At 61.8% G+C, this 56,996-nt stretch carries 54 protein-coding genes, 1 tRNA gene and 1 pseudogene (1 of these 56 running past the window's edge); 25 read left to right on the top strand and 31 right to left on the bottom strand.

Annotated features, from left to right (window positions below):
- Positions 1-297: the final stretch of a phosphoenolpyruvate--protein phosphotransferase gene (ptsP, locus tag P3T43_RS27355; RefSeq protein WP_429284133.1), read on the top strand. Its footprint begins 2,259 nt before the window's first position; the window shows 297 of its 2,556 coding nt (coding positions 2,260-2,556); the start codon falls outside the window, past its left edge; it ends in the stop codon at positions 295-297.
- Between the two features lie 85 nt (positions 298-382).
- Positions 383-2,161, top strand: a complete 1,779-nt coding sequence (gene nagE / locus P3T43_RS27350; protein WP_429284132.1) for an N-acetylglucosamine-specific PTS transporter subunit IIBC — start codon at positions 383-385, stop codon at positions 2,159-2,161.
- A 158-nt stretch (positions 2,162-2,319) separates the two neighbouring features.
- On the opposite strand, the gene cydX is transcribed toward nagE, so the two are convergent.
- The 5 genes from cydX to rpoH form a co-directional block, all read right to left on the bottom strand.
- A complete protein-coding gene (gene cydX / locus P3T43_RS27345; RefSeq protein ID WP_429284131.1) occupies positions 2,320-2,439 on the bottom strand; it encodes a cytochrome bd-I oxidase subunit CydX in 120 nt (39 codons plus the stop codon).
- Between the two features lie 56 nt (positions 2,440-2,495).
- Positions 2,496-3,632 carry a cytochrome d ubiquinol oxidase subunit II gene (gene cydB, locus P3T43_RS27340; protein WP_429284130.1) on the bottom strand — a complete coding sequence of 379 codons (1,137 nt, stop codon included), beginning with the start codon at positions 3,630-3,632 and terminating at the stop codon, positions 2,496-2,498.
- Between the two features lie 61 nt (positions 3,633-3,693).
- Entirely contained in the window at positions 3,694-5,292 is a 1,599-nt protein-coding gene (locus tag P3T43_RS27335) for a cytochrome ubiquinol oxidase subunit I (RefSeq protein ID WP_429284129.1), read from the bottom strand.
- Positions 5,282-5,542, bottom strand: coding sequence for a cytochrome oxidase putative small subunit CydP (gene cydP, locus P3T43_RS27330; RefSeq protein WP_429284128.1), 261 nt, complete (start codon positions 5,540-5,542; stop codon positions 5,282-5,284). Before cydP ends, P3T43_RS27335 begins: the two co-directional genes overlap by 11 nt.
- A gap of 297 nt (positions 5,543-5,839) precedes the next feature.
- The gene (rpoH, locus tag P3T43_RS27325) at positions 5,840-6,775 is read right to left on the bottom strand and encodes an RNA polymerase sigma factor RpoH (RefSeq protein ID WP_429284127.1); all 936 of its coding nucleotides are present in this window, start codon (positions 6,773-6,775) and stop codon (positions 5,840-5,842) included.
- A 560-nt stretch (positions 6,776-7,335) separates the two neighbouring features.
- On the opposite strand from rpoH, the gene P3T43_RS27320 reads away from it, so the two are divergent.
- Positions 7,336-7,719, top strand: coding sequence for a nuclear transport factor 2 family protein (locus P3T43_RS27320; RefSeq protein WP_429284126.1), 384 nt, complete (start codon positions 7,336-7,338; stop codon positions 7,717-7,719).
- Positions 7,720-7,836: 117 nt separating this feature from the next.
- Here the strand turns inward: P3T43_RS27320 and ybiB are convergent, their stop codons facing one another.
- Positions 7,837-8,811, bottom strand: coding sequence for a DNA-binding protein YbiB (ybiB, locus tag P3T43_RS27315; protein WP_429284125.1), 975 nt, complete (start codon positions 8,809-8,811; stop codon positions 7,837-7,839).
- Positions 8,812-9,110: 299 nt separating this feature from the next.
- Between ybiB and P3T43_RS27310 the strand changes: the two genes are divergently transcribed.
- Both P3T43_RS27310 and maiA read left to right on the top strand, forming a co-directional pair.
- Complete coding sequence (locus P3T43_RS27310) at positions 9,111-9,809, top strand: fumarylacetoacetate hydrolase family protein (protein WP_429284124.1); 699 nt, start codon at positions 9,111-9,113, stop codon at positions 9,807-9,809.
- 28 nt (positions 9,810-9,837) lie between these two features.
- Positions 9,838-10,482, top strand: coding sequence for a maleylacetoacetate isomerase (gene maiA / locus P3T43_RS27305; RefSeq protein ID WP_429284123.1), 645 nt, complete (start codon positions 9,838-9,840; stop codon positions 10,480-10,482).
- A 109-nt stretch (positions 10,483-10,591) separates the two neighbouring features.
- On the opposite strand, the gene ftsY is transcribed toward maiA, so the two are convergent.
- A complete protein-coding gene (ftsY, locus tag P3T43_RS27300) occupies positions 10,592-11,827 on the bottom strand; it encodes a signal recognition particle-docking protein FtsY (protein ID WP_429284122.1) in 1,236 nt (411 codons plus the stop codon).
- A 360-nt stretch (positions 11,828-12,187) separates the two neighbouring features.
- On the opposite strand from ftsY, the gene rsmD reads away from it, so the two are divergent.
- The 3 genes from rsmD (at position 12,188) to P3T43_RS27285 (ending at position 13,748) form a co-directional block, all read left to right on the top strand.
- Positions 12,188-12,802: a 16S rRNA (guanine(966)-N(2))-methyltransferase RsmD gene (gene rsmD / locus P3T43_RS27295; RefSeq protein WP_429284121.1), complete on the top strand. Its 615-nt coding sequence runs from the start codon at positions 12,188-12,190 to the stop codon at positions 12,800-12,802.
- A gap of 113 nt (positions 12,803-12,915) precedes the next feature.
- Complete coding sequence (coaD, locus tag P3T43_RS27290; RefSeq protein ID WP_429284120.1) at positions 12,916-13,428, top strand: pantetheine-phosphate adenylyltransferase; 513 nt, start codon at positions 12,916-12,918, stop codon at positions 13,426-13,428.
- Between the two features lie 65 nt (positions 13,429-13,493).
- Positions 13,494-13,748 carry a YfhL family 4Fe-4S dicluster ferredoxin gene (locus P3T43_RS27285; RefSeq protein WP_429284119.1) on the top strand — a complete coding sequence of 85 codons (255 nt, stop codon included), beginning with the start codon at positions 13,494-13,496 and terminating at the stop codon, positions 13,746-13,748.
- A 226-nt stretch (positions 13,749-13,974) separates the two neighbouring features.
- Here the strand turns inward: P3T43_RS27285 and hisC are convergent, their stop codons facing one another.
- The 8 genes from hisC to P3T43_RS27245 all read right to left on the bottom strand — a co-directional run bounded on the left by hisC (position 13,975) and on the right by P3T43_RS27245 (position 21,171).
- Positions 13,975-15,045 (bottom strand): histidinol-phosphate transaminase, encoded by a 1,071-nt coding sequence (gene hisC, locus P3T43_RS27280; RefSeq protein ID WP_429284118.1) that lies wholly within the window; start codon positions 15,043-15,045, stop codon positions 13,975-13,977.
- Between the two features lie 42 nt (positions 15,046-15,087).
- Positions 15,088-15,690: an aminoacyl-tRNA hydrolase gene (pth, locus tag P3T43_RS27275; RefSeq protein WP_429284117.1), complete on the bottom strand. Its 603-nt coding sequence runs from the start codon at positions 15,688-15,690 to the stop codon at positions 15,088-15,090.
- Positions 15,691-15,822: 132 nt separating this feature from the next.
- Positions 15,823-16,449 (bottom strand): 50S ribosomal protein L25/general stress protein Ctc, encoded by a 627-nt coding sequence (locus P3T43_RS27270; protein WP_429284116.1) that lies wholly within the window; start codon positions 16,447-16,449, stop codon positions 15,823-15,825.
- Positions 16,450-16,617: 168 nt separating this feature from the next.
- A complete protein-coding gene (locus tag P3T43_RS27265) occupies positions 16,618-17,574 on the bottom strand; it encodes a ribose-phosphate pyrophosphokinase (protein ID WP_429284180.1) in 957 nt (318 codons plus the stop codon).
- A gap of 45 nt (positions 17,575-17,619) precedes the next feature.
- Positions 17,620-17,696, bottom strand: a tRNA-Gln gene (locus tag P3T43_RS27260).
- 53 nt (positions 17,697-17,749) lie between these two features.
- Positions 17,750-18,631: a 4-(cytidine 5'-diphospho)-2-C-methyl-D-erythritol kinase gene (ispE, locus tag P3T43_RS27255; RefSeq protein ID WP_429284115.1), complete on the bottom strand. Its 882-nt coding sequence runs from the start codon at positions 18,629-18,631 to the stop codon at positions 17,750-17,752.
- A gap of 42 nt (positions 18,632-18,673) precedes the next feature.
- Entirely contained in the window at positions 18,674-19,330 is a 657-nt protein-coding gene (lolB, locus tag P3T43_RS27250) for a lipoprotein insertase outer membrane protein LolB (RefSeq protein WP_429284114.1), read from the bottom strand.
- On the bottom strand, positions 19,330-21,171 hold the full coding sequence (locus P3T43_RS27245) for a tetratricopeptide repeat protein (protein ID WP_429284113.1): 1,842 nt from the start codon (positions 21,169-21,171) through the stop codon (positions 19,330-19,332). The genes lolB and P3T43_RS27245 overlap by 1 nt, the downstream gene beginning before the upstream one ends.
- Before the next feature lie 87 nt (positions 21,172-21,258).
- Between P3T43_RS27245 and mutM the strand changes: the two genes are divergently transcribed.
- Positions 21,259-22,089, top strand: a complete 831-nt coding sequence (gene mutM / locus P3T43_RS27240) for a bifunctional DNA-formamidopyrimidine glycosylase/DNA-(apurinic or apyrimidinic site) lyase (protein WP_429284112.1) — start codon at positions 21,259-21,261, stop codon at positions 22,087-22,089.
- 7 nt (positions 22,090-22,096) lie between these two features.
- On the top strand, positions 22,097-23,227 hold the full coding sequence (gene mutY / locus P3T43_RS27235) for an A/G-specific adenine glycosylase (RefSeq protein ID WP_429284111.1): 1,131 nt from the start codon (positions 22,097-22,099) through the stop codon (positions 23,225-23,227).
- A gap of 50 nt (positions 23,228-23,277) precedes the next feature.
- Here the strand turns inward: mutY and P3T43_RS27230 are convergent, their stop codons facing one another.
- From P3T43_RS27230 to kdsD, 11 genes are all read right to left on the bottom strand, one after another.
- Complete coding sequence (locus P3T43_RS27230; RefSeq protein WP_429284110.1) at positions 23,278-23,910, bottom strand: LON peptidase substrate-binding domain-containing protein; 633 nt, start codon at positions 23,908-23,910, stop codon at positions 23,278-23,280.
- A gap of 39 nt (positions 23,911-23,949) precedes the next feature.
- The gene (gene rapZ / locus P3T43_RS27225; RefSeq protein ID WP_429284109.1) at positions 23,950-24,843 is read right to left on the bottom strand and encodes an RNase adapter RapZ; all 894 of its coding nucleotides are present in this window, start codon (positions 24,841-24,843) and stop codon (positions 23,950-23,952) included.
- A gap of 108 nt (positions 24,844-24,951) precedes the next feature.
- Positions 24,952-25,920, bottom strand: a complete 969-nt coding sequence (gene hprK, locus P3T43_RS27220) for an HPr(Ser) kinase/phosphatase (protein WP_429271135.1) — start codon at positions 25,918-25,920, stop codon at positions 24,952-24,954.
- 135 nt (positions 25,921-26,055) lie between these two features.
- The gene (locus tag P3T43_RS27215; RefSeq protein WP_429284179.1) at positions 26,056-26,571 is read right to left on the bottom strand and encodes a PTS sugar transporter subunit IIA; all 516 of its coding nucleotides are present in this window, start codon (positions 26,569-26,571) and stop codon (positions 26,056-26,058) included.
- Between the two features lie 295 nt (positions 26,572-26,866).
- On the bottom strand, positions 26,867-27,226 hold the full coding sequence (gene hpf / locus P3T43_RS27210; RefSeq protein WP_429284108.1) for a ribosome hibernation-promoting factor, HPF/YfiA family: 360 nt from the start codon (positions 27,224-27,226) through the stop codon (positions 26,867-26,869).
- A 171-nt stretch (positions 27,227-27,397) separates the two neighbouring features.
- Positions 27,398-28,909 carry an RNA polymerase factor sigma-54 gene (locus tag P3T43_RS27205; protein WP_429284107.1) on the bottom strand — a complete coding sequence of 504 codons (1,512 nt, stop codon included), beginning with the start codon at positions 28,907-28,909 and terminating at the stop codon, positions 27,398-27,400.
- Positions 28,910-29,090: 181 nt separating this feature from the next.
- Positions 29,091-29,885 carry an LPS export ABC transporter ATP-binding protein gene (gene lptB, locus P3T43_RS27200; protein WP_429284106.1) on the bottom strand — a complete coding sequence of 265 codons (795 nt, stop codon included), beginning with the start codon at positions 29,883-29,885 and terminating at the stop codon, positions 29,091-29,093.
- Entirely contained in the window at positions 29,882-30,556 is a 675-nt protein-coding gene (gene lptA / locus P3T43_RS27195; protein ID WP_429284105.1) for a lipopolysaccharide transport periplasmic protein LptA, read from the bottom strand. Before lptA ends, lptB begins: the two co-directional genes overlap by 4 nt.
- Positions 30,557-30,575: 19 nt before the next feature.
- Positions 30,576-31,184 carry an LPS export ABC transporter periplasmic protein LptC gene (gene lptC / locus P3T43_RS27190; RefSeq protein WP_429284104.1) on the bottom strand — a complete coding sequence of 203 codons (609 nt, stop codon included), beginning with the start codon at positions 31,182-31,184 and terminating at the stop codon, positions 30,576-30,578.
- Positions 31,181-31,744, bottom strand: coding sequence for a KdsC family phosphatase (locus P3T43_RS27185; RefSeq protein WP_429284103.1), 564 nt, complete (start codon positions 31,742-31,744; stop codon positions 31,181-31,183). The genes lptC and P3T43_RS27185 overlap by 4 nt, the downstream gene beginning before the upstream one ends.
- A complete protein-coding gene (gene kdsD / locus P3T43_RS27180; protein ID WP_429284178.1) occupies positions 31,744-32,727 on the bottom strand; it encodes an arabinose 5-phosphate isomerase KdsD in 984 nt (327 codons plus the stop codon). Before kdsD ends, P3T43_RS27185 begins: the two co-directional genes overlap by 1 nt.
- Positions 32,728-32,862: 135 nt before the next feature.
- On the opposite strand from kdsD, the gene P3T43_RS27175 reads away from it, so the two are divergent.
- From P3T43_RS27175 to purU, 5 genes are all read left to right on the top strand, one after another.
- Positions 32,863-34,866, top strand: coding sequence for a cation:proton antiporter (locus P3T43_RS27175; protein ID WP_429284102.1), 2,004 nt, complete (start codon positions 32,863-32,865; stop codon positions 34,864-34,866).
- A gap of 116 nt (positions 34,867-34,982) precedes the next feature.
- Complete coding sequence (locus P3T43_RS27170) at positions 34,983-35,549, top strand: adenine phosphoribosyltransferase (protein WP_429284101.1); 567 nt, start codon at positions 34,983-34,985, stop codon at positions 35,547-35,549.
- A 17-nt stretch (positions 35,550-35,566) separates the two neighbouring features.
- Complete coding sequence (locus P3T43_RS27165) at positions 35,567-36,181, top strand: LysE family translocator (protein ID WP_429284100.1); 615 nt, start codon at positions 35,567-35,569, stop codon at positions 36,179-36,181.
- A gap of 25 nt (positions 36,182-36,206) precedes the next feature.
- Positions 36,207-37,055, top strand: a complete 849-nt coding sequence (locus P3T43_RS27160; protein ID WP_429284099.1) for an NUDIX hydrolase — start codon at positions 36,207-36,209, stop codon at positions 37,053-37,055.
- A 44-nt stretch (positions 37,056-37,099) separates the two neighbouring features.
- Complete coding sequence (purU, locus tag P3T43_RS27155) at positions 37,100-37,969, top strand: formyltetrahydrofolate deformylase (protein ID WP_429284098.1); 870 nt, start codon at positions 37,100-37,102, stop codon at positions 37,967-37,969.
- Positions 37,970-38,095: 126 nt separating this feature from the next.
- Here the strand turns inward: purU and P3T43_RS27150 are convergent, their stop codons facing one another.
- On the bottom strand, positions 38,096-39,181 hold the full coding sequence (locus tag P3T43_RS27150) for an AI-2E family transporter (RefSeq protein ID WP_429284097.1): 1,086 nt from the start codon (positions 39,179-39,181) through the stop codon (positions 38,096-38,098).
- Positions 39,182-39,216: 35 nt separating this feature from the next.
- Positions 39,217-42,090: an excinuclease ABC subunit UvrA gene (gene uvrA, locus P3T43_RS27145; protein ID WP_429284096.1), complete on the bottom strand. Its 2,874-nt coding sequence runs from the start codon at positions 42,088-42,090 to the stop codon at positions 39,217-39,219.
- 317 nt (positions 42,091-42,407) lie between these two features.
- Between uvrA and P3T43_RS27140 the strand changes: the two genes are divergently transcribed.
- The 10 genes and pseudogenes from P3T43_RS27140 (at position 42,408) to P3T43_RS27095 (ending at position 54,071) form a co-directional block, all read left to right on the top strand.
- Complete coding sequence (locus P3T43_RS27140) at positions 42,408-43,598, top strand: MFS transporter (RefSeq protein WP_429284095.1); 1,191 nt, start codon at positions 42,408-42,410, stop codon at positions 43,596-43,598.
- Positions 43,599-43,710: 112 nt separating this feature from the next.
- A complete protein-coding gene (locus P3T43_RS27135; protein ID WP_429284094.1) occupies positions 43,711-44,238 on the top strand; it encodes a single-stranded DNA-binding protein in 528 nt (175 codons plus the stop codon).
- Positions 44,239-44,372: 134 nt separating this feature from the next.
- Positions 44,373-45,629 carry a tyrosine-type recombinase/integrase gene (locus P3T43_RS27130; RefSeq protein ID WP_429284093.1) on the top strand — a complete coding sequence of 419 codons (1,257 nt, stop codon included), beginning with the start codon at positions 44,373-44,375 and terminating at the stop codon, positions 45,627-45,629.
- On the top strand, positions 45,613-47,154 hold the full coding sequence (locus P3T43_RS27125) for a tyrosine-type recombinase/integrase (RefSeq protein ID WP_429284092.1): 1,542 nt from the start codon (positions 45,613-45,615) through the stop codon (positions 47,152-47,154). Before P3T43_RS27130 ends, P3T43_RS27125 begins: the two co-directional genes overlap by 17 nt.
- Positions 47,151-49,166, top strand: coding sequence for an integrase (locus P3T43_RS27120; RefSeq protein WP_429284091.1), 2,016 nt, complete (start codon positions 47,151-47,153; stop codon positions 49,164-49,166). The genes P3T43_RS27125 and P3T43_RS27120 overlap by 4 nt, the downstream gene beginning before the upstream one ends.
- Positions 49,163-49,597 carry a hypothetical protein gene (locus P3T43_RS27115; protein ID WP_429284090.1) on the top strand — a complete coding sequence of 145 codons (435 nt, stop codon included), beginning with the start codon at positions 49,163-49,165 and terminating at the stop codon, positions 49,595-49,597. The genes P3T43_RS27120 and P3T43_RS27115 overlap by 4 nt, the downstream gene beginning before the upstream one ends.
- A complete protein-coding gene (locus P3T43_RS27110; protein WP_429284089.1) occupies positions 49,597-50,037 on the top strand; it encodes a VPA1267 family protein in 441 nt (146 codons plus the stop codon). Before P3T43_RS27115 ends, P3T43_RS27110 begins: the two co-directional genes overlap by 1 nt.
- A gap of 224 nt (positions 50,038-50,261) precedes the next feature.
- The gene (locus tag P3T43_RS27105) at positions 50,262-52,277 is read left to right on the top strand and encodes an ATP-dependent DNA helicase (RefSeq protein WP_429284088.1); all 2,016 of its coding nucleotides are present in this window, start codon (positions 50,262-50,264) and stop codon (positions 52,275-52,277) included.
- A 463-nt stretch (positions 52,278-52,740) separates the two neighbouring features.
- Positions 52,741-53,452 (top strand): annotated as a pseudogene (locus P3T43_RS27100) (transposase); the annotation flags it as partial.
- Positions 53,453-53,465: 13 nt separating this feature from the next.
- Entirely contained in the window at positions 53,466-54,071 is a 606-nt protein-coding gene (locus tag P3T43_RS27095) for a sensor histidine kinase (protein WP_429284087.1), read from the top strand.
- A 43-nt stretch (positions 54,072-54,114) separates the two neighbouring features.
- Here P3T43_RS27095 and P3T43_RS27090 read toward each other — a convergent pair whose 3' ends face one another.
- The 3 genes from P3T43_RS27090 to P3T43_RS27080 all read right to left on the bottom strand — a co-directional run.
- Complete coding sequence (locus P3T43_RS27090; RefSeq protein WP_429284086.1) at positions 54,115-55,140, bottom strand: LLM class flavin-dependent oxidoreductase; 1,026 nt, start codon at positions 55,138-55,140, stop codon at positions 54,115-54,117.
- Positions 55,141-55,186: 46 nt separating this feature from the next.
- A complete protein-coding gene (locus P3T43_RS27085) occupies positions 55,187-56,482 on the bottom strand; it encodes an HlyD family efflux transporter periplasmic adaptor subunit (protein ID WP_429284085.1) in 1,296 nt (431 codons plus the stop codon).
- A gap of 34 nt (positions 56,483-56,516) precedes the next feature.
- On the bottom strand, positions 56,517-56,996 hold a 480-nt coding region (locus P3T43_RS27080; RefSeq protein WP_429284084.1), incomplete at its 5' end, for a TolC family protein.

Genomic DNA, 56,996 nt, shown 5'->3' with positions numbered 1-56,996 from the left:
GACGGGCTGCATCCGGCGGTGCTGCGTCTGATCTCGGCAACCGTGCAGGGCGCGAACAAGCATGGCAAATGGGTGGGCGTGTGCGGCGCACTGGCGGGCGATCCGCTGGCCGTGCCGCTGCTCGTCGGCCTCGGCGTGAGCGAGCTTTCGGTGGATCCGGTATCGGTGCCGGGCATCAAGGCGCGCGTGCGCAACCTCAATTATCAGCTGTGCCAGCAACGCGCCCAGGATGTTCTGGCGCTCGAATCGGCGCAGGCGGTAAGAGCAGTGAGCCGCGAAACCTGGCCGCTGGACTGAACCCCACACAGTCCACGGCGGAATTTCGCACAGTAACCACACGTAAAGCAACGACTCAACAAGAGACAAAGGAGTGGAGGTATCAATGGATGGAAATCCGTTTCTGAAGGTGCAACGCCTCGGCCGCGCGCTGATGCTGCCGATTGCCGTGCTACCGGTCGCAGGTTTGCTGCTGCGCCTCGGCCAGCCCGATGTGTTCAACATCAAGATGATCGCCGACGCTGGCGGCGCGATTTTCGACAACCTGCCGCTGCTGTTCGCCATCGGTATTGCGGTCGGCTTCGCGAAGGACAATAACGGCGTAGCGGCGCTGGCGGGCGCGATCGGTTATCTGGTCGAAATCGCCGTGATGAAAGACATCAACGACAAGCTCAACATGGGCGTGTTGTCGGGGATCGTGGCAGGTATCGTGGCCGGGATGCTGTACAACAAGTACAAGGACATCAAGCTGCCCGAGTACCTCGCATTCTTCGGAGGGAAACGCTTCGTGCCGATTGTCACGGGGGTGACCTGTCTGGTGATCGGCATCGTGCTGGGTTACGTGTGGGCGCCGGTGCAGTCGGCGATCGACATGGCCGGCCACTGGCTGACCACCGCCGGCGCGATCGGCGCATTCGTGTTCGGTGTGCTGAACCGCCTGCTGCTGGTGACGGGTCTGCATCACATCCTGAACTCGCTGACGTGGTTCGTGTTCGGCAGCTTCACGCCGCCGGGCGGCGGTGCTGCGGTAACGGGCGACCTGCACCGCTTTTTCGCGGGCGACCCGACGGCCGGAACCTTCATGACGGGCTTCTTCCCGGTCATGATGTTCGGTCTGCCGGCTGCCTGTCTTGCGATGTTCCATGAAGCACCGAAGGAACGCCGCGCGATGGTCGGCGGCCTGCTGTTCTCGATGGCACTCACTTCGTTCCTGACGGGCGTGACCGAGCCGATCGAATTCAGCTTCATGTTCCTCGCACCGGTGCTGTATGCGATCCACGCGGTGTTGACCGGGATCTCTCTCGCCGTCTGCTCGGCGCTCGGGATTCACCTCGGCTTCACCTTCTCGGCTGGCGCAATCGACTACGTGCTGAACTACGGCCTGTCGACCAAGGGCTGGCTGGCGCTGGTGATCGGTGTCATTTACGCGGTCGTGTACTACGGTCTGTTCCGTTTCTTCATCCGCAAGTTCAACATGGCAACGCCGGGCCGTGAACCGGCCACCACGGACGAGCAGGGTGAGTCGTCCGACAAGCGCAGCTTCGTTGCACCGGCAGCGGCTGCGACTGCGCCGCGCGCACAGCGCTATATCGCGGCACTCGGTGGCGCGGCGAACCTGTCGATCGTCGATGCCTGCACGACGCGTCTGCGTCTGTCGGTAGTGGATCCGTCCAAGGTTTCGGAAACGGAACTCAAGACCATCGGTGCGCGTGGCGTGCTCAAGCGTGGTGCTACGAGCGTGCAGGTGATCATCGGACCGGAAGCGGACATCATCGCCGATGAAATCCGTACGGTGATCGCACAAGGCGGTGGCGTCGAGGCGAAGCCGACGGTTGCAACTGCAGCGCCTGCCGCGGCGACGGTACCGGTCGGTGCGGCGCAAAGCGGCCCGCTCGATCCTGATCCGACGCGCTGGCTCGCTGTGTTCGGTGGCGCGACCAACGTCGTTTCGCTGGATGCCGTGGCGTCGACCCGTCTGCGTATCGTCGTGGCGGATCCGACCGCGGTGGATCGTCAGCGTCTCTCCACGCTCGACGTAGCGTGGGTCTCGCCGGAGACGTTCCACATTGTCGTCGGCGAAGCTGCCCAGCGTTATGCACAACAGCTGGCAGCGCGTCTGCCGGCTGCGGGTGCGACGGGTGCCACTGCGCCTCAAACGGCGTGATACCGGTGAAGCGGGAACGGCATTGAGCGTTTCCGCGTAGTGATAGAGCATTAAAAGGAGCGGCGCCTTTGTTTCGGGCGCCGCTTTTTCGTTTACTACTGCTCGCTGTAGCCTCTATGTGTGCCATTCGGACGTGGACAATCTGACTACAGGCTTCGTCAGTCTGTCTTGCGCTTCGCCACTGTCTGCGCAGGACGATGCGATTCAAGCCACATCACATTGATGATGCCAAACGAGAGTGCCAGGCCAATACCGAGAATCCAGCTGAAATACCACATGATGTGCTCCTGTGAGACCGCTTTGAATTAGTGCACGGCGCGATGTTCGGGATGCCTTAATACATCGAATGCCGGTTCTCTTCGAGCGCGGCCGCGGTGACCTTGCCGCGCATCACGCGATACACCCAGCTCGTGTAGATCAGGATGATCGGCAGGAAGATGATGACGGCGATGAGCATGATCTGCAGCGTCATCTGGCTCGAGGTCGAATCCCATACCGTCAAACTGCTGCGGCCGTCGAGCGAGGACGGCATGATGAACGGGAACATCGAGAAGCCCGCCGTCAGGATCACGCCGACGACCATCAGGCCGGTCGTCACGAACGCGATCTTTTCAAAGCGCGAACTGGCGAGCACTAATGCCAGCACGCCACCCACCACGCCGACCAGCGGCGCCGCGATCATCCACGGGTAAGTGGAGTAGTTGGTGAGCCACAAGCCCGGTGCGCCTATGACACTCTTCAGCAACGGATTGGCGACCGTGTCGAACGGCGCTGCATCGACGATCTGATAGCCGCCGATCACGGTTGCAACCAGCGCTCCCGCGATCAGAAACAACACCACCGCAGCGAGCGATGCAATGCGCAGCGCAATCGAAGCACGCCGCGCAATCACGTCATCGGACTTCATCTTCACGAAGGCGGCGCCGTGCGCGGCTAGCATCGAGACGCTGACCAGACCGCACAGCACCGCGAACGGATTGAGTAGTGCGAAGAAACTACCGTGGTAGGTCACACGCAGGTCAGTGTCGAACGAGAACGGCACGCCTTGCAGCAGGTTGCCGAACGCAACGCCGATCACCAGCGCCGGCACGAAGCCGCCGATGAACAGCGCCCAGTCCCACGCCGTGCGCCAGCGCGGATCGTCGCGCTTGCTGCGGTAATCGAAACCCACCGGCCTGAAGAACAGTGAGAACAGCACCAGCAGCATCGCGAAGTAAAAGCCCGAGAACGACGCCGCGTAGACCAGTGGCCACGCGGCGAACATCGCCCCCCCTGCGGTGATGAACCAGACCTGGTTGCCTTCCCATGTCGCGCCGACCGTATTCACGACGATGCGCCGTTCCGAATCGGTCTTCGCGATGAACGGCAGCAGGATGGCCGTGCCCATGTCGAAACCGTCGGTGAGGGCGAAGCCGATCAGCAGCACGCCGATCAGGACCCACCAGATCACTTTCAGGGTTGCGTAATCCATGATGATGTTTCCCCTTATGTAGCTGGGCCAGTTTGACCCGCCTGTGCAGGCTGATGGCAGATCATGCGGGCGTCGTGCTGAGCGGCTTGGACGGCTGACCCGTGGGCGGCAATTCGTGGTGATAGCGTCCCGTATGCAGCGACGACGGACCGAGGCGGGCGTACTTGAACATCAGCGTGATCTCGATGATGAAGAGGGCCGTGTAGAACACCACGAAGCCGCCGATACTCAGGTACAGGTCGGTAGCCGTCAGGCTCGATGCAGACAACGCGGTGGGCAGGATGCCGGCAATCGTCCACGGCTGGCGTCCCACTTCAGCCACCACCCAGCCGAATTCCGCCGCCAGCCACGGCAACGGAATCGCCCACACCGCCCAGCGCAGGAACCAGCGGCGCTTGTCGAGCAGCAGCGAGCGTTGCGCGCAGAACCAGAACGCGGTCACGAAGGTCGCAAGGAACAGGATGCCAAGTCCCACCATGATCCGGAACGAGAAGAACACCGGCAACACGGGCGGGATGGTCTTTTTCGCTGCCTGAGCGATCTGGTCCGGCGTCGCGTCGGTGACGTTGGCTGTGAACTGCTTGAGCATCAGGGCATAGCCGAGATTGTCGCGGTGTAGCGCAAAGGTCGTTCTGGCTTCGTCGGTGGCATTGCCCTGCTTGAGTTCCTGCAGCGCGCTGTACGCGATCATGCCGTCCTTGATACGGATTTCGTTTTGCGCGATCAGGTCTTTCAGGCCCAGCACCGGTTCATCCAACGAACGCGTGGCGATAATGCCGAGCGCATAGGGAATCCGGATGGCATAGTCGGTCCGTTGTTCCTGCTGGTTCGGAATCCCGAAGATCGTAAACGGTGCGGGCGCGGGGGCGGTCTCCCATTCCGATTCGATGGCGGCGAGTTTGACCTGCTGGACCTCACCGGTGCGATAGCCGGATTCGTCGCCGAGCACGATCACGCAGACCGTCGACGCCAGCCCGAAACCTGCTGCGATCGCAAACGAGCGCAGCGCGAATTCAGTGTCGCGGCGCTTGAGCAGATACCACGACGAGATGCCGAGCACGAACATCGACGCCGTGACGTAGCCAGCGGACACCGTATGCACGAACTTCACCTGCGCGACCGGATTGAACAGCACGGCGAAAATGCTCGACAGTTCCATGCGCATGGTTTCGTAGTTGAACTCGGCGCCCACCGGATTGTTCATCCAGCCATTGGCAACCAGAATCCACAACGCCGACAGGTTGGAGCCGAGTGCAACGAGGAAGGTGACGAGCAGATGCTGCACTCGCGACAAACGCTTCCACGCGAAGAAAAACAGACCGACGAAAGTCGATTCGAGGAAGAACGCCATCAGACCTTCGACGGCGAGCGGTACGCCGAAGATATCGCCGACGTAATGTGAGTAATACGACCAGTTGGTGCCGAACTGGAACTCGAGTGTCAGGCCGGTTGTGACGCCCATGGCGAAGTTGATGCCGAACAGCTTGCCCCAGAACTGCGTCATGTCCTTGTAGATCTGCTTGCCGGTCATCACGTAGACGGATTCCATGATGACGAGCAGCCACGACAGTCCAAGCGTAAGGGGTACGAAGAGAAAGTGATACAGCGCCGTCACGGCAAACTGGAGGCGCGAAAGATCGACGACATCGCTAACGGGCATGTTGATCACCTTGAGACGGATGCGAGGCAGGCACCGAAAGCAGTGCCTGCGCGACAAGTGTAGGCGGCATGGACATGTTTTCCGCCAAAGGATGGTTGAAGAAGGCGTACTTGAGCATCATCAGTAGTACGAATTTGACGAGGAGTACGACGATGATGTCTCGCGCGAAGGTCGGGCCGCGCACCCAGCCGGCGAGCCGCGCACGCAGGGTCGGACGAGGTCGACTCCTGTCATTCAGCGTTATGGTCATGATCGGTCGATGGACGACTTCACACCGGTTGACCCGGTCGGATTCAAGCCGCGCAGTCAGCCTGGGCGGCCTGGCGAGTACATAACGATATTAAGATAGGGGCTGGCAGCGGGGAAGTTCGCGACTGTGGCATTGGGTCGCGGCGGGCAGCCGTCGACCTCAGTAATACAAGCAAGCTTGCGTTACGTCAAGGAAACGGCGGGGCCGATTTCCTGGGGGTGAAAAGAAAAAGCCCCGCCGTCTCACGAGGGCAGGGCTAGTGGCTGGCAGGGCGCCGGATGGTGCCCTACAGCAGCGTTACGCGTACTCGTTCAGTGCGCTGCGCATCTTCTTCATGGCGCTGGCTTCGATCTGGCGAATCCGCTCCGCCGACACGCCGAATTCGTCGGCGAGATCGTGCAGCGTCGAACCACCCGAACCATCGTCTTCGACCTGCAGCCAGCGGGCCTCAATGATGCGGCGGCTGCGTGCATCCAGCGATTCCAGCGCGCTGGCGATACCGTCGCTCTGCAGCCTGTCGCGCTGGCGCGCGGAGAGCACAGCCGTCGGCTCGCTGTGCGAGTCGGCCAGATACGCGATTGGCGCGAACGCTTCCTCGCCGTCCTCGACCTGACCTTCCAGCGCGATATCGCCGCCGGCCAGACGCGTTTCCATCTCCGACACTTCCTCGCGCTTCACATTCAGTTCCTTCGCGAGACCTTCGATCTCGTCCGGCGTGAATGCGCCCAGGCCCTGCTTGTGGCTGCGCAGGTTGAAGAACAGCTTGCGCTGCGCTTTGGTGGTGGCGACCTTCACCATGCGCCAGTTGCGCAGGATGTATTCGTGAATCTCAGCCTTGATCCAGTGCATGGCGTACGACACGAGCCGTACGTTCTGCTCCGGATCGAAGCGCTTGACGGCCTTCATCAGGCCGATATTGCCTTCCTGGATCAGGTCGGCATGCGGCAGGCCGTAGCCCAGATAGTTACGCGCGATCGAAACCACCAGCCGCAGGTGCGACAGGACAAGGCGACGCGCAGATTCCAGGTTGGCCTGGCCGCGAAATTCAGTGGCGAACTGGCGTTCTTCCGCCGGCGTCAGCATCGGAATCCGGTTCACGGCCTGGATGTAGGCGTCGATATTGCCCAGTTGACCAGGCAGCAGCGAAGAATGCGAGAGCGCGAGTGCACCTGCCGAAGCGGCCTTAGCCGACGACGGGCTCAGAGTACTCGGAAGGGTCATTGCGTGGCTCACGTAGAAAACTCCTTGGTATTACCAAATAGCTCAGTCGAACTTCGACTTCAGCGTGGATGTTAGCACTCTGAATAACCGAGTGCTAATACTTAGAGCGTGTGGGGGTATCCTGGTTCCCGCATGGCTATTGAAATTTGGATTTCAATAGCATCATACCCTTTATGCAGTCTCCCGGTGATGAGCGTAGGATCTGCCGTAGATGGCGTCTGTCGGTGCAGAATCACCCGTTTTAGGCCTTTTGAGGTGGCAATCTGACGGCTTTTGGCATTCTTATGAAGATTTATTGCTCTAACAGCGTCTTGTAGATAGAGCGTTTACTCGGTATTTGGCGGGGCGCTTCCCGTGGAAAAGCTCGGTTCGGGCTGGGGGCGGGGGCCGGATTCGATCGGTGGCATGCCGGCAGCCATCAAACGTAACGGGTGCGTGACCAGATTGAGCAGCTGGCGAACGGCGGTATCAAAGAGCCGGATCCTGGTATAAATTTTAGCCAGCTACATTTGCAACGTAACTTCTCACGACCGTGGCCGCTGTCGGCCCCGTCGAGGCAAAGGGGCTGAGCAATGGCCGAAAAGGTGATCGAAGCGATTCGCGGACTCGAGCGCGACCGCTTTCGCGCGATGGTCGATGGCAACGGGCCGTTGCTCGACACGCTGCTCTCCGACAACGTGAGCTATATCCATACGAATGGCAAACGCGAATCGAAGCAGCAGTTCATTGACGGCATTACCGCCGGACGCCGTCGCTACCGGCAGATCGAGATCCAGTCGCAAGATGTGCTGCCCGCGGGGCGTGAGAGCTTCATCGTGACCGGCCGCGCGTTGATCGAGATGGAGGCGAACAACGGCGCGTTGCTGTTTCCAATCGCGTATACAGCGATTCACGCTCAGGTGGATGGGCAATGGCGGCTGGTGGCGTGGCAGGCGACACGTTGCGCGATCGAGTGAGGGCGCTAGCGGTCTGGTCGCGCGCGCGTGGCGTGCGTGTCAGGCGCCGAGGCGCCAGGCTGCGCGTGGGACCTTGCGCAGCCCTTGCGGCGCCGCGTTAAGGCCTTGTGAAGGCTGTCACAGCGAGATTCTTGCGATATCCACGATCACTTCGATTTGCCGTTCGATCGCGCCGGGCACCGGCGCCTCGCCGCGCAGCACGGCATCGATCCATGCGGCAGTGGTCGCCGCGTCGCGCGCTTCCGGCAGCGCCACCTCGGGCGCGTCAGCTGACGAGCGTTCAGCGGCCACGCGCGTATCGCAGATGCCGTCATGCAGCCAGTCGATCTGGACCTGACGGCGCGTATCGGCGACCGCCTCGCCCTCCGTGCCGCGCGCGAGGAGCGCACCGCCAGCGGCGGCATCCGGATGCGTGCTGAACAACTGCGTGAGGCTCTCGCGATAGGGCGGGTGCGTATAGTTCACGAGCCGCAGCCCTGCTGGCGCGAACGGCTGCAGGATCTTCACCAGCGTATGCGTGGAATTGCGCACGCCCATGCGGCGCCGCAAGGCGAGCAGGCGCGCGAGCTTCGGCGCGAGGGTGGCGATCGGCGCGAAGGCCAGACGTCGCGCGGCCAGGCTGTCTTCAATCTCCGCGTGCGTTTGCGCGTGTGCGATCTGCAGATGCGCGAAGATTTCAGCACTGGTCACGCGGCCGGGATCTTCGGTGACGCCGTGCACGAGTACCGGCACGCCTTCGCGGGCCAGCAGCAGCGCGAGCAGCGGCACCAGATTCGGCTGCTTGCGGGCCCCGTTGTAGCTCGGAATGGAAACTGGCCGGAAGGCGCTGTGCGCGATCTGCACCGGCTCGAACGACGCGTGGGCGGCTGCCAGCATGGCGGCCAGTTCATCGGCGGATTCGCCCTTTACCCGATAGGCCAGCAGCACCGCGCCGAGTTCCAGTTCGCCGACCCGTCCGTCGAGCATCGCGCTGTAGAGCGCCTGGGTGTCCTCGGACGTGAGCGCGCGGGCGCCGTTCGGTCCGCGGCCGATCTCCTTGATAAAACGGGCGCAGGGAAACGGGGAGGAGGCGATTTCGGCTGATTCGGTCATCGGGTTCAGTGGGGCTGGGTGGTCAGGCGCTTTAAGCGGTGGCCACGGTGTTCATCAGAGATCGAGGTGTTGCTGCCGCGCGGCCCGAGAAGACCCGCGCGGCGACACGGGTACTGAGTATCGCATCTATACCGATTTTGCAGGCTGCCAGGCAGCGGGCGACAACGTATGACCGCGTGCTCGTCAGCGGCTAAGGCGTGGTGCGCCTGTGCCACCCTCGCGGCGCCGGTGCTCGCCCTCGCGTTACACTCATCGCTTTATTGCCGCACACGCGGCGCCTATCAGGATTGGAGAACGGGATGAGTTACGTGTTTGCTCCCGCACCGGTGGTCGCGGTGCCCGTCGTCGGGTCGAGCGATCAGTTCGCGGTGCGTCGCATCTACTGTGTGGGCCGCAATTACGAGGCGCACGCGCGCGAGATGGGGCACGACCCTGACCGCGAGCCGCCGTTCTTCTTCAGCAAGCCCGCCGACGCGGTGATCTATGTCGCGCCCGGCGCGACCGGCGAATTTCCGTATCCGCCGCAGTCGAAAAACGTGCACTTCGAGATGGAGCTGGTCGCGGCCATCGGCAAGGCGGGTAAAGACATCTCGGTCGAGCAGGCGCTCGACCATGTCTACGGATACGCGCTCGGGCTCGACATGACGCGGCGCGACTTGCAGGCCGAAGCCAAGAAGCTGGGCCGTCCGTGGGACACCGCGAAGGGTTTCGATCACTCGGCACCGCTCGGTCCGATTCATCCGGCCGCGAAAGTGGGACGGGTGGACAAGGGCGCGATCTGGCTGACGGTCAACGGCGCGGAAAAGCAGCGTTCGGACGTGTCGCAGTTGATCTGGTCGGTGGCGGAGACGGTGGCTTATCTGTCGACGCTGTTCGAACTGCAGCCCGGCGATCTGATCTTCACCGGCACGCCCGAAGGCGTCGGTGCGGTGGTCAAGGGCGACACGATGAAGGGCGGCGTGGACGGGCTGGGCGAATTCAGCGTGCGTGTCGTCTGAGCGTGCGTCTGGGAGGAGACAGGTCAATATGAAGCTTTACAGCTATTTCCGCAGCTCGGCGGCGTTTCGCGTGCGCATTGCACTGAATCTGAAGAATCTGCCTTACGACTACGCACCGGTGCACCTTCTGCGCGACGGTGGCGAGCAGCTCAAACCGGCTTACCGCAGTCTGAATCCGGATGCGATCGTGCCCACCTTCGTGGAGGGCGATCACGTGCTGCAACAGTCGCTCGCGATCATCGAGTATCTGGAAGAAACGCATCCGGAGCCGCCGCTGCTGCCGAAGTCGCCGGTGGATCGCGCGTATGTGCGCTCGGTGGCGCTGCAGGTCGCGTGCGAGATCCATCCGCTAAATAATCTGCGCGTGCTGAAATATCTCAAGCACTCGGTCGGCACCGACGATGCAACGCGTGACGAGTGGTATCGGCACTGGATCGAGTCCGGCTTTGCCACGCTCGAGCAGCATCTGGCGGGCGATTCGCGCACCGGCAAACTGTGTTTCGGCGACACGCCGACCTTGGCTGACGCCTGTCTCGTGCCGCAGGTGTTCAACGCGCAGCGCTTCAAGATCGACGTGGGACAGTTTCCGACGATCCAGCGCATTTACGATCACGCGACGCAGCTCGACGCTTTCGCGCGGGCGGCGCCCGGTGTGCAGCCGGACGCGGAGTGAGGCGGCTTGTCGACTGATTGAGCGGCGTGTCCGTCCGACAGGTGTGAAAGCAAAGAGGGCGCTCCATGGAGCGCCCTCTTTGTTGGTGCAGCGAACGCCGCTGTGACGCTTAGGTGTCCAGCAAAGCGTCGGAAAACTCTTCCGCGCTGAACGGCTGCAAATCTTCGACCTTCTCGCCAACGCCGATGAAGTACACCGGAATGGGTCGTTGCCGCGCGATCGCCGCGAGAATCCCGCCCTTGGCCGTGCCGTCGAGCTTGGTGACGATCAGGCCGGTGAGGCCCAATGCGTCGTCGAAAGCTTTGACTTGCGTGAGCGCGTTCTGACCGGTATTGGCGTCGATGACGAGCAATACTTCGTGCGGGGCGCTGTCCATGGCCTTGCCGATCACGCGCTTGACCTTGCGCAGCTCCTCCATGAGATGCAGCTGGGTTGGCAGACGACCGGCCGTGTCGGCCATCAGCACGTCGATCTTGCGTGCGCGCGCGGCGCCCACCGCGTCGAAGATCACGGCAGCCGGATCGCCGCTTTCCTGCGACACCACCGTCACGTTGTTGCGTTCGCCCCAGATTGCGAGCTGTTCGCGAGCGGCGGCGCGGAACGTGTCGCCGGCGGCGAGCAGCACGGACTGATCGAAGCTCTGCAGATGCTTCGCGAGCTTGCCGATGCTGGTGGTTTTACCGGCGCCGTTCACGCCTGCGATCATCATGACGAGCGGCTGGGCACGACCCAGCATCAGGGACTTTTCCAGCGGCTTGAGCAGGTCGATCAACAGGGTACGCAGCGCGGCCTTGACCTGTTGCGGGTCGGTCAGCCGCTCGGCGCGCACCTTTTCGCGCAGCGATTCGAGCAGGAATTCGGTGGCGTCTACCCCTGCGTCGGACATCAGCAGGGCGGTTTCGAGCTCCTCATACAGATCGTCGTCGATCTTGGCGCCGATGAAGATACCCGTCAGGTTCGAGCTGGTCTTGGACAGGCCGCTCTTCAGGCGGGTGAGCCAGGACTTCTTCGCGGCGGCCTCGGGCAGCGGCGGCGGCACGATTTCGACGGTTTCGAGCGTGCTTTCGTCAGACTCCACCGGAATTGGGGGGCGCGGTTTGCCGGTGGCAGGCGTGGCTTGCAGGGCGGTGGCGCCGACCGGCTGCGGCGCGACGGGGATTGCTGTGCCGGACGGACGCGCCACGGGCGCACCGGAAGTTGGCGCGGCGCTACGCTGCGTGCCGACAGGCGCGGTACCTGAGGCGGCACCTGACGCGGGCGCGACGGATTCCGGCGCCGTCTGCGAGTCCTCGGGCGTTGCGTCGGGCTCTTTCGAACCCTTGAATCGTTTGAAAAAGCTGAACATGGTCTGGCGTGGTGAGAGCGAGCGCCGGTGCGCGCAGCCGGCAAGAACCGGTGGCAGCGGCAGACAGCGTGGCAATGCGGGATGCAAGGCGCTGGAAGCGGGTCATTTTATCAGGCGTGGGTGGAACCGCCCGCCAAACCTGTCGCTTCCCTCCTGGCCCCTGAGAGGGCGGCAATGCGCGACGAGGCTGCCTGCGGCGGGGATAGCGTGGCGCAACCCCGCGCTTTCGTGCGGACGCCAGCATTGGCCAATCAGCCAGGGTGAGATGCGTGCCACGCTGTGGTAACGTTGGCGCTCCAACCCCACTGCTAGCAATCGCCCGCGGGCAAATCGCCTAACCGTTTAACTGTTCGAATCTGCATGCCCCGTACTTCTGCACCCCGAGCGCCTGGCGCGTCACCCAACCGCGGCAAGCCGCACGCCATCCGCATCATCGGCGGCGTCTGGAAGCGCACGCCGTTGCCCGTGCTCGACCTCGACGGTCTGCGCCCCACGCCGGACCGCGTGCGCGAGACGCTCTTCAATTGGCTCGGTCAGCGCCTCGACGGCCAGCGTTGCCTCGATCTGTTCGCCGGCAGCGGCGCGCTGGGCTTCGAGGCGGCTTCGCGCGGCGCGGCTCGCGTTCTGATGGTGGAGCGCCACGCAAAGGCGGCCGAGCAGTTGCGCGCCAATCAGGCACGCCTCGCACCGAATACGATTGAAATCGCCGAAGCGGACGCGCTGCGTCTCGCAGCAAGCCTTGCGCCCGCTTCGTTCGACGTCGTCTTCCTCGACCCGCCGTTCGGCTCGGACCTGTTGGGCCGCGCGCTGGAGCTGGCCATCCCGCTCGTCAGCGCCGAAGGATTCCTCTACGTGGAAGCTGGCGATGCGCTCGAGATCGCACAGACGCCCGTGCTGGTGGGCTGGACCGTCGTGCGGCACGGCAAGGCTGGGGCAGTCCACTATCATTTGCTGCAGCGCGAAAATGAGGAATAATGCGCGTTCTAAACCAAGCGCCAGACGGCCAGCCGTCACGCGTGCGACCGGCGGCAAACGCGTCCTGCGGGCGTGCTTGACGTGCCCATTTGTCTGAAAAGAGGAGAAGTCTCATGGTAGTCGCCGTGTACCCGGGTACGTTCGACCCGCTGACGCGCGGTCACGAAGACCTCGTTCGGCGCGCGTCGAGCATTTTCGACACGCTGGTGGTGGGCGTCGCCGACAGCCGCAACAAAAAGCCGTTCTTCACCCTCGAAGAGCGCCTGGATATTGCTCATGAAGTGCTCGGTCACTATCCGAACGTACAGGTCATGAGCTTCAAGGGGCTACTGAAGGATTTCGTCCGAACCAACAACGCGCGTGTCATCGTGCGTGGCCTGCGCGCCGTGTCGGACTTCGAATATGAGTTCCAGATGGCCGGCATGAACCGCTATTTGCTGCCGGACGTCGAGACCATGTTCATGACGCCGTCTGATCAGTACCAGTTCATCTCCGGCACCATCGTGCGCGAGATTGCGCAGTTGGGCGGCGACGTCAGCAAGTTCGTGTTTCCTTCCGTTGAAAAGTGGCTGAAGGACAAGGTGGCCTTGCTCGATCAGGACAGCGGCCAGGCGGCGCAATCCTAACCGGCGTAAACTGGCTGTTTGACGGAATGGCAGCCGGCCTCACGCCGGCGTGAAGTGAGAGAAGTATGGCCTTGATGATTACCGACGAGTGCATTAATTGCGACGTCTGCGAGCCTGAGTGCCCGAACGACGCAATTTCAATGGGCCCGGAAATCTATGTGATCGACCCGAAGAAATGCACCGAATGCGTCGGTCATTTCGATGAGCCGCAGTGTATTCAGGTGTGTCCGGTGGAGTGCATTCCACGCGATCCGCAGCATCTGGAGACGCCGGAAGGCTTAATGGCGAAGTATCACGCGTTGCAGTCCGCAAAGGCCTGAGAGGGCTCTTGCGAGGCAATGTCTGCCTCGCCGCGAGGCGATGACGGTTCGGCGTGTTCGACGTGGGCGCAGCCGGACTCCGTTTTGCCCCGCGTGGTCATTGCAGACGTGTCGGTGGCCGCTTCGGTAAGCTGGGCGACGTGCGGCGCTGCTGGCTCTGTTTGTGGCGCCCTCAACGTTGTCAGCGCCCTCAACGCCCTCAACGCCCTCAGCGCTCTAATCCCGTTCAAGCGCGAAACACGTCCCGTAACGCATCAAGCAACGTGTCGCATTCCGCGTCCGTGCCGATCGATATACGCAGATGCTGATCGACGCGTGGCGCCTTGAAATGGCGCACGAAAATCTCCTTATCCCGTAGGCGGGCGGCGAGCGTAGCCGCATCGTGGCCTTCGTGGCGGGCGAACACGAAATTCGCCCCTGAGGGCACGATGCGGAAACCCAGCGCGCTCAGGCCCGCCGACAGACGCTCGCGGCTGGCAATGACCTTCGCGCATGTGGCGCGAAACCAGGCGTCGTCCTGATACGCGGCAATCGCCGCGACCTGGGCCAGCCGGTCGAGCGGATATGAATTGAAGCTGTCCTTGACGCGAGTCAGCGCCTCGATGAGCGCCGCGTCGCCGAACGCAAATCCCACGCGCATGCCTGCCAGCGAGCGCGACTTCGAGACCGTCTGCACCACCAGCAGATTCGGATAACGGTCGATCAGCGAGACGGCCGACTGTCCGCCGAAATCCACATACGCCTCGTCGATCACCACGACGGATTCTGCATGCTGTGCCACCAGCCGCTCGATCTCTTGCAGCGGCAACGGGTGACCTGTCGGTGCGTTCGGGTTTGGCAACAGGATGCCGCCGTTGGGCAAAGCGTAATCGTCGACGCGGATGGCGAATGCGTCGTCGACGGCAATCGTCTGGTAGTCGACCTCGAAAAGCCGCGCGTAGGTCGGATAGAAGCTGTACGTGATGTCCGGAAACAGCAGCGGCTTGTCGTGTTTGAGCAGCGCCTGGAAGGTCAGCGCGAGCACTTCGTCCGAACCGTTACCGGCAAAGACCTGTTCGACGCGGATGCCGTGGTGCGCGGCGACGGTTTCACGCAGCTTGCGGGTGGTCGGATCGGGATAACGGCGCAGCGATTCTGCGCTATCGCCGAGTTCGCGACGGATCGCCTCCAGCACGCGCGGCGAAGGCGGATACGGATTCTCGTTGGTATTGAGCTTGACCGGATGGGCGAGCGCGGGTTGTTCGCCCGGCACATACGGTGTCAAACGATTAACGATGTCACTCCAGTAGCGGCTCAAGCAGACCTCCGTCGATATGTGATGACTGCACTTCGATCTCGCTCAGCTATTGCGATGCAATTGCATCACCGCCCGATCGAGCTCGCCCTTGACGACGAGCGGCATCTGCACCAGCGCCCGTTCGATGGACGCGTCGATCACCTCCTGCTCCTCGCGGCGCGGTGACTTGAGCACGAAGTTGGCAACGTCGGGCTTGGCGCCGGCGCGCGCGCTTTCCGGAATCAGATCGCGCGGATGCCCAATACCGATACGCAGCCGCCAATATTGCTGCGTCGTCAGATGCGCAGAGATGTCCTTGAGGCCGTTGTGGCCGCCACTGCCACCACCGAGCTTCAGTTTGACGGTGCCGGGCGGCAGATCGAGTTCGTCATGCGCGACAAGAATCTCGTCGGGCAGGATCTTGAAGAAATGCGCGAGCGCGACGACCGATTGCCCCGAACGGTTCATGTAAGTCTGCGGTTCGAGCAGATGGACCTCTTGGCCGTGCAGGCGGCCTTTCGCGTAGAAGCCGTGAAAACGGCGTTCATCGCGCAAGGTCGTGCCGGCTTCGCGCGCCAGTTGATCGACCAGCCAGAAGCCGGCGTTGTGGCGCGTCGCGGTATATTCGGCGCCCGGATTGCCGAGCCCCACGATCAGCTTGATCATGATTGATTAAGGGCCGGCGGCGTGCCACACGACCTGAAAAAATCCGAAAAAAAACCCGCCGGGGCGAACCGCGGCGGGTCACATCGTCCGTTCCATTGAAACGGATCGAGAGGATTGCTCGCTGTATGCAGCTTAGGCGGCCGGCGTTTCGCCTTCGCCTGCAGCCGGAGCAGCGGCGTCGCCTTCAGCGATTGCGCCAGCCGGGATCGTCGCGGATGCGACCACCGGGTTTTCTGCTTCAACGTGTGCAACCAGTGCGACGCCAGCCGGCAGGACGATGTCCTTGGCGTGCATCGTCTGACCAGCTTCGATCTTTGCGAGGTCGACTTCGAGGAATTCCGGCAGTGCCGACGGCAGGCACTCGATTTCGATTTCGTTCACGACGTGCGAGATCACCGCGCCCGACAGCTTGACAGCCGGGTTCGATTCCTGGTTCATGAAGTGCAGCGGCACCTTGGTGTGCAGCTTCTTCGATGCATCGACGCGTTGGAAGTCCACGTGCAGCACGAGCTGACGGAACGGATGGTATTGCACGTCGCGCAGCAGGACCTGTTGCGCCTTACCGGCGACTTCCAGATCGAGAATCGACGAATGGAAAACTTCTTTCTTCAGGGCGTGCCACAACGCGTTGTGATCAAGTTCGATCATTTGCGGTTCAGCACCAGCGCCATAAACGATTGCCGGCGTCTTGCCGGAAATACGCAGGCGGCGGCTCGCACCCGTACCATGCAGGGAACGCTCGAAAGCGACTACTTTCATTTTGAATCTCCAATGCACTGCCCGCGACCAGGCAGTAAAAACGGGGCCTTCACGCCATTGTGGCTGAGGCCCCAGACTCGACGGCACGAACCTTCGTCCGTTCATGCCGATTGTGCAAAAGCGCAGCGTGCGATGTTGTTGCAGCGCACGCCGCGCCCTCGCAAATACTTAACTTTCTGCGAACAGCGACATCACCGAATCGCCGCGGCGGATCCGCGAGAACGTTTCGGCCAGGAGACCTGCGCTTGTCAGCGAACGGATCTTGGCGCACGAGCGGGCTTCGTCGCCGAGCGGGATCGTGTCCGTAATCACCAGTTCGTCGAGCGCCGATGCCGCGATACGATCGCCAGCACCGCCGGACAGAACCGGGTGCGTTGCGTACGCGAAAACCTTCACGGCGCCGCGTTCCTTCAATACCTGTGCTGCCTTGCAAAGCGTGCCGGCGGTGTCGACCATGTCGTCCATGATCACGCAGGTACGGCCTTCGACTTCACCAATGATGTTCATCACTTCAGCAACATTCGCCTTAGGACGGCGCTTGTCGATGATCGCGAGATCGCAGTTCAGTTGCTTCGCCAATGCACGGGCGCGGACCACGCCACCGACGTCCGGCGACACGACCAGCAGGTTCTCGTGATTCTGCTTGCGCAGATCGCCGAGCAGCACGGGCGTTGCGTAGATGTTGTCAACCGGGATGTCGAAGAAGCCTTGAATCTGGTCAGCATGCAGATCCATGGTGATGATCCGCTCGACGCCGGCGATTTCCAGCATGTTCGCCACGACCTTCGCCGAGATCGCAACGCGCGCCGAACGGGGGCGACGATCTTGACGGGCATAGCCAAAGTAGGGGATAGCAGCAGTGATCCGGCCAGCGGATGCGCGCTTGAGCGCATCGACCATGATCATCAGTTCCATCAGGTTGTCGTTCGCGGGTGCGCAAGTGGACTGCAGGACGAACACATCCTTGCCACGCACGTTTTCCTGAATCTCGACTTGGATCTCACCGTCCGAAAAACGGCTGACCATCGCTTTGCCGAGGGGGATACCGAGGATTTTTACGACTTCGTGTGCAAGCGCGGGATTCGCGTTGCCAGTAAAAACCATCAGGCCGTCATGGCTGCTCATCATGCACCTGCTTCTGGCTGGGGGGCGAGGAACTGCGAGAATTTTTGGCAGGGGAGGAAGGACTCGAACCCTCGAATGCCGGAATCAAAATCCGGTGCCTTAACCAACTTGGCGACTCCCCTACACTAACTTTGAGCCTCACCGAGCGTGTAGGACACGCTCGACGATGCAAAACCTATGACGCGAAAGCGAAGAGTGGATGTGTATCCAGGCTTGCTGTGACTGCACTGTTCCATTCGCTCGGCAGTTTGGCTTGCGCCGCTTCTGCTTCTTCGCGAGTAGGAAACGCGGCAAAAACACTTGCACCCGATCCAGTCATCCGCGCCGGCGCGATGTTATCAAACCATCCCAGCACCTGCGCAACTTCCGCGTATTTTCCTACGACAACCTGCTGCATATCATTACGACCGAAACTGTCTGGCCATTCTGCGCTGCAACTATGTTGTGCAAGAAAGTCCGTAATTGTGAGGGGTTTTGAATCTCTTGTCAACGATTTTTCGGAAAAAATCGCTGCAGTTGGAACATGAACCCGCGGCGTCACAACAAGGAAATAACGAGCGGGCAATTGTACAGCCTCTAACGCTTCTCCGACACCCTCTGCGAACGCATTTTTTCCGAAAACGAAGAACGGCACGTCCGCACCGAGCTTGAGCGCGAGTGCCTGCAGTTCTTCGCGGGGCAAATCGAGCTTCCACAGACGGTTCAGCGCGAGCAGCGTGGTGGCGGCGTCCGAGCTGCCGCCGCCGAGACCCGCGCCCATCGGCAGACGTTTGTCGATCTCGATGTCGACGCCTTCCGTGCTGCCCGTGTGATTCTTCAGCAGCAGCGCGGCGCGCACGGTCAGGTCTTGCTCAGGGGGCACGCCAGAGACGTCGGAGCTGCGCGTGACGCGGCCGTCGTGGAGGCGGGTGAAATGCAGCGTGTCGCCCCAGTCGAGCAACTGGAACACGGTCTGCAGCGCGTGATAGCCATCCGGCCGGCGGCCGGTGATATGCAGGAAGAGATTCAGCTTCGCTGGCGCGAGGCAATCGCGCAGCGAATCGTTCGTTTCAATCATGAGTCGGGGCAGGGCGGTGGCCCCGCTTGCTAATCTATTGGTCTATTGGTCGAGCACGAGCTTGATGTCGAGCGGCGGCTGTTCGCGGGCCAGATTGACGCGCTTGAGGCCGGTGGCCGGCGCGTCGGCATACGCGAGGTAAGTGATGGTCCAGCCGTCCTGGACGATCTCCTTCAGGTGCGACGGGTTCTGCGGATCCGGTTCGGTCTTTGCCCGCGAAGATGGCGCGGCCGATGGCTGCAGCCAGTAACGCAAGCCTTCGACCGGCAATGCGAAGCCGAGCGCGTTCTGCATCAGCGTCGAGACGTTGTCGGCCGTGAGCGGCTGGCGATTCGGCAGTTCAAGCGAAGCCGAAGCCGGCGAAGACGTGATGATGGCCAGCGTCTGCCCAAGCGGATTGCGCAGCTGCAGCGTGACCGTGTCGCCCGCTTCCTGCCAGTCGAAGTTGCCGTAGGCATTGCGCTGCTGGCCGTTCTGATCGACGTACTGCACGGCAAAGCGGCCGTGATAGGCCCGGCTCGTCTGCGCGGTGACGGAGGTCGTCGCGTTCGAAGTGGACGGCTCACGCGGCTTGACCGAGGCACACCCGGCCAGCGCGACGATCGCCGCCGCCGCGAGCCCCAGCGCGGCACGACGCGGTGCCTGAGGATAAGCGAACAGGCGGCCGAATGACAGGAAAGAGCGGTTCGAAATGAGCATCAGAGATCGTTCACCTGAAAACGTTTGAGCGTTTTGAGGAGCGTATCGTTGTCAGGTTCAAGCTTGCGCGCTTCGCGCCAGGCGTCGCGCGCCTGATCCTGCGCGCCGGTCTTCCACAATACTTCGCCCAGGTGGGCGCCGATTTCCGCATTCGGTTGCAGGTCGTAGGCCTTGCGCAGCAACTTCAGCGCGTCCGACGTGTCGCCCAGCCGATATTTGACCCAACCCACGCTGTCCATGATGAACGCGTCGTCCGGTGCCAGCGACGCGGCCTTCTGGATCAGTTTGTCCGCTTCCTGCAGACGCACGCCGCGATCGGCGAGTGAATAGCCCAGCGCGTTATAGGCCTGCGGGTTGTCCGGTTGCGTATCGATCAGCTTGCGCAACTGCGCTTCCATCGTGTCGAAGTGGCCGTTTTTCTCGGCCGCCATCGCATAGTCGTAAGTCAGATCGGGGTCGTCCGGATAGTTCGCGGTAGCCTGGGCCAGACGGTCTTCCGCTTCCTGAAACCGCTTCGCATCGAACAGGATGGCCGCGTCCGTGCGTGCGATCAGCGCCTGATCGCGCGGATCCGGTGCCTGCAGACCGGCGAGCAGTTTGCGGGCGTCTTCCGTTTTACCCTGCTTGGCGAGCAGTTGGGCGCGGGTAATCTGCGCGGGAATATATTGCTGGCTCGACGGCGAAATCTTGTTGAGCCAGTTGCCTGCGGCCGCCTCGTTCTTCTGCTCGAGCGCCAATTGCGAAAGATAGATGTACGCCTGACCCGGATCGGCTCCCGGCGTTTTCTCTGCCTTCTGGGCGTACTGCTCCAGGAACGGCTGCGCGCCCGCGAAATCCTTCTTCTGGATGTCGATCAGCGCGAGCGCCATCAACGGCGTCAGGTCGTTCGGGTTGTCCTTGTGCATTGCCTCGAACTGCTTTTGCGCATCGTCGAGACGGTCGCTTGCGAGGTACATCTGCGCCAGCGCAAGGCGCGCATCATGCGATTTGGGATTCTGCTGGACGTATTTTTCGAGCGACGCGATGCCTTCCTTGCGCTCTTCCGGGCCCATCTGCGACAGCGTCAGCGCAGCCGGAAGATAGTCGGGCTTGATCGCGAGCGCCTGCTCGAGCGATTTGCGCGCGCCCGGCGCGTCGTTCGCCACGATCTGCTGACGGGCGATAGCCAGCAGCGCCTCGGGGCGGTTCATGTCGTTCTTCAGCAGGTCTTGCAGCACATGCAGGCCACCGACGCGATTCGGCCCGCGCGACACTAGCAATTGCAGCGAGAGGATGGCAGCGCCGCGGTTTTCTTCCGGCACTTTCATCAGTTCGCGCGCGAGCAGCGGTTCGGCGTCGTCGGGCTTGCCCGACAGCACGAGCAACGATGCATCGAGTTGCGCCGCGCGTTCCGACGAGGGCGCATACTGCTGCCACAATTGCGCAGCCGCCAACGCGTCCGAGGGACTCTGCGCGCCTAGCGCGATTTCCGTGGCGCGTTGCGCCATGCGCGGATCGTGCGTGTCGCGCGCCAGCGCGAGATAAGTCTGATACGCCGGCGCCGGTTGATCCCGCTGCAGCGCGACTTCGGCCGCGAGCACCTGGAACACGATCTGGCTCGTCAGCGGGATATCGGGCAGATTCTTTTGGTCTTCGGCCGTTTGCCCGCCGAGTGCATCGGGCATGGACACGGAGTTGTCATCCGAATCCGGCGAAGGGTCCTGCGCGTGCGCCGGCATGGCGGCGAGCGCCCACACGGCTAGCGCTGCCGCGCCGAGCAGACGGCGAGCGGACACGGCGCGCGGCACGCGGGAGCTGCGAGCCGGGCGCTTCGAAAACAGCTTCACGAAGGACAAGTTCATGGAAATCCGTTCAATGTTTCGGACGATTGTAACGCGCTCGCTACAATAAGCGCACAACCACTCACGCAAGTTGCAGACCAGTCAGACATGCCAGAGTTGCCAGAAGTTGAGGTTACCCGACGTGGGATCGAACCGTACGTTTCCGGACGCCGGGTCGAGCGCGTCGACGTCCGCACGCCCGCCCTGCGCTGGCCGATCCCCGCCGACCTTGCGAAAACCTTGCGAGGCCGTGTCGTCCACAAGGTGGAGCGGCGCGGCAAGTATCTGCTGTTCGAAATCGACGCGGGCTGGTTCATTGTGCACCTGGGCATGACCGGTACGCTGCGCGTGCTGCGCAACCTGCCACACCTGCCGGCGGCTGCGAAGCACGATCATATCGACTGGATCTTCGACGAGTTCATTCTCCGCTATCGCGACCCGCGGCGCTTTGGAGCGGTCCTATGGCATGCGCGCGAAGACGGCGGCGTGCTGGAACATCCGCTGCTCGCGGGGCTCGGCGTCGAACCGTTTTCACCGGCTTTTTCGGGCGCGTTGATGCACCGGCAGACGCGCGGGCGCAAGGTCTCCGTCAAGCAGGCGCTGCTCGCGGGCGAGATCGTGGTGGGTGTGGGCAATATTTACGCTTCCGAAAGCCTGTTTCGCGCGGGCATCCGGCCCACCACACCGGCAGGCCGTGTCTCGCTGGTCCGCTACGACCTGCTGGCGGACGCCGTGCGCCTGACGCTGGCGGCCGCCATCGAGAAGGGCGGCAGCACGCTGCGCGATTTCGTCGGCAGCGACGGTAACAGCGGCTACTTCCAGCTCGATTATTTCGTCTATGATCGGGCGGGGCTGCCTTGCCGCGTATGCGGAACACCGATCAAACAGATCGCGCAGGGGCAGCGCTCGACTTACTTCTGTCCGACCTGCCAGCGCTAACTCTCCGATGCCCTCTCGCTTATCGCCGTCCACGACGGCCAACGTACCCGTCTTGTCCGCATCGCCTGCGCTCGCCGATTTTTCAGCGCGGCTGATCGCCTGGCAGCGTCAGCATGGTCGTCACGACCTGCCCTGGCAGAATACGCGTGACGCGTATCGCATCTGGCTGTCGGAAATCATGTTGCAGCAGACCCAGGTGTCGACGGTGATTCCGTATTACGCGCGCTTCCTCGACCGTTTCCCGGATGTCGCCGCGCTCGCGGCCGCTCCGCTCGACGACGTGATGGCGCTCTGGGCCGGTCTCGGCTACTACTCGCGCGCACGAAACCTGCACCGCTGCGCGCAGGCGGTGGTCGAACTGCACGGCGGGGCGTTTCCGGCCTCCGTGGAGGCGCTGGCCGAACTGCCAGGCATTGGCCGCTCGACGGCCGCGGCGATTGCCTCATTTGCGTTTGGCGCGCGGGCGACGATTCTCGACGGCAATGTGAAGCGCGTGCTCGCGCGCGTGTTCGGCGTCGAAGGATTCCCGGGCGAGAAGCGCGTGGAAAACGCTATGTGGACGCTGGCCGAATCGCTGCTGCCATCCAACGCCAGCAATGCAGAAGTGAGCGCCTATACGCAGGGCTTGATGGATCTGGGCGCCACGCTGTGCATGCGCGGCAAGCCCGACTGCGAACGCTGCCCATTCGCGCCCGACTGCGTCGCAAAGGTGACCGGCCGGCAGCGGCAATTGCCCGCCGCGCGTCCGAAAAAGGCGGTGCCGACGCGCCGCACGTGGATGCTGGTGCTATGCGACGGCGACGCGGTGATGCTCGAAAAACGGCCCCCGTCAGGTATCTGGGGCGGCCTGTGGAGTTTGCCGGAAGCGGCTGATGAAGCGGCTCTGGCGGAGCGCGCACGCGAGTTCGGCGGCGACGGCGCGGTCTCGCCGCTTGCGCCGCTGACACACACGTTCACGCATTTTCGCCTTGATATCGAGCCACGCATTGCGGAACGGGGTCGCACTCGAGGCGGCAACACGGCGCTGGCATTAGGTGATGCTGAAACCGTGTGGGTCCCGTTGCGTGATATCGACGCGTATGGCGTACCCGCGCCCGTGCGCAAGCTGCTGGATGGGCTGCAAGGCTCGTTGCTGTAGGGCTTTACCGCGGGCACAGGCTGGTGGCGCGCTGGCGCGCGCCAGCGCCTTCACAAGAGTTGATGCTGCTGCATGTAGTGATGAACCACGTCGATGCGCGCTCCCGCATCCGTCAGTTCCATCAGCTTTTGCCGCGCTTTCAGGGCGATCGGCAGCACTTCCGACAGCCGGTTGGAGACCCAGCTCGGGTCTTCGAGTCTGAACGGTTCCGCAAACGGCAGGCTGTCCGGATCGCGTTCGCGAATCGTCGCAATGATCCGCTCCAGCACTTCCGCGCACGCGCCGAACTTGGCCAGGTGCTGGTTGCCTTCGAGCGGCATGTCGTCGGGTAGCCGTTCGGCCATACCCACCAGCAAGCCGCTGCTTTCCACTCGATGCGACAGCAGCCGGAAGCGCCGCGTGCCGCGCGCGCGGATCAGCAGCACGCCGAAGGTTTCGACATCGCATTCGTCGATTTCAGCGAGGCATCCAATGTTTTCCGGGACTGAGGGCTCATCCGGAAGCGCGACTTCACCCCCGCTTTTCAGCAGGCAGACACCGAACGGCGTCTTTTCGCGCAGACAGTCGCTCGCCATGTCCAGGTAGCGCGTTTCGAAGATCTTGAGCGGCAGCAGCCCGTCGGGGAACAGCACTGTGTGCAGCGGAAACAGCGGCACATCGGCAAGCACAGAAGTAGAGAACATGGCGCAACGCTTCGGGTTAAGGCCGCGCGATGCGGCCGGTTAAGCCACTAACTTCGATGATTCGCCGACGTCGACCGGCGCATCGCGGTGCCGCACGATTACATTGGCTTGCCTTGCAAGACGCGCGGCGAGTGTCTCGGCAATAAACACGGAACGATGCTGGCCGCCTGTGCAGCCGATCGCCACAGTCAGATAACTGCGGTTGTCGTCGCGAAAGTGCGGCAGCCATTTCGCGACGAACATTTCGATGTCGCCCATCATGTCGTGCACGACGGGCAATGCACCGAGGAAATCGATCACCGGCTTGTCGAGCCCGGTGAGTGGGCGTAGCTGATGATCGTAGTACGGGTTCGGCAGCGTGCGGACGTCGAACACGAAATCCGCGTCGAGCGGGACACCGCGCTTGAAACCGAACGATTCGAACATCAGCACCAAACCGCTGTGTTCCTGTTCGATAAAACGTTTGACCCAGGCGCGCAGCATGTTTGCGCGCAGGTTGCTGGTATCGATCTGATGACCGAATTCGGCCAGGTTCGCGACCAGTTCGCGCTCGCGCTCGATCGCTTCTTCAAGCGAGGTGAGCAGGCCGACGTCGGCATCGTGCGAGCTAGAACCGGAGAGCGGATGGCGGCGGCGCGTTTCGGAAAAGCGCTGGATCAGCGACTGCGTGCTCGCGTTCAGAAACAGCACCCGCACATCGTGCTGGCGCGACAGGTCGCGGATCATCGCAGGCATATCGTCGAGCGAGGCGCTCGAGCGCGCGTCGATCGCGACGGCGAGACGGTCGTGCCCGTCTTCCGCGAGATAACTGGCGAGTTGCGGCAGAAAGCGCGGCGGCAGGTTGTCGACGCAGTAGTAGCCAGCGTCTTCGAGCGCGTTCAGTGCAACGGATTTGCCGGAGCCGGAAATACCGGTGATCAGAATAATGCGCATGGAGTCGTCAAATCTGTACGTTTCATCATAGCATCCGCTCTCCATGCGTGGGCCACCTGCCAACGCATGCCGCGGGTACGTTGGGCAACGCTTGCGGCGTCCCGCTGCCTAGATCAGTTTGCCGGGAAACTGGCTGTCCGGGTCCTGCATGGCGAGGCGCTGGCGATCCATGAAGTCACGCAACGTGTCGATGCCACGCAATTGCAGGATCGTATTGCGCACGGCCGCTTCCACCAGCACGGCCAGGTTGCGGCCGGCGGCCACCTGAATGGTCACCTTGCTGATAGGCAAGCCGAGCACGTCGACAGTCTGGCTTTCGAGCGGCAGACGCTGGAATTCGCCATCCGGACGACGCACCAGTTGAACGATCAGCTTCAGTTTCATTTTGCGCCGGACGGCGGTTTCACCGAAGATGGTCTTGATGTCGAGCAGGCCCAGTCCGCGCACTTCCAGCAGATTCTGCAGAAGCGGCGGGCAGCGCCCTTCGACGAAGTCCGGCCCAAGGCGCACGAAATCCACTGCGTCGTCCGCCACGAGGCCGTGTCCGCGGCTGATCAGTTCGAGCCCGAGTTCGCTTTTGCCGAGACCGGAGTCGCCTGTGAGCAGCACGCCCATCCCGAGAATGTCGAGAAACACGCCGTGCAGCGTGGCGCGTGGCGCGAGGATGCGCGACATGTAGAGGCGCAGGCTGTCGATTACCGCGGCGGCCGACATTGGCGTCGTAAAGAGCGGCGTGGACGAACGCGTGCAGCGCAGGACCAGCTCCGGCGGCGCGGCGACGCCGCCTGCCACCACCAGAAACGGCGGCTCAAGGGCAATCAGCTCGGCCATATGGCGTGAGCGGTCTTCGTCGGACTGGCGCTGGTAGTAGTCGACTTCGGCGTCGCCGAGCACCTGGATGCGGTTCGGGTGGATCAGGTTCAAGTGGCCCACGAGGTCGGCACTCGAAGTGGCATAGGCCACTGTTTCTGCCGAGAAGCCGCGCTCCCAGCCTTCATGCCCCGTCAGCCAGCTGAGTTTCAGCATGGCGGCGTTATCGTCAAAAATGCTTTGGGCGTTGATGCTGGACGTATCCATGAGTCCGTGACTCCAGTGTGGGCCGCTATCTCGCGTTCGCAGGCTGCGCAAACATAGCCATGGCGGCCAGCTCGAACCGGCCGACATAGGCTCCGCGGGGCTGAGCCCCGTTGCACGCAGATTGTTGCAGATGCATCAAGGTTGCCACTGAGTGAGCAGCCGATGCAACGCGTCGCGGTCTTCTTCCGTGTGCAACCGCTCGCGGGCTTCGCGGTCGGACAGCAGTTGGGCGATTTCCGAGAGAATCTCGAGATGTTGCTGGGTAGCCTGTTCAGGGACCAGCAGGAAGATCAGCAACGATACCGGCTGACCGTCGGGTGATTCGAAGGGAATGGGATCTGCGAGACGCACGAACGCCGCGAGCGGCTGCTTCAAGCCTTTGATCCGGCCATGCGGAATCGCCACGCCTTCGCCAAGACCCGTCGACCCGAGGCGCTCGCGCGCAAACAGATTGTCAGTGACCGTGCTGCGGGCGATGCCGTTCTGGTTTTCGAAGATCAGGCCTGCTTGCTCGAAGACGCGTTTCTTGCTGGTGACCGACAGGCCGACGACGACGTTTTCGAGGGGAAGAAATTTGGCTAAACGATTCATGTTGGCAGGCGGAAACGTGGCCTGGATACTCCTCGCTGTGGCGTTTGAGTGGCGTTCCATTCTCGACTGATGCTCACGGCGATGTGTTCGGGGGCCCGAAAAAAGCAGGACGCCCGCTGAATAACCCCGATTGACCTCAATGGTAACCGGCTCATTATAGAACAGGGTGACCATACATGGTGCGACGCGCCATCCGCCGATCACACACCTTTTTGCGGTATTGCGTGAGCGTGGCGGGATGCTTTACCACCCACGCGGGGTGCCGCGACTGCTTCCAACGAAAAACCGCCCGTTGCCGGGCGGTTTAGCTGGGTCAGGAAAAAACCTTCTAATCCTGCCGGGTCCTGCCTGATGCTTATTGCGGCGGCACGTCCACTTGCGGCGCCAGCGGTTGATACTTGATCGCGTCGTGCTGATGACCTTGCAGGCGATCCTTGTGACGTATGACTTGCCGGTCGAGCTTGTCGATCATCAGATCAATCGCGGCGTATAGGTCGCCGTCACAGCTCTCGACAAAGATGTCCTTGCCCTTCAGATGCAGGTTGATTTCAACCTTCTGCCTCTTTTCCTTTTCCTTATGGTTGTCGACCGAGAGGACCACACTGCCATCGATCACCTGATCGAAATGTCTTAGCACCCTATCCAGTTTGGTGATCACGTATTCTCGCAACGCTGGCGTTACTTCGAGATGGTGTCCACTGATCTGCAGATTCATAGTGCTTCTCCAAGCTAGTGGCCGCTTGGTCCGCACGATGGAGCAGTACCGGTCGATCTGACGGCTCGCCTGTGTCGTCCCCCGTTGACTGACTACTGGCAGGTCGCATCGGCCGGCCTGTCCGCCAACACGCGGAGCGGCCGGAAAATGCCCGTCACACTACGCGGCGGGCTAAAGAGACTTGCGCAGGTTGACTGCCGGAATCTTGAGGGCTTCGCGATACTTCGCGACGGTACGCCGTGCGACCACGAATCCTTGTTCCGCCAGCAGTTCGGCTATGCGGCTGTCTGAAAGAGGAGATTTGGTGTTTTCCGCTCCTATCAGTTGCTTGATGAGCGCGCGAATAGCCGTGGAAGAGGCTGCGCCGCCCGTGTCCGTCGAAACGTGTGACCCGAAGAAGTACTTGAATTCAAGCGTCCCGAATGGGGTCAGCATGTATTTACCGGTTGTCACACGACTGACAGTTGATTCGTGTAGGCCCAGCGTATCAGCAATTTCCCGCAAAACCAAGGGCCGCATGGCAATTTCGCCATGTACGAAAAAGCTCTTCTGGCGCTCCACAATGGCTTGCGCGACCCGCAGGATCGTCTCGAAACGCTGCTGGATATTCTTGATCAGCCAGCGCGCTTCCTGGAGTTGCTGGCGCAGCGATCCGCTGCCCGGATCGCCCCGGTTGTTACGCAAAATATTCGCGTAAAGGTGATTGATGCGCAGTTTCGGCACGACCTCCGGATTCAGCTCGGCCTGCCAGCCCTGGGCCGTTTTGCGCACCATGATGTCGGGTACCACGTAGTCCGCTTCCGCCTTGCCATAGGCGGCGCCCGGAAAGGGCTCCAGCGAGCGGATCAGGTCGTGGGCGTCGCGCATGTCGTCGTCGCTGGCCTTCAGGTGCTTGCGCAGGCGCGTGAAGTCGCGTGCGGCCAGCAGTTCCAGATGATGAGCGACGATTTCGAGCGCAAGCGTGCGGGTAGGCGACGAGTCGAGTCGCAGCAATTGCAGCTTCAGACACTCGGAGGCTGAGCGCGCGCCGACGCCAGGCGGGTCGAAGCTGTGCAGGAGCGCGAGCGCGGCGTTCAGTTCGTCGAGGTCGACTTCGAGCTCGTCGGGCAGATCCGCCTGGACTTCGTCGAGCGTTGCGGTCAGATAGCCGTCGTCGTCGAGCGATTCAATCAGAAACGTAATCAGCGCCCGGTCACGCTGGCTGGCCTGCGTGACGCGCAGTTGCGCCATCAGGTGATCGCGCAGCGACGTGCTCGATTCGTGAATCTGCAGCGGCGGCAGGTCGTCGTCGTCCGAGGCGGTGCCGGAGCGGCCGTAGTCGTCCAGATTCCACTGGGTGGAGTCGCCGCCGTTGTCGGATGCGAGGCCGTTGTACTCGTCGACCCCCTGCGGTTCGGCGTTTTCGGCGCGCTCGCTGGTGCTGCTGGACGAAGAGTTGTTGCTGCCCATCTGCTCGGGCGCGGCATTGTTCGGCGCCTGGGCGATCAGCGAACCGTCCGAGGCGACCCGCAGCGGGCTGGCGATCCAGTCGTCCTCGTTTTCGAGCAGCGGATTCTGGGAGATCGCCATCGCGACCTCCTGCTGCAGTTCGAGCGTAGACAGCTGCAGCAGCCGGATGGACTGTTGCAGTTGAGGGGTCAGCGCAAGATGCTGCGACAGGCGGAGTTGGAGGCTGGCTTTCATGGCAATTTGAGATTCATTGTAGAGAGTTTGCCACGACCGCGATACCTCGCGACATTCGCAATAACGCGCGCATCGGGATTGGGTCTGCAGGGGAGTGCGCGACCGGCCGCGTCAAAAATACGGGCAAGCCGCCGCAGCAAGGGGCGGGCGGCAAGGGATGCCGCCTGCATGCCCCCGCTGGTTACATGCGGAAGTGTTCGCCTAGATAGACGCGCCGCACGTTTTCGTTTTCGATGATGTCGCCAGGCGCACCGGCGGCCAGCACGCTGCCGTCGCTGATGATGTACGCATGGTCGCAGATGCCGAGCGTTTCGCGCACGTTGTGGTCCGTAATCAGCACGCCGATGTTGCGCTGCTTCAGGAATTTGACGATCTTCTGGATTTCCAGAACCGCGATCGGATCGACACCGGCGAACGGCTCGTCGAGCAGGATGAAGCTCGGATTGGTGGCCAGCGCCCGCGCGATTTCCACGCGCCGACGCTCACCGCCGGAGAGCGAAAGCGCCGGATTGCCCCGCAGATGCGCGATCTGCAGTTCGTCCAGCAGCGCTTCCGTGCGGGTAGTGATGGTGTCCTTGTTGAGCCGCTTGCCGTTTTCGTCGAGCTGCAGTTCCAGCACGGCGCGGATGTTTTCTTCGACGGTGAGCTTGCGGAACACCGACGCTTCCTGCGGCAGATACGACAGGCCGAGCGAGGCGCGCTTATGAATGGGCAGCAGGCTGATCGACTTGCCGTCCAGATCGATCTCACCGGCGTCGAGCGGCACGAGACCCACGATCATATAAAACGAGGTGGTTTTGCCGGCCCCGTTCGGGCCGAGCAGGCCGACCACTTCACCGCTCTTGACGTCGAGCGACACATCTTTCACGACCGTGCGTGAGCCGTAGCGTTTCTTCAGATTGCGAATCACCAGCGAACTGCTGGTCCCAGCCGGCTTGCGATGGGGAAGGGAGGGCGAGTTTGCTGAGTCGTTCACTGGGCCGGGGCTCCCTGAAGCTTGGTGGACGGCGCGAGTGTGGCCGAAGCGCCGGAGAGCGGCGCGGCGCCGCCGTTGCGCGGCGACAGCATGGCGCGCACGCGACCGCTCGGGTTGCCTGGACCGGCGACGTCCGGACCCGCCTTGGCGGTATAGAAGTCGTTCTGGCCGTCGTAGGTGATGACGCTGCCGTGCACCGTGTCGATGACTGTCGAGAGGCCCTGCAGGCGGTTCACCGTGGCGTTGGTGGTCAAGGTGGTGAGATCCTGCTTGCCGTCATAGTCGATACGGATAGCCGTGCCTTCCACGTACTCGTTCAGCCCTTCGCGCTTCTGGCGGAAGTACGACAGATTGCCGCCGCTCGAAGTGCCGGTGGCGTACTGATAGCCTTGCGGGTCCTGCGTCACTTCGACGCGGTCGGCCTTGATCACGATCGTGCCTTTGGTGGCCACGACGTGTCCGGTGAAGATGTTGACCTGCTTCAGGTCGTCATACGTCATGTTGTCCGCTTCAATGTTGAGCGGCTTGTCCTTGTCCGCACGCTCGGCGTGCGCCAGCGGCGCGAAGCCCGCGAGCGGCAAGGCGACCAGCAACGCGGCAAGTCCAGCGCGGCACGCGGACAAGGTGCGAGGAGCGCGGCCGGAGTCAAAACGGGGGAACGATTCGTTCATGCAGTCACGCTGGAATGGATTACCCGGGTTGCTTCAGGGAGCCGCCGGCGGAGTCGGACGCGGCGATCGCGCCACGGACATTGCCGAATAGCTGCATTACCCGGGTGACGTTGTTGTAGTTCATGCCGCTGGCCGTCATGACAGACAGGCCGCGCTGAAGTTTAACCGGCTTTTCGGTCTCAATCACATCGTCGTTGACCAGGACCCGAAAATGGGACGAATCAGCCTGCATCGCCGGGTCGCCGTCGCCGGCTGCACGCAGGATACGGGCGTTCTGGTAAAGATCGACAATCGAGGCGTCGCCATTGACGGTGCCGGTGTCGCCGGTCGCGGTCACGATCGGCTTGCCCGGCTGGAAGGCGCGGATGGCCGGCTTGACGAGGTCGCTCAGCTCGTCGTCTTCGAAATGGACGAGGTGGGTGGCCGTCAGCCGGTACTGCGTGGCGCCCGATTGATCCAACTCCGACACCGAAAAGTTGTCGGCGAAGTAATCGGGCGTGTGTTCCTTCGGCTTGATCTCGCCTTCGTGCGGCGGCGGCGCGGTGGCCTGCAGCAGCCACCACGTGATACCGGCGAGCACGGCCATCGCGACGAGCGGGATCAGCGAAGTGAAGCGGAACTGGTTCATCCGACGAGACCCTGCTGTTGCCCGCCGGCGCAGGCTGCCGCGAGCAGCGCATCGTATTTGTTCTGCGCGCGCAACAAGGTGTCGCACACTTCGCGCACCGCGCCGTGGCCGCCACGCGCTTCGCTGACCCAGTGGGCCCGCGCGATCACCTCGGGATGCGAATTGGCCGGCGCGGCAGCGAAGCCGACCTTCAGCATCACGCCGAGATCGACCCAGTCGTCGCCCATGTAGCCGCAATCCTCGGGCGCGTGACCGGTCTCCTTGAGCAGCTCGGCAAACGCCGCGGGTTTGTTTTCGATGCCCTGATACAGATGGGTGATCTTCAGTTCCTTCGCGCGCACGGCGACGATGCCCGACTTGCGCCCGGTGATGATGGCCGTGTCGATGCCGGCTTCGCGCAGGAGTTTCGCGCCGTGGCCGTCCATCGAGTTGAACGACTTCATCGTGTCGCCCTCGGCGGTAAACATCAGGCCGCCGTCGGTCAGCACGCCGTCGACGTCGAAAATCATCAGCTTGACGCGACGGGCGCGTTCAGTGGCGGTAAGGGGCGCGGCGGCCATCAGATCACCTTCTTCGAGAACAGGTCGTGCATGTTGAGCGCGCCGATCAGCTTACCCGCGTCGTCGACGACCAGCATCTGATTGATCCGGTGGCGCTCCATCAGTTCCACCGCCTCGACTGCCAGCTGGTCGGGGCCAATGGTGCGCGGGCCCGGCGTCATCACGGTGGCGATCGGCAGGTCGCGGAAGTCGCCGCTGCGTTCGAGCACGCGGCGCAGGTCGCCGTCCGTGAAGATGCCTTTGACGCGCTGGTTCTCGTCGACGATCGCCGTCATGCCCATGCGCTTGGCCGTCAACTGGAACAGCGCGTCGCGCACGGTAGACTCGGGCATGACCTTCGGCAGCTGGTCGCCGGTGCGCATGACGTCGCGCACGTAGGTGAGCAGGCGCCGGCCGAGTGCGCCGCCCGGATGGGAGCGGGCGAAGTCGTCCGGTCCGAAGCCGCGGGCGTCCAGCACCGCGACCGCCAGCGCGTCGCCGAGCGCGAGCGCGGCGGTGGTGCTGGCAGTGGGCGCGAGGTTCATCGGGCAGGCTTCTTTCGCGACCCCGGCATTCAGATGCACGTCGGCCAGTTGCGCGAGACTCGAACCCGGTTTGCCGGTGATCGCGATCAGCCTGGAGCCGAGCCGCTTGATGATCGGCAGGATCGCCATCAGCTCTTCGGATTCGCCGGAGTTAGACATGGCCACGAACACGTCGTCTGACGTGACCATGCCGAGGTCGCCATGGCTGGCTTCGGCCGGATGCACGAAGAAGGCGGGCGTGCCGGTGCTGGCGAAGGTCGCGGCTAGCTTGCGGGCCACGTGGCCCGATTTGCCGATGCCGGAGACGACCACGCGCCCACGGCAGCCAAGGATGAAGTCAATCGCCTCGACGAAACCATCGTCGAGTTGATCGCGAAGCGCGCGCACGGCGTCCGCTTCGATGTCGAGCACGTTGCGAGCGAGCGCGAGTGCCCGGTCGCCATTGATTTTCGCTATCATTCGCGGAGTATAGCAAAGGCGTTTGTTCGCCGCGCCGGGACGGCGGTCTCCGGCCGCTGCCCTCTCCGGCCCCTCAACCTTGTCGCACGGCGCTTTGCGTGCGATGGTTATGTCGACGAACCAGGACGCTTTCAGATGATTTCCCCGCTCGAAATGACGCTGTTCCTGCTGCTGGCATCCGTGGCGGGCGTCGTCGTTTTCCGTTTCCTGAACCTGCCGCCCATGCTCGGCTATCTGACGGTGGGCATCGTCGTCGGCCCGCATGCGTTCGGTATCGTTCCGGATTCACAGGGCGCGCAGAACCTCGCCGAGTTCGGCGTGGTGTTCCTGATGTTCTCGATCGGGCTGGAGTTTTCGCTCGCCAAGCTGCGTTCAATGCGCCGGCTGGTGTTCGGCCTCGGCCTGCTGCAAGTGATCGGCACGGTTGCGGTGGCCGTCGCGCTGGGCTTCGTGCTGGAGCGCTGGGTGCATATCACGTGGCAGGGCAGCGTGGCGCTGGGCGGGGCGCTCGCCATGTCATCCACGGCGATCGTCAGCAAGATGCTGGCCGAACGTCTCGAAATCGAGACGGAGCACGGCCGCAACATCTTCGGTGTGCTGCTGTTCCAGGATCTGGCGGTGGTGCCGCTGCTGATCATCATCTCGGCGCTCGGCGGCGATTCCCGCACGCTGATGACGGCGCTCGGGCTCGCGGCGGTGAAGATCGTCGTCGCGCTGGCTTTGCTGCTGATCGTCGGGCAGAAGTTCATGACGCGCTGGTTCAACGTGGTGGCGCGGCGCCGCTCGCAGGAACTGTTCATCCTGAACCTGCTGCTCGTCACGCTCGGGGCGGCGTTCATCACGGACAAATTCGGCCTGTCGCTCGCGCTGGGCGCGTTCATCGCCGGCATGTTGATCGCCGAGACGCCCTACCGGCATCAGGTCGAAGAGGACATCAAGCCGTTTCGCGACGTGCTGCTGGGGCTCTTCTTCGTCACCACCGGCATGCTGCTCAATCCGCTGGTGATCTGGACGCATCCGTTGATCGTGCTGGCCTTCGTGCTCGGCCCGATCCTGTTGAAGCTGATCATGATTACGGCCCTGTCGCGCCTGTTCGGCGCGTCGCCGGGCGTGGCGATGCGCACCGGCATCGGCCTCGCCCAGGCCGGTGAATTCGGCTTCGTTCTGCTGAACCTGATCCTCGACAAGCATCTGGTCGACGCCACGCTGCTGCAGGCGATTCTCGCCGCCATGCTGCTGTCCATGCTGGCCGCGCCGTTCATGATCCAGAACGCGGATCGCATCGTGCTGCGGCTGTCGTCCACTGAATGGATGATGCAGTCCTTGCAGATGACGCGTATCGCCACCCAGAGCCTGAAGCAGAGCGGCCATACGATCATCTGCGGCTATGGGCGGGCGGGCCAGAATCTTGCGCGCATGCTCGAGCACGAAGGCCTCTCGTATGTGGCGCTCGACCTCGACCCCGACCGGGTCGCGGCGGCTGCGGCGGCCGGCGAATCGGTGGTATTCGGCGACGCCGGGCGGCGCGAGTCGTTGCTGGCAGCCGGTATCCACCGGGCGGCGGCGGTGGCGATCACCTACGCCAATACGCCGTCCGCGCTGCGCGTGCTGCACAACATCCACGAACTGGAGCCGACGCTGCCGGTCATCGTGCGCACGGTGGACGACGCCGACCTCGAAAAACTGCTCGCCGCGGGGGCCACAGAGGTGATTCCCGAGATTGTCGAGGGCAGCCTGATGCTCGCTTCGCACACGCTGGTGCTGATGGGCGTGCCGATGCGGCGGGTGGTGCGGCGCGTCGAGGAGATGCGCGACGAGCGTTATAGTCTGCTGCGCGGCTATTTCCACGGCGCCGACGACGTGGGCGACGACGACAGCCACGAGCAGGTGCGACTACAATCGGTGCCGGTCGACGAGAGTGCCGACGCGGTGGGCCGTACGCTGGCGGAGGTCGGACTGTTCGAGCTGGGCGTCGAAGTGACGGCAATCCGCCGCCATGGCATTCGCGGCGTGGAGCCAGACCCGTTGACCAAGCTGCGCGCGAGCGACATCGTCGTGCTGCGCGGTTTGCCCGAAGCGCTCGCGCAAGCCGAGGAGCGGCTGTCGAAGCATCGCCGGGCGGGCGCTGCAACTGTCTGACGCGGGCGAGCGCATGCAATACGCGGGCCGTGGCACGTGCCGCCAGCCCGCGCCGCCAGCCCGCGCGAGATCGTCAAGTTTTTTGTCTGGATCCTCAGGGTCCGTCTGGAGTCATCATGTCCAACGCGCTTGCGAGCGCACCGCTCGACGCGGCGGCGTTCGTCAAAAGCCAGATTCGCACCGTGCCCGACTGGCCGCAGGCCGGCGTGCAGTTTCGCGATATCACGCCGCTGCTGCAGCATCCGAAGACGTTTCGGGTGCTGATCGACCTGTTCGTGCAACGCTATATCGACGCCAAGCTCGACTACATTGCCGGGCTCGATGCACGCGGCTTCATCATTGGCCCGGTGCTGGCCTACGAACTGAATCTCGGCTTCATTCCGATCCGCAAGCAGGGCAAGCTGCCTTACAAAACGGAGTCGCAGTCGTACGAGCTCGAATACGGCACGGCCACCGTGGAAATCCATGCCGACGCCTGCGCGCCAGGCGACCGGATCGTGATTGTCGACGACCTGATCGCAACCGGTGGCACCATGATGGCCGGCAAGCAGCTGCTCGAACGGCTGGGCGCGCAGGTGATCGAAGGCGCGGTTATCGTCGACCTGCCGGAGTTGGGCGGCTCGACGCTGCTGCGCTCGGCCGGACTGCCGCTCTTCACCGTGACGGACTTTAGCGGCCACTAAACGATGAGGTAAGGCGCATGCCCCATTTCCTGCTGTTCCTCGCCACGTCGATCGCGATCACGCTGGCCCCCGGTCCGGACAACCTTCAGGTGCTGGCGCGCGGCATTTCGCAGGGCCGCGCGGCGGGGCTCGTGGCGGCGCTCGGTTTTGCCGCGGGCATCACCTTCCACACCACGCTCGCGACGCTGGGCATCGCCGCGTTGCTGCGCTCGTCGCCGCTGGCGTTCCAGGCCATCAAATATGCCGGCGCGGTCTACCTGATCTGGATCGGCATCAAGGCACTGCGCAGCCAGGGGCTCGCCACGGCTCACGAGCGGCCGCCTCAACCGCTGTGGTCGGTGTTCCGGCAGAGCGTGTTCGGCAACATGCTGAATCCGAAGGTGACGCTGTTCTTCCTCGTGTTCCTGCCGCAATTCATCGAGCCGCATGGTACGCAGAGCGTGCCGTTGCAGATGCTCGAACTGGGCCTCGTGTTCATGCTGCAGACAGTCGTGGTGTTTTCGCTGTTCGGCGTGTGCGCGGGGATGATCGGCAGCTGGCTCAAGCGCCGTCCGCGTGTCGGCGTGTGGCTCGACCGGCTGGCGGGTGTCACTTTTATCGCGATCGGTATTCGCGTGGCGCTGCGCGATTGAATCCGTTCGTGCCGCTGGAGTATTCATGACTTTGCCTTGCATCACCAAAGCACGCCGCTTCGATGCGCACGCGCATCGCCCGTTCTGGATCGACGCCGAGCAGGTGGGCTGGATCCGCTCGACCGATGTCCCTCTGCTGGCTCGCTGGCCGGATGTTTTCGACGTCGACGCCGCACGCGTCACGCTATCGTCGCGCCTGAACACCGTGGACCTGCGCAGCGCTGAGCTTGGCGCCGTGATCGGCGCGCTGGCCGCGGATGGCCACATTCCCGGCTGGCGTAACGAAACCTACGCGATCCGCAATGCGTTCGACGCGCCGCCGCTCGCGTATATCGAGCGCGCGGCGTCGCGCTTCTTCGGCACGATGACCTACGCGGTGCATCTGAACGGCGTCGTAGAATACGCGGATGGCGCGCCGCAGTTATGGATCGCGCGCCGCAGCGCCACCAAGGCCACGGATCCGGGCATGCTGGACAACGTGGTCGCGGGCGGGATCGGCTGGGGCTTCGGGATCGAAGCCACGATCGTCAAGGAGTGCTGGGAAGAAGCCGGCATTCCTGAAGAGATCGCCGCGCGCGCCACGGCCGGACGGACCGTGCATGTGCTGCAATCGCTGCCGGAAGGCACTCAGGCCGAACAGATCTTCGTGTATGACTTGGCGCTGCCGGCCGGTTTCACGCCGTGCAATCAGGACGGCGAAGTGGGTGAACACCGGCTCGCGCGCATCGATGAAGTGGCGCGCTCGATTGAAGAAGACGCATTGACCGTCGACGCCAGTCTCGCCACGCTCGATTGTCTGCTGCGCCGCCGCTGGATCGATGCCGAAGACTGCGCGGGGATCGAGGCACTGTTCGAGCCGCCGGCCGTCGCATAACGCGATCAACGAATTACGCATTAAAGAAGGGAGTCACCCAGGTCATGTCGACCGATCACAGCTTTATCCTCAAACTGTCGTGCGCCGACCGGCCCGGCATCGTCCATGCGGTATCGGGCTTTCTGTTCGAGCGCGGCAGCAACATTCTCGACTCCGCCCAGTTCGGCGACAGCCACACCGGCGAGTTTTTCATGCGGGTCCATTTCCAGCAGGTGGGCGGCGATCCCGGACTCGAAGCGCTGCGCAGCGCGTTCAGCACGCTCGCGGAACAGTTCGGCATGCGCTGGGAGTTGCATGACGCAACGGTGAAGCCGCGCGTGATCATCATGGTGTCGAAGATCGGTCATTGCCTGAACGACTTGCTGTTCCGCTACCGCACCGGTCAGCTTGGCATCGAGATTCCGGCCATCATCTCGAACCACAAGGAGTTCTATCAACTCGCCGCGAGCTACGACATTCCGTTCCACCATTTCCCGCTGATCACCTCCACGCCGGCAGGGAAGGCGGCGCAGGAAGCGCGCGTGCTGGAAGTGATCGACGAGCATCAGGCCGATCTGGTAGTGCTCGCGCGCTACATGCAGATTCTGTCGCCGCAGTTGTGCGAGCGCCTCGCCGGCCGCGCGATCAATATTCACCATTCGTTCCTGCCGAGCTTCAAGGGCGCGAAGCCGTACTACCAGGCGTTCGACCGTGGCGTGAAGCTGATTGGCGCCACCGCGCACTACGTGACGACCGATCTGGACGAAGGTCCGATCATCGAGCAGGAAGTGGAGCGGGTCGACCACAGCATGACGCCGGATCAACTGACCGCGATTGGCCGCGACGTCGAATGCGTGACGCTGGCGCGAGCGGTGAAGTGGCATGTCGAACATCGCGTGGTGCTGAACGGCAGCAAGACAGTGGTGTTCCGCTGAACGAATCGCATTAGAGAGCATCGGGCAGAAAAAAGGCCGCCGGTCGTTGAGACCGGCGGCCTTTGTCTTTTGCGCTTCGTTGGCGGCGAGCCAATCGGGCGGTCAAGCCCTCTCACTTTCAAACCTTCAAACCAGCCGCAGATAGATCAGTTCCCGCTTGATATACGCATAGAAGATGGGCGCGGCGATCACGCCCTGAATGCCGAAAGCCGCTTCCATGACGAGCATCGCCACCAGCAATTCCCACGCGCGCGCTTCGATCTGGCCGCCGACGATCCGCGCGTTCAGGAAGTATTCGAGCTTGTGGATCAGGATCAGGAACACGAGCGACATCACGGCGGCCGGAAAGCTCACCGAGAGCGCCACCGCGACGATGATGGTGTTCGAGATCAGGTTGCCGATGACCGGCAGCAAACCCACGATGAACGTGACGAGCACCAGCGTTTTCGACAGCGGCAGCCGGTCGTGAAAGATCGGCAGCAGCACCAGCAGGAAGATGCCGGTGAAGATCGCATTGATCGCCGAAATCTTCACCTGCGCGAACACGATGCGGCGGAAGGCGTCCGCAAAACGCGTGACACGGGTGACGAACGCGGTGGACAGCGGCAGCCGCTGCATCGGCTTCTGCGCGCCGACCGCGATAATCGCGCCGATGATCATGCCGATCAGGATGTGGGTGAAGACCCGCGCCGCATTCTTGCCGCCTTGCTGCAGCATTCCCGCGTGGGTTTGCATCAATTCGGCGGCGCGCGCTTTCATCTGGTCGGTATCGACCGGCAGATAGTTGGCGACGAACTGCGGAATCCGGCCGCGCGCCTCGTCGATCAGTTGCATGGCCTGGTCGAGCAGCATTTGCACGCTGGGCACGTCGCCCTCGAAGTGATCGATGATGCCGATCACGAGCCCCGTCAGCACACCGACGATCATCACCGCCAGTATCACCACCGAAAGCCAGCGCGCCCGCTGACTGGACATGTGCCGTTCGATGCGCGGGGCAAGCGTCTGGATCAGCTGGAACACCAGCAGTCCGGCCAGCAACGCGCCCAGCAGCCCGAGATTGAGCACGGCCAGCATGCCGAACAGCATCAGCAGATAACTGCCGATCTCGACCACGGACAACTTCGGCAGGCTCATGTCGCTCGTCAGCCTGACCGGGCGAGGGCGCAGATCCTGCACCTGCCCTTCGTCGGGCGCCTCGTTACGCTTGGTCATGGCTTATTTCCGTATCCAACCCAGGGTTTGCACCCTCATTTTTTGGCGGCGTCGCGTTTGAGCAGCGGCGCCAGGTATTGACCGGTAAAACTTGCTTTCGACTTCGCCACCTGCTCCGGCGTGCCTTGGGCGATGATCTGACCGCCGCCGGCGCCGCCTTCCGGGCCGAGGTCGATCACCCAGTCAGCCGTTTTGATTACATCCAGATTATGCTCGATGATAACCACGGTATTGCCCTGATCTCGCAAACGATGAATCACTTCGAGTAACAGCGCGATGTCATGGAAGTGCAGACCGGTGGTTGGTTCGTCGAGGATGTATAGAGTGCGACCCGTATCACGCTTGCTCAGTTCCAGCGATAGTTTCACCCGCTGCGCCTCGCCGCCTGACAAGGTAGTGGCCGACTGCCCCAGACGGATATAGCCAAGTCCCACGTCCAGCAGCGTTTTCAGCTTGCGCGCCACCACCGGCACCGGCTTGAAGAACTCATACGCGTTCTCGACCGTCAGCTCCAGCACTTCGCTGATGTTTTTGCCCTTGTACTGCACGTCGAGCGTTTCGCGGTTGTAGCGCTTGCCGTGACAGACGTCGCACGGCACGTAGACGTCGGGCAGAAAGTGCATTTCCACCTTCAGCACGCCGTCGCCCTGACAGGATTCGCAGCGGCCGCCCTTCACGTTGAACGAGAAGCGGCCTGGATCGTAGCCGCGCTCCTTCGAAGCCGGCACGCCCGCGAACAGTTCGCGGATCGGCGTGAACAGGCCGGTGTAAGTGGCCGGATTCGAGCGCGGCGTGCGGCCGATCGGCGACTGGTCGACGTTGATGACCTTGTCGAAATGTTCGAGGCCTTCGATCGATTCGTGCGGCGCGGGCTCGGCCGACGAGCCGTACAGGTGATGCGAAACCGCGTGATACAGCGTGTCGTTGATGAGGGTGGACTTGCCCGAGCCGGACACGCCGGTGATACAGGTGAGCAGACCCACCGGCAGGTCGAGCGTCACGTTCCGCAGGTTGTTGCCGTATGCCTCGACGATCCGCAGACGCCGCTCGTCGGGCTCCTTGCGTTCGTCCGGATACTCGATGGTGCGCGCGCCGGACAGATACTGGCCGGTGATCGAGGCCGCGTCCGCCTGCACTTCGTCGGGCGTGCCTTCGGCGATGATCATGCCGCCGTGTTCGCCGGCGCCGGGTCCCATGTCGACCACGTAGTCGGCCATGCGGATCATGTCCTCGTCGTGCTCGACCACGATCACCGAGTTGCCGAGATCGCGCAGGTGCTTGAGCGTCGAAATCAGGCGGTCGTTGTCGCGCTGGTGCAGGCCGATGGACGGCTCATCCAGCACGTACATCACGCCGGTGAGGCCCGAGCCGATCTGCGAAGCCAGCCGGATGCGCTGCGCTTCGCCGCCCGAGAGGGTTTCCGCGCTGCGTTCGAGCGACAGGTAATCGAGCCCGACGTTATTCAGAAACATCAGCCGCGCGACGATTTCCTTGACGACCTTGTCGGCGATCTCGCGCTTCGAGCCTTCGAGGCGCAGCGTCTGGAAATAGCCGAGCGCGTCGCGCAACGGCCAGCCGCTGATTTCGAAGATGCCGCGCGCGTCGCTGTTCGCGCCGATGCGCACGAAGCGCGCTTCGCGGCGCAGACGCGTGCCGGCGCAGGCCGGGCACGCCTGGTTGTTCTGGTACTTGGCGAGTTCTTCGCGCACCGCGACCGAATCGGTCTCGCGATAGCGGCGTTCGAGGTTCGGGATGATGCCTTCGAACACGTGCTCGCGAATCGACGCCCGGCCGCGTTCGTTGATGTACGAGAACGGGATGGTCTGCTTGCCCGAGCCGAACAGCAGGATCTTCCTGACCTTTTCCGGCAGGTCTTCGAAGGCCTCGTCGATATCGAATTCGTAGAATGCCGCAAGGCTTTGCAGCATCTGGAAATAGAACTGGTTACGCCGGTCCCAGCCCTTCACGGCACCGGCCGCGAGCGACAACGAGGGATGCGCGACCACCCGCTTCGGATCGAAGAAGGTGATCTGGCCGAGGCCGTCGCACTCCGGGCACGCGCCCATCGGGTTGTTGAACGAGAACAGGCGCGGCTCGAGTTCCTGCAGCGAATACGAGCAGATCGGGCAGGCGAACTTGGAGCTGAACAGATGCTCCTTCTCAGTATCCATTTCGAGCGCGATGGCGCGACCGTCGGCGAGACGCAGCGCGGTTTCGAACGACTCGGCGAGGCGCTGCTTCATGTCGGCGCGCACTTTCAGACGGTCGACCACGACGTCGATCGTGTGCTTGTCGTTCTTCTTCAGCTTCGGCAGCGAGTCCACTTCGTAGATCTTCGCGACCTCTTCATTGGCGGTGCCACCGCCCGAACGCACGCGAAAGCGGATAAAGCCCTGCGCCTGCATGTCCTCGAACAGCTCCGTGTGCTCGCCTTTGCGATTCGCGACGACGGGCGCCAAAATCATCAGCTTGGTGTCTTCCGGCAGAGCGAGCGCGGCGTCGACCATCTGCGAGACGCTTTGCGCCTCCAGCGGAATTTCGTGATCCGGGCAATAGGGCGTGCCGACCCGCGCGAACAGCAGACGCAGGTAGTCGTGAATCTCCGTGACGGTGCCCACCGTGGAACGCGGATTGTGCGAGGTGGCCTTCTGCTCGATTGAAATGGCGGGCGACAGACCTTCGATCAGGTCGACGTCCGGCTTTTCCATCAGTTGCAGGAATTGCCGGGCGTACGCGGACAGGCTTTCGACATAGCGCCGCTGCCCTTCCGCGTAGAGCGTGTCAAAGGCCAGCGACGATTTGCCCGAACCCGACAAGCCGGTAATCACGATGAGCTTGTGACGCGGCAGGTCGAGACTGACGTTCTTCAGGTTGTGGGTACGGGCCCCACGGATACGGATTTGTTCCACGCATTGATCCCATCACCGAGCCATTAGCTGGCCACTGACCGGCGGAAAGAGGAAAAGGCTAAACCTGCTACTATAACGACTTTTCAAGACCGCTGTTACGGCTACCTGACAGCGCCCGACAGGCGCACGGCAAGCTGTAAGACAGGGGTTCAGAGCCGTGAAGAGAGGCTGCAGAGGGGCCTTTTTGCGCGTCTGCAAGACGACTGCGGGCCTATGCCGCGGGGCGCGGGCCACTTGCGGCAGGCCGCCCAGGGTATGCTGCCCGACGGTGTGTCGCCCGGCCCGAGGCCGTCCAGATTATTCAAAACACGTTCCCGATGTCCAATCCGTCCGTCACATCTTCACGCATGAGCGCGCCTGAGCTGCGCGCGACCGTGTCACTCGCAGGCATCTTTGCGCTGCGCATGCTTGGTCTCTTCATGATCATGCCGGTCTTCTCGATCTACGCGAAAACCATCCCCGGCGGAAACAATGTCTTGCTGGTAGGCATCGCGCTCGGGGCGTACGGCGTGACGCAATCGCTGCTGTATATCTTCTACGGCTGGATTTCCGACAAGGTGGGGCGCAAACCCGTGATCGCCACCGGCCTCGCGATCTTCGCGCTCGGCAGTTTTGTCGCGGCGGGGGCGCACGACATGACGTGGATCATCGTCGGCCGGGTGATTCAGGGGATGGGCGCGGTGTCGTCCGCGGTACTGGCCTTTATCGCCGACCTGACCTCCGAAGAGCATCGCACCAAGGCGATGGCAATGGTCGGCGGCAGCATTGGCGTCTCGTTCGCGGTGGCGATTGTCGGCGCGCCGATCGTGTTCCATTGGGTGGGCATGAGCGGCCTGTTCGCGCTGGTCGGCGTGTTCTCCATTCTGGCAATCGGCGTGGTGATCTGGATCGTGCCCGATGCGCCGAAGCCCGTTCACGTGCGTGCGCCATTTTCGGAAGTCCTGCACAACGTCGAACTGCTGCGGCTGAATTTCGGCGTGCTGGTGCTGCATGCAACGCAGACGGCGCTGTTTCTGGTGGTGCCGCGGATTCTGGAAGCGGGCGGGTTGCCGGTCGCTTCGCACTGGAAGGTCTACTTGCCGGTAATGGGCCTGTCGTTTGTGATGATGGTCCCGGCGATCATCGCGGCGGAAACGCGCGGCAAGATGAAACCGGTCCTCGTCAGTGCGATTGGTCTTATCCTGATCGGACAGTTGCTGCTGGGCGTCGCGCCCCATACCATTCTGAGTGTGGCCGGGATCCTCTTTGTGTACTTTCTCGGCTTCAATATTCTTGAAGCGTCGCAGCCGTCGCTCGTGTCGAAACTGGCGCCGGGCTCGCGCAAAGGCGCGGCGACCGGCGTGTACAACACCACGCAGTCAATCGGCCTTGCGCTTGGCGGCGTGATCGGCGGCGTGCTGCTAAAAACGAACGGCCAGAGCGCGGTATTTTTCGCGTGTTCTGGGCTTGTGTTTTGCTGGCTTATAATCGCCGCGAACATGAAGGCGCCGCCGCGCAAGAAAGCTTGAAACAACTCACCGGTGGCCGGCTGAGGCGCAGTTTTCCGCTCGGACCGGCTGGTTCTGAGACATTAAACGTGCGTTGCCGCGCCACCTGCAACGGAATCAACAGGAGAAACTCATGGCATCCGTGAACAAGGTCATTCTCGTCGGCAACCTCGGAGCCGATCCGGAAGTCCGTTATCTTCCGAGCGGCGACGCAGTGGCGAACATCCGCCTTGCGACGACGGACCGGTACAAGGACAAGACGTCCGGGGAAATGAAGGAAGCCACTGAGTGGCACCGCGTGTCGTTCTTTGGCCGGCTTGCCGAGATCGTCAACGAATACGTGAAGAAGGGCTCGTCGGTGTATATCGAGGGGCGGATTCGGACGCGTAAGTGGCAAGCGCAAGACGGCACGGATCGGTACTCGACCGAAATCGTCGCTGAACAGATGCAGATGCTGGGCGGCCGTGGCGGTTCGACGGGCGGCGGCGATGAAGGCGGCTACAGCCGCGAGCCGTCGGAACGTAGCGGCGGCGGTGGCGGCGGTCGTATGGCTTCGGGCGGTGGCGCTTCGCGCGGCGGTAGTGGCGGTGGCGGTGCCAGCCGTCCGAGCGCGCCGGCCGGCGGTGGATTCGATGAAATGGACGACGATATTCCGTTCTAGACCCTACTTCGTTGTTTTTTTGTTGATAAAGAGCCTGTTTGCCCCGTGCAGACGGGCTTTTTCTTTACCCACATTTTAACTTGTGCTTTACTGCGATTTCGACATAACTACTACTTCGTAAAAACGGTGGGTAGATGACGGAATTCGTTGCTAGGCGCATCAGGTTTCGGAACGGGGAGCACTACTCCGTACTGGCGAGGCCCGGCGGTTTGCCGGTCCACGAAGTCACTCTTTTCCTGTCGAAATACCGCACAAAGGGCCGTGCGGCGAATACGATTCACAGCGTTTGCATGGCGCAGGCGCTACTCTATTGTGAGCTGGCCAAAGCTGGAATCGAGCTGCTTGAACGATTGCGAAAGGGTGAGTTTTTAACCATACCTGAGCTCCACCGCCTGGTTCATGCCTCTCAGTATTGGGCTGATGACCTGTCTGAAGATGAGCCGGGCACCGGGAACGGCACAAACGTCATTGACATTAAAAGAATTCAGTTGCGTCGCAAAGCGCAAGTCAAAAACGTCAAAGCAGTCAGCGCCAAAACCCAGGGTGACCGCATCAGATACATGGCGGACTTCCTGAAGTTCTTGGCGACGTATGTCGGCGCGAACTTGCCGGCGTCTCTGAAGCAGAAGTTAGCGGTCGAAAGCGATGAGGCTCTCGAGGCGTTTCGAGGTCATATTCCACCGGTCCCCAAGCGAGCCAAGCTCGGTGCCAGAGAAGGCCTCTCAGAGGAGGACCAGGCCAGGCTCGTTGCACTTGTCAACCCGGACTCACCGGATAATCCCTGGAAGCATGGCTTCGTCCGCTACCGCAACTGGCTGATTATCGTGTTATTGCTCGCGACCGGTATGCGTCGCGGCGAGTTGCTCGGTATCCAGATTGGAGACCTGCATCAACGTCTGCCGAAGCTGAAAATCATCCGTCGGGCGGATGCTAGCGAGGACCCTCGTAGTATTCAACCCAATACGAAGACCAACGACCGGGAAGTGGAGTTGCGGCCAGCCATTATGCGGGCCATTTGGACCTACATCGAGAAACACAGAAGGCAAATCAAGGCCGCTCGCAAACACCCTCAGCTCATCGTCGCGGATGACGGCAAGCCTTTGTCTTTGAAGAGCATCGACAAGATATTCAGCGAGCTACGCGCCGCTTGCCCAGGTTTGCCCGTGAGATTGACGAGCCATGTAATGCGCCACACCTGGAACGAACGCTTCTCCGAGCAAGCCGATTTGATGGGGCTGTCAGACGCAAAGGAGGAGAAGGCGCGCAACGAGCAACAAGGGTGGACCGACAACTCAAAGACTGCTGCTATCTATACCCGCCGTCACACGAGCCGCAAAGGACGGGAACTTAGCCTAAAACTACAAGAGAAACTCGATGTCCCAGAAAAGTGAACTCCGCCCGTCTACCTCCGTTGCCGTCACCTTGCCCGCGCGCGTATTCACGCGCGACAGGAAGAGCAGCTTCGACCCGAGGGAAGACATCTGGGAGTGGACCGATGGCCCCTATATCGCACGCATCGACTTTCGTCGGTACAGCGGCGGTTTCGAAGTGTTTGTTCCGTGGCTGAAGCACGCACTGCTTCCATTCGTCAGCGGGCACTCGTCGGCTCACGTAATTAACCTGCAGGAAGCGTTTGCCCATTTCGTGGATTCGATGGACGCGTGCCCCGAAGGGGATATTACTCCGCAGCATATTTCTAACTACGCGGCTACGCTAGGCGTTGGGCAGATGGGGCGAGTCGGAACGCTCAATGGCCTGTTACAGAAATGGGTCGCGCTCAGGCTACCGCTTGTCGAGAAGGAGTGCGCCGATTATTTGGCGGGCCGGAAGAAGCCAGGTAACAAGAAAGGTGAGGCGGTCAGGACGCGAAATCCGGTCGAGGGGCCTTTTAGTGAAGAAGAGTACACTGCCTTGTACTCGGCGGCCAACACGGAGTATGGGCGTGGGGCCCTTCCATTGTGGACGCTCCTGCTTTTTAGATTGCTCCTGGCTAGTGGCGGCCGCATTTCTCAATATGCTTCGCTCAAGCTTTGCGACTTCGATTCATCCACGTTCGTCCTGAGTCTTCCGCAGGCGAAGACACGTGAGGAACACCTCCGAGTCAGCTTTCTCGCATTCAATATCACCCCACAAACTGCACGGCTCATTGCCGATTACATCACTGGCTTGAAAGCGGAGGGCTATAGCGACAATTCTGCGCTATTCCCGGAAGACCTCGTTATGCCGAGGGGCCCCCGCGAACAGCTGCGCGCAGAGGACGACCTGTTTTACGGTCACTGCACTCCATCCGACCTGTCGAGATGCTTCAGAAATCTGATGGGAGATATAGCGCCGCCCACAGCTCGTCTCGACTTCTTGCCAATACCCGTGGCCCCTAAGCGGTTTCGTTACACCTTCGGTACCCGGCTCGCCGAAGAGGGAGCGAGCGAAGTGGTTATCGCCGACCGGATGGGCCATGCCGACTTACAGCAAGTCGGGGTTTATGTTTCAGCGTCCCCCAAAATTGTTAGTAGCATCGATGAGAAGATGGGCGACCTGCTCATCCCCATTGCTGGAGCATTTAAGGGGCGACTTGTTGAGAATGAACAGGCGACTACCCAAAAAGGTGCTCCAGGCAGCCGCATCATTGACTTCCGCGTATCAAAAGACCCTTTAGGCAGTTGTGCGGGATGCGGAAAGGGCTGCGCGTTCGACAAGCCGGTCGCATGCTATGGCTGCTTCCGGTTTGAGCCCTGGCTCGACGCTCCACATGAAAAGGTATTGAGCCGCCTGGAATCCGAGCAGGAAAAATGGCCGGACGATGAACGGATGGCCGCAGTGAACGATGAGCCAATCCGGGCAGTCGAGGAAGTCATCGCGCTTTGCACGAGGGTCTGGCGGCAACGTAAAGAACAGCAAGAGGAGACTGTATCGTGAATACGCCGGTTCTTAGCTTTACGCCGCGCGCTGAACTGGAGCCCTCAGCCAATCTCGGACTGTTTATCGAACTTTGTAAGAGTTCGGCCGTTCTCAATGCCCGAAACCAGTTCGACAAAAACACGTGGGATATCGGATACCACAAAGGCCACAACAAGACGCACCGGGCGATATTCAGCACGATGGCTGCTGCCCGAAAAAGACAGTCTGAGCCAAGCCTCCCACCTCCATTTCTGGAATTCGCCAAGGCGATTCTCGTGTACCTCCAGGATTCGCGCCCGGTGGAATCCCACGGCCCGCGCCTCGCGGTGCTTCGATGCCTGGAAGCGGCACTACGGGAATCGGACAAAGGTTCGCGACCAACTGCTGTTGACGCGACGATACTGGACCGCGCGGTCGAATTGGAAAGGGAGAAAGTTTCGCCCAGCGTGGCCTATCGGACTGCCGGGCAGCTTGAGGAAATCGCAGACGTTATGCGCACCAAGGGATTCATTCCCTTGCGCCAACCCTGGGTCCACGGACTTAAGAAGCCTGAGGAACGTAATTCACGCATCTCCGAAGAGGCGTTGACTGGGCGGCAGGAGAAACTCCCTTCCGCTGCTACGCTGCGTGCGCTCGGTGCAATCTTCCAGGACGCCATAGAGCCACCTGATGTCCTGGTTTCGAGCAACACCGCGCTGATGCTTTGTGCGCCAGAGCGCATCAATGAAGTGCTTCGACTTCAGCGGAACTGTCTCGTTGAAGGGGACGGTGAATTCGCCGGGAAATTGGGTCTTAGGTGGGCGGGGTCGAAAGGCTTCGAAAATACTACGAAGTGGCTCCCTACTCAAATGACGCCAATCGCCCGTGAGGCAGTCGCAAACATCACCAGGGTGACGACACCCGCACAGGAGTTGGCCGCATGGTACACAGAAAACCCGGGCAAACTCTACCTGCACGAGGCCGCTGAGGAGCTTAGAGATAAAACCCTTCTCTCAACAAACGAAATCGCACTCATCCTGTGGAACGACGCGTCGGCGTTTGCTACAGCCAACTACTGGACGACACTGACCGCCAAGCTGCCTCAGCATAAGCTTGGCATAGGGAGGCGTGTCGCGTATCGCTTCGAAGACGTCGAGCGTGCGGTCATTGCAATGTTACCGGAGACCTTCCCGTATGTCCCCGGTGCGCCCGAACTCTTATGCCGTGACTCGATGGCCCTCATGCGCACCAACGAAATGCATTCGGCGAAGGTGACCTGGGCGTGCATGTTCAGCTGTGTGGACTACGGCGTAATAACAAACCACTTCGGAGCTCGTGAGGGTCGGCTTTCTATCTTTGAGCGTTTCAACTATACCGAAGATGACGGTTCTCCCATTGAGCTCCAAAGCCATAACCTGCGTCATTACCTGAATATGTTGGCGCAGACGGGCGGTTTGAGTAGTACAGAAATCGCCATCTTCTCTGGTCGGAAGGACGTGAAGCAGAATCGCGCCTACGACCACATGACGTCCGACGAGGTTCAGGCGCCCATCAGTGAAGCCCTGAAGAACGGGTTCACTTCTGAACTGGAACCGCTCCTGACTGGCGGCCGCGAATTGTTCACCCGGAGTGAGTTTAAACAACTGGGGCTGGCTGCGGCGCATACCACGGCCTATGGTTGGTGCAGACACGACTTTGCCAGTGAACCGTGCCAGATGCATCGTGACTGCATTAACTGCGAGGAGCAGGAATGCATCAAGGGCGATGCGCACAAAGAAGCGAACCTCCGCATGTCAAAGAGTGAGGCGGAGTACCTCCTGAAAAAGGCACAGGAAGCGCTGAGCGAGGAAGAGTACGGCGCAGATACGTGGGTCAAACATCAAGAAACGACCCTCGAACGAATCAATGCACTACTGTCAATCCTGGAGGACCCTGCGGTTCCCATCGGCGCGCGGATTCGACTGGACGTGAACAATGCGCCGCTCATCACCGTCGGAAACGTTCATCCCATCAGGTTCACGCCGACTAAAAGGCGAAAGGAGCTTGCATGAGGAAGACCCGCGCTCCCGATTTAACGAGCGAACGCATCGCCGGGGTCCTTGAAACCTTGGATGCGTGGAAAGGGAAGCTCACCTGGGAACTGTTGCTGGATGCGGTTCAAAGCTCCACCGGAATCCGCTATTCGAGATTTACGTTTGCCGAGTATCCCGAAATCGCCAACGCGTTCTCCTTCAAGAAGGACGCGCTGCGAGGTACGTTGCCCCGTGAGCGGGGTGAGCCTCGCGACGAACGGGTTCGTGCGGCCCTCGCACAGGTGGAGCGTTACAAAGCGAAAGCAGAGCGACTCGAGAAAGAGAAAGACCTTCTCCTCGAGCAGTTTGTGACATGGGCCACCAATGCCGAACGAAAAGGCGTCACGATCGATATGCTCAATGCCCCCTTGCCCAAACCGCCTCGAGACCGCTCTAAAGGGAGCAAGTGATGGCAAACGGACAGCAGGTTGCTGAAGAGAACGTAAAACTGTTTAACGCTTGGGCAGAATCCAAGACGGACGATGACTTCCGGAACATGGCGACACGTAGTGTCTTGTCGCGTCAGGATATTGCAGCGGAATGTGGCTTCAGCAAGTCGGCGTTGACGCAGAATCCCCGTATAAAGAAGGCGCTGAAGGATTTGGAGGATTCGCTACGAGAACGCAATGTGCTTCCGCCTCTCGCGTCGGATAATCAATCGGACGCCATTGACGCAACCCCCGTCCGGCAGCCAGACTCCTCGCGCCAGGCCCGGGACGCGGAACGTCTCTCTCACCTGGAACGGGCGTACGCGGCCGTGAAGGCGGAAAACGAGGAGTTGAAGCGGCAGCTTGCTCGCTTCACGGTACTGCAGGAGGCATTGGCCGAGACCGGGAGATTGCCTCGATGACAGCAGTTGCGACCGTCACGGTGCGAGTCACGGGAGTGCGTTCGCAGAATCCTCGTGGATTTGGAGGCGCGATATTCACGGGTGTGCCTATTGACGCTCGCGGCTCTGTGTTGGACGCCTGTGTGTACGTGGTCGTCAAGGCAACGCGCGCTGTGCTCGGTGATACACGTGTCGAACGAGGTCAGTGGTGGCGTGTGAGCGGGCGACCAATGGAGAGGCGTTCCGTGGTCGACGGGTTCGAATTGGTCGAGCAGCAGGTTGAGGCAGACGCCGCGCAGCTCGCCATGCCTTCCGGCGAGCACATCGTGACCTTCATCGCCGAGAATCCGGCGTTCGAGGGCATAGGCTCGGTGAAGGCGCGTCGTCTCTGGGAGCGATTTGGTGAAAGCCTGTACGCCCTTCTGGATGCACGGGACGCGTCGGCCCTCGGCGATGCGCTGACCGAGCAGGTCGCGCAGCGGCTGGTCGACGCCTGGGCTGAACACGGCCAGTCTCGCACGCTGCAATGGTTGCAGGTGCAGGGATTCGACCTGCGCATCGGTCGCAAGGTATTGCGGTTCTTCGGCGAAGACGCCCAGGCTCGCATCGAAGAAGACCCGTATCGTCTTCTCTCCTTCACTGGTAAATGGGCGGATGTCGACCGGTTGGCCCGAACCCAGTTTGGTGTCGGGGCCGACGACCCTCGCCGGTTGCGCGGCGCCGTTGAGGAGGCGTGCTATCGCATGTTCGCCAACGGCCATACGGTCATGGCAACCGCTGACCTCGCGAGTCAGGTCGCTCCCCTGCTGGGGACCGCACCTTTGGGCGTTCGATGGCGAGACCTGCTCGCCGCTGCCGTGTCCGAGGGGCTGAGCAATGGCAGCGTCGTGCAGACTGCACAGGGCTTGCATCCGCTCGGTGCATTGGTAATGGAGCGTCAGGTTGCCAAAGCCATACAGGAACGTTTGATAGGCGGCGGTCAGCAGTTGGTTGAGCCTGCCATGGCCGATAAAATAATCGCTGCGGTTCAGGCAGAGTCCGGTATCGAGCTGAATCCGGAGCAGCAAAACGCCATCCGGCTTGCGGCTGCCCGTTCATTTGTTTGTGTGACTGGCGGTGCGGGCGTCGGCAAGACAACAGTCCTCAAGTCGCTATATTGCGTATACGACGAAGCCGGAGTGCGAATCCTGCAAGTTGCGCTCGCAGGGCGAGCAGCCAAACGGATGCAGGAAGCAACCGGCCGTCCGGCCGCTACCATTGCCAGCTTCCTGAACGCTATCACTGACATATCGTTCGACGGTTCAACTGTGCTCGTCATCGACGAAGCCAGTATGGTCGATATCATTTCCATGAGTCGGCTCTGCGACGCACTACCCTCGCACGTGCGTCTGTTACTCGCGGGCGACCCTCATCAGTTGATGCCTGTGGGCCCCGGTCTGGTTCTTCATTGCATCATGCAAGTCCCGGAAGTCCCAGCGGTCGAACTCAAAACCGTGAAACGCTACGGTGGGCAGATTGCCGCTGTCGCCGCAGCTGTGCGGGCTGGAGAGTGGCCCACGGTCACGGCTGACGAGACAGAGCCGGTAGCGTTCATTCCGTGCGACGAAAGGCTCTTGGCTGGCATGGTCGTTGAGCTCTATGCACTCGACCCCGAGCATACCCAGGTCCTCGCTCCTGTACGCAATGGGCCTGTGGGAACCAAGGCTCTGAACCAACTGTGTCAGGCGCGGTTTACGAAAGACAAACCGACCGTTACCTGCTGGAACGAAGAATTCGAGCAACCAGAATACTGTGGATTGAACCTTGGAGATATCGTGCTCTGCACACGCAATCTGTGGGACAAAGGATTGCAGAACGGCTCACTCGGTAGAGTCGTCCAGGTTGAGGCAACCAACGAGGCGTCGGCAGAATTAGAAAGCGTTCTGGCCTGGGTCGAATGGGACGACGATGTTCGCCGCCCATTGACCAGAGATATGCTCGACGACATCGAGCTTGGCTACGCGGTCACCGTGCACAAAGCGCAAGGCTCGCAGTGGGCCAGAATCATCATCCCTGTCACCGCGTCAAAGCTCTTGGACAGAACGATGCTGTACACCGCTATCACGCGCGCACAGACACAGGTCATCCTGGTTGGGGATATGGAAGCTGCGCGACGGGCTGTACTCGCACCTCCGAAATCGCGCAGCCGGCGGGTGGCGTTGGACCGCGCGCTTGAGATGTATCTCGTGCGGGACGAAGCAAGCGTTCTTGAATCGGCGTGACCAATCCGACGGCGTAAATCGGGTCAAGGGCGGGCGATAGCCCGGCGCAGCGCACCCTTGACGCGCTGATGGCGTTATACGCTCGAGCGTGGTTGGAAGCTCGGCATTCTCGGGCTTCCAACCATGCGATACTGATGCGGCGTTGGGCAACGAATGCGCTGGATAGCCGACAGAATTGCTACCCACAAATCTGCCTTTGGACACGGTTTGTGGGGGATTCGAGAGGACGGGATGGCGTTCTACCAACGTTTGTGAGAGATTACGTCGGCGGAAAGCCTTTGACTCACTCACATCGAAGGCGCTACCAACAGTTTTTAGTGGGCATAACCGTTCTAATTCTGACTAACGCAGTTTTTTGTTGGTAAAGGCCCGCCTGCCCAGAGCACGCGGGCCTTTTTCTTTACAAACACATTTTTTGTGCTTTACTGATTGAATAACTAAACCACTACTCAAAAAAAAAGGTGGGTACCGGAACCGGGTTCAATCGAGCCGTCGCCTGGAACGTGAATGCCAACGCAATGTTGAGTTGATGTGGCTTACGGGCCGACTGGCGCCAGACTTCAAGACCATAGCTGACTTTCGTCGTGACAACGGCGTCGGCATTCGCAACGTGTGTCGGCGCTTCGTGATGCTCTGCCGTGAGCTGAAGCTGTTCTCGCAAGCGCTAGTCGCCATTGACGGTAGCAAGTTCAAGGCAGTCAATACGCGGGATCGCAACTTCACCGAGGGTAAGGTCGACAAGCGCCAGAAGCAGATCGAGGAGAGCATCCAGCGGTATCTGAACGCGCTGGAGACTGCCGATCGTACGCAAGCCGACAACGTCAGGTGCGAAATACCATGGCCGATTCGACAAGGCAGACTTCATTTATATTGCGCGGGACGACGAATACCAATGTCCAGCTGGAGAACGGGCAATTTACCGTTTTACCAGCGAGGAACATGGGCTGCAGCTGCGCCGCTACTGGAGCAGTGCCTGTTCGCAATGTGCAATAAAGTCACCGTGCACGCCGAGCGTCCAACGACGAATAAGTCGATGGGAACATGAGTCCGTGCTGGAGGCAGTCCAGCGTCGGCTCGACAGGACACCAGATGCAATGACGATACGCAGACGGACCGTCGAACATGTCTTTGGGACGTTCAGGCATTGGATGGGCTACACGCATTTCCTGACCCGGAGAAGGCTTTGACATGCTGGAATATGACCGCAGCGTTCGGCCTTCAGCGGAACTCGCACTGCAACGGATTCATCCCGATGATCGCGATGCTGTTCGGGTCGCCCTTGATGCGGCAGCCAGAGAAGGCAGAGATTTCGATAGTGAACATCGTTTCGTCATGCCGGATGGTGATGTCGACGGGATCATTCGGGAATCCGTCGGTCTGCTGCGCGGCGAGACAATGCGATACGACATCACGGTGCGGACTGAACTGGCCGCCGATCTTCCCCAGATCGTCGGAGATCGCTTGCAGCTGCAACAGGTCGCGATGAATCTGATCGTCAACAGCATCGAGGCGATGAAGGACGTCGACGGACTACGCGAGATGGTGATCCGGTCGAAGTGGACTGAAAACGGGCAAATCCTTGTTGCCGTCAGCGATACCGGCATAGGGCTTCCGCCGCAGCTCGCGGAACAGATTTTCGATTCGTTCTTCACGACCAAACCTCACGGCAGGGGCATGGGACTTCGGATCAGCCGTTCAATTATCGAGTCACATGGCGGACGCCTGTGGGTCACCGGCGCCCCCGGGCAGGGCGCGACCTTCCAGTTCAGCCTGCCCGTGACGAGTGAGGATTGAGCAGTCTGATCGCATTGAACGGCTGCGCGGGCAGGTCCGAAGCTTATAACTTGCGAATCGCAGGAATCACCTTCTCTGCCAGCAGTTCGATCATCCCCGCGACCTTGCTGAATGGCATCCCGCCGATATCAATCTGCGCGACGAGCCTGTCCATTCCGGTGAGTTCATGCAGCAGCGAAATCTTGTCGATGATTTCCGCAGGGCTTCCCACAAACGGCCCGCTGCCGCTGGTAATGGATCGGTTGAAATCCTCGCGCGGAATTCTCGCGCCAGGGACTTTGGCGGGGCTCGAGTCGAGCCAGTACTGACTATAGTGAGGATAAAAATCGTCGCGAGCCGCTTGTGACGATTCGGCAATATGCAGGTGTCCGTTGACGGCGACTCGCAACGTTTCAGCGTGCCCCGCCTCTTTGCCAACCGCGCGATACAGCGCCGCAAGCTGGCCGGCCCGGCTGTAAGGACCGCCCAGCACGGCAAGCGCCATGGGCAAACCCAGCCGGCCGGCGCGCACGGCGCTGTCGGGCGAGCCGCCCACGCCGATCCAGAGCGGAATCGTGGCTTGCAGCGCGCGCGGCGCGATCTCTGCGTTACTCAACGGTGCGCGGAAGCGCCCGCGCCAGGTCACACGCCCGGACTTGTTGACGAGGTCGAACAGCGCCAGTTTCTCGTCGAACAATGCCTCGTAATCCTGAATATCGTAGCCAAACAGCGGGAAGGGTTCAGTGAAAACCCCGCGCCCCGCAATGATTTCCGCCCGGCCGCCCGAGACCAGATCAAGGGTCGCGAATTCCTCGTAGACACGCACGGGGTCCGCCGTGCTGAGAACCGTGACCGCGCTGGTCAAGCGAATGGTGCTCGTCGAGGCGGCGATGGCCGCCAGAACGACGCTCGGCACCGACACGGCAAAATCGAGCCGGTGATGTTCGCCAACTCCAAAAATGTCCACACCGGCTTGCTCCGCGAGTTTCGCCGCGGCGATGGTCTCTTTGATCCGGGTATGGGCATTGACTCTCTGACCGTTGTTGCCAAGGGTCGACAAGTCTGAAAGTGAGTAAAGTCCAAACTGCATGTTGAATCCTTGAAAATTCGGTGTTCTATGTAAATTGCCGCTGACGTTACCGGCTCGCAGTCTTCATCTGCGCTTCCATTTCGTTCTGCTCGATGATCTGCGTGATCTCGGCATCGGCCTTGTCGCCGTACTGCGCGAACACATCGGTGTGATACGTCGTGTTGACCGCGGCGCCGAGCTGCGTGCCGGAGTCGTCACGGGTATCGGCGTCGACATCCATCGACAGGCCGATGCGCAGCGGATGCGCTTCCAGCTCCTTCTGGTCGAGCTGGATACGCACCGGCAGGCGCTGCACGATCTTGATCCAGTTGCCCGTCGCGTTCTGCGGCGGCAAGGTCGCGAACGCGCTACCCGTACCCGCCGAGAAGCCGATCACCCGGCCATGGAACTTGACGGCCGAACCGTACACGTCCGCGGTCATCGTGACCGGCTCGCCAATGCGCATGCGGCGCAGTTGCACTTCCTTGAAGTTCGCGTCGACCCACACGCCGTCGAGCGGCACGATCGACATCAGCGGCGTGCCCGGCCCGACCCGTTCGCCGACCTGCACCGAACGCTGCGCGACGTAACCTGTCACCGGCGCGGGCAACGTGTTGCGGGCGTAGGTGAGGTAGGCATCGCGCACCTTGGCGGCAGCGGCCAGCACATCCGGGTGCTGCTCGACCGAGGTGCGGTCGGTCAGCGCATGGTTCGAGAGGTTCTGCTGGCGCGCTGCGTCGAGCGCGGCCTGCGCGGAAGTCACCGCATCGCGGGCATGCGAGACATCTTCCGCTGACACTGCACCAGTGCTGAGCACCGCGACACGCCGTTTCAGATCGTCCTGCGCACGTGCCAGATCGGACTCGCGCTGCGCCACGTTGGCCGCGTAGTAGCTGTTGTTCACGTAGAGCGTGCTCACCTTGCGTACGGCCTGGCCGAGCGCCGCTTCGGCGTTCAGGAGTGCGATGCGCGAATCGGCCGGGTCCAGCGTGACGACCGGGTCGCCCATCTTGACGATCTGCGTGTCGTCCGTGTTGACCGCGTTGACCGTGCCGGTCACCTGCGAGGTGAGCTGCACGAGGTTGCCGCTGACGTAGGCGTCGTCGGTGGCCTCGTGATACTGCCCGTATGTGAAGTAGTACGCACCATATGCCGCGCCCGCAACCACCACGCCGAGCCCCAGCAGCGCGAGCCCGAGCTTGCGCTTGCCCGAGCCGGCGGGCGGCGTCGCGTTCGGGGCGTTCTTCGCGTTCGGTGTATTCGGTGCATTCGGCGCGCTTGCGGCGGGACGATCCTGCGTACCTTGTTGGTTCGAATGTGCGGCGTCCGCAGTCGTGCGGGCAGCCTTGATGGTATCGCTCATGTCAGTTCACCAGAGAGTTTGCAAACGTGCCGGTTCAACGGGCGGCGACGGAGTGGGAGGGCGCAGCGGCATCCGCGCTACGGGTTGCTTCGGACGACGTATCGACATAACCGCCGCCCAGTGCCGAGGCGAGCGCGATCTGCTGGTCGCGCCGGTCCATCAGCAGGTTGGCGACGGCCTGGTCGGCCTGCAGCGTGTTGACGTCGGCGTTGAGCACGGTCAGCTGGTTCGTGAGGCCGCCCTTGTACTGCGTGATCGCCAGCTCGTCGGCCTCGTGGGCGGCCTGTTGCGCCGTTTGAGCATCGGCAAGCTGCGCGTCGCTCGAACGGATCTGCGCAAGCTGCGTCGCCACGCCGCTCAGGGCGGCGATCAGCGTCTGGTTGTAGGTCGCCACCGCCTCGTCGAAATCGGCGTAACGGCCCTTCAGTTCCGCGCGCAGTTCGCCCGCATCGAAAATCGGCAGATGCAGCGCCGGACCCACATTGGACGTGCGGCTCGCCGCGCTCAGGAAGCG

Source organism: Paraburkholderia sp. GAS41, assembly GCF_050436545.1.
Lineage (GTDB): Bacteria > Pseudomonadota > Gammaproteobacteria > Burkholderiales > Burkholderiaceae > Paraburkholderia.
This window is presented reverse-complemented; position numbering and strand designations above follow the sequence as displayed.

Bases quoted from the DNA above. Each gene is read 5' to 3' on its own strand.
- nagE (WP_429284132.1), top strand. From the start codon at position 383: ATGGATGGAAATCCGTTTCTGAAGGTGCAACGCCTCGGCCGCGCGCTG.
- cydX (WP_429284131.1), bottom strand. From the start codon at position 2,439: ATGTGGTATTTCAGCTGGATTCTCGGTATTGGCCTGGCACTCTCGTTT.
- cydB (WP_429284130.1), bottom strand. From the start codon at position 3,632: ATGGATTACGCAACCCTGAAAGTGATCTGGTGGGTCCTGATCGGCGTG.
- P3T43_RS27335 (WP_429284129.1), bottom strand. From the start codon at position 5,292: ATGCCCGTTAGCGATGTCGTCGATCTTTCGCGCCTCCAGTTTGCCGTG.
- cydP (WP_429284128.1), bottom strand. From the start codon at position 5,542: ATGACCATAACGCTGAATGACAGGAGTCGACCTCGTCCGACCCTGCGT.
- P3T43_RS27320 (WP_429284126.1), top strand. From the start codon at position 7,336: ATGGCCGAAAAGGTGATCGAAGCGATTCGCGGACTCGAGCGCGACCGC.
- ybiB (WP_429284125.1), bottom strand. From the start codon at position 8,811: ATGACCGAATCAGCCGAAATCGCCTCCTCCCCGTTTCCCTGCGCCCGT.
- P3T43_RS27310 (WP_429284124.1), top strand. From the start codon at position 9,111: ATGAGTTACGTGTTTGCTCCCGCACCGGTGGTCGCGGTGCCCGTCGTC.
- maiA (WP_429284123.1), top strand. From the start codon at position 9,838: ATGAAGCTTTACAGCTATTTCCGCAGCTCGGCGGCGTTTCGCGTGCGC.
- ftsY (WP_429284122.1), bottom strand. From the start codon at position 11,827: ATGTTCAGCTTTTTCAAACGATTCAAGGGTTCGAAAGAGCCCGACGCA.
- rsmD (WP_429284121.1), top strand. From the start codon at position 12,188: ATGCCCCGTACTTCTGCACCCCGAGCGCCTGGCGCGTCACCCAACCGC.
- coaD (WP_429284120.1), top strand. From the start codon at position 12,916: ATGGTAGTCGCCGTGTACCCGGGTACGTTCGACCCGCTGACGCGCGGT.
- P3T43_RS27285 (WP_429284119.1), top strand. From the start codon at position 13,494: ATGGCCTTGATGATTACCGACGAGTGCATTAATTGCGACGTCTGCGAG.
- pth (WP_429284117.1), bottom strand. From the start codon at position 15,690: ATGATCAAGCTGATCGTGGGGCTCGGCAATCCGGGCGCCGAATATACC.
- P3T43_RS27270 (WP_429284116.1), bottom strand. From the start codon at position 16,449: ATGAAAGTAGTCGCTTTCGAGCGTTCCCTGCATGGTACGGGTGCGAGC.
- P3T43_RS27265 (WP_429284180.1), bottom strand. From the start codon at position 17,574: ATGAGCAGCCATGACGGCCTGATGGTTTTTACTGGCAACGCGAATCCC.
- ispE (WP_429284115.1), bottom strand. From the start codon at position 18,631: ATGATTGAAACGAACGATTCGCTGCGCGATTGCCTCGCGCCAGCGAAG.
- lolB (WP_429284114.1), bottom strand. From the start codon at position 19,330: ATGCTCATTTCGAACCGCTCTTTCCTGTCATTCGGCCGCCTGTTCGCT.
- P3T43_RS27245 (WP_429284113.1), bottom strand. From the start codon at position 21,171: ATGAACTTGTCCTTCGTGAAGCTGTTTTCGAAGCGCCCGGCTCGCAGC.
- mutM (WP_429284112.1), top strand. From the start codon at position 21,259: ATGCCAGAGTTGCCAGAAGTTGAGGTTACCCGACGTGGGATCGAACCG.
- mutY (WP_429284111.1), top strand. From the start codon at position 22,097: ATGCCCTCTCGCTTATCGCCGTCCACGACGGCCAACGTACCCGTCTTG.
- P3T43_RS27230 (WP_429284110.1), bottom strand. From the start codon at position 23,910: ATGTTCTCTACTTCTGTGCTTGCCGATGTGCCGCTGTTTCCGCTGCAC.
- rapZ (WP_429284109.1), bottom strand. From the start codon at position 24,843: ATGCGCATTATTCTGATCACCGGTATTTCCGGCTCCGGCAAATCCGTT.
- hprK (WP_429271135.1), bottom strand. From the start codon at position 25,920: ATGGATACGTCCAGCATCAACGCCCAAAGCATTTTTGACGATAACGCC.
- P3T43_RS27215 (WP_429284179.1), bottom strand. From the start codon at position 26,571: ATGGAACGCCACTCAAACGCCACAGCGAGGAGTATCCAGGCCACGTTT.
- hpf (WP_429284108.1), bottom strand. From the start codon at position 27,226: ATGAATCTGCAGATCAGTGGACACCATCTCGAAGTAACGCCAGCGTTG.
- P3T43_RS27205 (WP_429284107.1), bottom strand. From the start codon at position 28,909: ATGAAAGCCAGCCTCCAACTCCGCCTGTCGCAGCATCTTGCGCTGACC.
- lptA (WP_429284105.1), bottom strand. From the start codon at position 30,556: ATGAACGAATCGTTCCCCCGTTTTGACTCCGGCCGCGCTCCTCGCACC.
- lptC (WP_429284104.1), bottom strand. From the start codon at position 31,184: ATGAACCAGTTCCGCTTCACTTCGCTGATCCCGCTCGTCGCGATGGCC.
- P3T43_RS27185 (WP_429284103.1), bottom strand. From the start codon at position 31,744: ATGGCCGCCGCGCCCCTTACCGCCACTGAACGCGCCCGTCGCGTCAAG.
- kdsD (WP_429284178.1), bottom strand. From the start codon at position 32,727: ATGATAGCGAAAATCAATGGCGACCGGGCACTCGCGCTCGCTCGCAAC.
- P3T43_RS27175 (WP_429284102.1), top strand. From the start codon at position 32,863: ATGATTTCCCCGCTCGAAATGACGCTGTTCCTGCTGCTGGCATCCGTG.
- P3T43_RS27170 (WP_429284101.1), top strand. From the start codon at position 34,983: ATGTCCAACGCGCTTGCGAGCGCACCGCTCGACGCGGCGGCGTTCGTC.
- P3T43_RS27165 (WP_429284100.1), top strand. From the start codon at position 35,567: ATGCCCCATTTCCTGCTGTTCCTCGCCACGTCGATCGCGATCACGCTG.
- P3T43_RS27160 (WP_429284099.1), top strand. From the start codon at position 36,207: ATGACTTTGCCTTGCATCACCAAAGCACGCCGCTTCGATGCGCACGCG.
- purU (WP_429284098.1), top strand. From the start codon at position 37,100: ATGTCGACCGATCACAGCTTTATCCTCAAACTGTCGTGCGCCGACCGG.
- P3T43_RS27150 (WP_429284097.1), bottom strand. From the start codon at position 39,181: ATGACCAAGCGTAACGAGGCGCCCGACGAAGGGCAGGTGCAGGATCTG.
- P3T43_RS27140 (WP_429284095.1), top strand. From the start codon at position 42,408: ATGTCCAATCCGTCCGTCACATCTTCACGCATGAGCGCGCCTGAGCTG.
- P3T43_RS27135 (WP_429284094.1), top strand. From the start codon at position 43,711: ATGGCATCCGTGAACAAGGTCATTCTCGTCGGCAACCTCGGAGCCGAT.
- P3T43_RS27130 (WP_429284093.1), top strand. From the start codon at position 44,373: ATGACGGAATTCGTTGCTAGGCGCATCAGGTTTCGGAACGGGGAGCAC.
- P3T43_RS27125 (WP_429284092.1), top strand. From the start codon at position 45,613: ATGTCCCAGAAAAGTGAACTCCGCCCGTCTACCTCCGTTGCCGTCACC.
- P3T43_RS27115 (WP_429284090.1), top strand. From the start codon at position 49,163: ATGAGGAAGACCCGCGCTCCCGATTTAACGAGCGAACGCATCGCCGGG.
- P3T43_RS27110 (WP_429284089.1), top strand. From the start codon at position 49,597: ATGGCAAACGGACAGCAGGTTGCTGAAGAGAACGTAAAACTGTTTAAC.
- P3T43_RS27095 (WP_429284087.1), top strand. From the start codon at position 53,466: ATGCTGGAATATGACCGCAGCGTTCGGCCTTCAGCGGAACTCGCACTG.
- P3T43_RS27090 (WP_429284086.1), bottom strand. From the start codon at position 55,140: ATGCAGTTTGGACTTTACTCACTTTCAGACTTGTCGACCCTTGGCAAC.
- P3T43_RS27085 (WP_429284085.1), bottom strand. From the start codon at position 56,482: ATGAGCGATACCATCAAGGCTGCCCGCACGACTGCGGACGCCGCACAT.